This window comes from Porphyromonas somerae DSM 23386 (genome assembly GCF_000372405.1).
GTDB classification, from domain to species: Bacteria; Bacteroidota; Bacteroidia; order Bacteroidales; family Porphyromonadaceae; genus Porphyromonas_A; species Porphyromonas_A somerae.
Window position 1 is genome coordinate 1 of sequence record NZ_AQVC01000009.1, and the last position, 57,671, is coordinate 57,671.

The 57,671-nt window shown below is 49.6% G+C and carries 50 protein-coding genes and 3 pseudogenes (1 of these 53 running past the window's edge); 21 read left to right on the top strand and 32 right to left on the bottom strand.

The genetic code is table 11. The annotated features are described in order from the left end of the window. Positions 1-368 precede the first annotated feature (368 nt). From purH to A3GK_RS0102605, 17 genes are all read left to right on the top strand, one after another. Positions 369-1,913, top strand: coding sequence for a bifunctional phosphoribosylaminoimidazolecarboxamide formyltransferase/IMP cyclohydrolase (purH, locus tag A3GK_RS0102530; protein WP_018027962.1), 1,545 nt, complete (start codon positions 369-371; stop codon positions 1,911-1,913). A gap of 65 nt (positions 1,914-1,978) precedes the next feature. Further along, the gene (mreB, locus tag A3GK_RS0102535; RefSeq protein WP_021903779.1) at positions 1,979-2,998 is read left to right on the top strand and encodes a rod shape-determining protein; all 1,020 of its coding nucleotides are present in this window, start codon (positions 1,979-1,981) and stop codon (positions 2,996-2,998) included. A gap of 39 nt (positions 2,999-3,037) precedes the next feature. Next, the gene (gene mreC / locus A3GK_RS0102540; protein ID WP_018027964.1) at positions 3,038-3,898 is read left to right on the top strand and encodes a rod shape-determining protein MreC; all 861 of its coding nucleotides are present in this window, start codon (positions 3,038-3,040) and stop codon (positions 3,896-3,898) included. Then, positions 3,895-4,419, top strand: coding sequence for a rod shape-determining protein MreD (gene mreD, locus A3GK_RS0102545; protein ID WP_018027965.1), 525 nt, complete (start codon positions 3,895-3,897; stop codon positions 4,417-4,419). Before mreC ends, mreD begins: the two co-directional genes overlap by 4 nt. Then, on the top strand, positions 4,416-6,263 hold the full coding sequence (locus tag A3GK_RS0102550; protein WP_018027966.1) for a penicillin-binding transpeptidase domain-containing protein: 1,848 nt from the start codon (positions 4,416-4,418) through the stop codon (positions 6,261-6,263). The genes mreD and A3GK_RS0102550 overlap by 4 nt, the downstream gene beginning before the upstream one ends. Positions 6,264-6,267: 4 nt before the next feature. Continuing rightward, complete coding sequence (gene rodA, locus A3GK_RS0102555) at positions 6,268-7,734, top strand: rod shape-determining protein RodA (RefSeq protein ID WP_018027967.1); 1,467 nt, start codon at positions 6,268-6,270, stop codon at positions 7,732-7,734. 66 nt (positions 7,735-7,800) lie between these two features. Continuing rightward, entirely contained in the window at positions 7,801-8,712 is a 912-nt protein-coding gene (locus A3GK_RS0102560; RefSeq protein WP_018027968.1) for a DUF2156 domain-containing protein, read from the top strand. Continuing rightward, complete coding sequence (locus A3GK_RS0102565) at positions 8,699-9,355, top strand: GNAT family N-acetyltransferase (RefSeq protein ID WP_018027969.1); 657 nt, start codon at positions 8,699-8,701, stop codon at positions 9,353-9,355. Before A3GK_RS0102560 ends, A3GK_RS0102565 begins: the two co-directional genes overlap by 14 nt. Positions 9,356-10,171: 816 nt before the next feature. Continuing rightward, complete coding sequence (locus A3GK_RS11585; RefSeq protein ID WP_009126113.1) at positions 10,172-10,558, top strand: hypothetical protein; 387 nt, start codon at positions 10,172-10,174, stop codon at positions 10,556-10,558. 161 nt (positions 10,559-10,719) lie between these two features. Beyond that, positions 10,720-10,935 (top strand): hypothetical protein, encoded by a 216-nt coding sequence (locus A3GK_RS0102575; protein ID WP_004291535.1) that lies wholly within the window; start codon positions 10,720-10,722, stop codon positions 10,933-10,935. Positions 10,936-10,946: 11 nt separating this feature from the next. Beyond that, positions 10,947-11,168 (top strand): hypothetical protein, encoded by a 222-nt coding sequence (locus A3GK_RS0102580; protein WP_004291534.1) that lies wholly within the window; start codon positions 10,947-10,949, stop codon positions 11,166-11,168. 13 nt (positions 11,169-11,181) lie between these two features. Beyond that, positions 11,182-11,598 (top strand): PcfK-like family protein, encoded by a 417-nt coding sequence (locus A3GK_RS0102585; protein ID WP_004291533.1) that lies wholly within the window; start codon positions 11,182-11,184, stop codon positions 11,596-11,598. Continuing rightward, complete coding sequence (locus A3GK_RS0102590; RefSeq protein WP_004291532.1) at positions 11,595-12,926, top strand: PcfJ domain-containing protein; 1,332 nt, start codon at positions 11,595-11,597, stop codon at positions 12,924-12,926. The genes A3GK_RS0102585 and A3GK_RS0102590 overlap by 4 nt, the downstream gene beginning before the upstream one ends. 24 nt (positions 12,927-12,950) lie before the next feature. Next, on the top strand, positions 12,951-13,208 hold the full coding sequence (locus A3GK_RS0102595) for a hypothetical protein (protein WP_004291531.1): 258 nt from the start codon (positions 12,951-12,953) through the stop codon (positions 13,206-13,208). Between the two features lie 19 nt (positions 13,209-13,227). Then, entirely contained in the window at positions 13,228-13,461 is a 234-nt protein-coding gene (locus tag A3GK_RS10305; protein ID WP_004304291.1) for a DUF3873 domain-containing protein, read from the top strand. Then, on the top strand, positions 13,458-13,703 hold the full coding sequence (locus A3GK_RS0102600; RefSeq protein WP_004291529.1) for a DUF6956 domain-containing protein: 246 nt from the start codon (positions 13,458-13,460) through the stop codon (positions 13,701-13,703). Before A3GK_RS10305 ends, A3GK_RS0102600 begins: the two co-directional genes overlap by 4 nt. A gap of 53 nt (positions 13,704-13,756) precedes the next feature. After that, positions 13,757-14,065 (top strand): hypothetical protein, encoded by a 309-nt coding sequence (locus A3GK_RS0102605; protein ID WP_004304290.1) that lies wholly within the window; start codon positions 13,757-13,759, stop codon positions 14,063-14,065. Between the two features lie 33 nt (positions 14,066-14,098). Here A3GK_RS0102605 and A3GK_RS11755 read toward each other — a convergent pair whose 3' ends face one another. From A3GK_RS11755 to A3GK_RS0102700, 19 genes are all read right to left on the bottom strand, one after another. Further along, a complete protein-coding gene (locus A3GK_RS11755; RefSeq protein WP_004291527.1) occupies positions 14,099-14,488 on the bottom strand; it encodes a hypothetical protein in 390 nt (129 codons plus the stop codon). 64 nt (positions 14,489-14,552) lie between these two features. Further along, positions 14,553-15,080 (bottom strand): glycoside hydrolase family protein, encoded by a 528-nt coding sequence (locus A3GK_RS0102615; RefSeq protein ID WP_004291526.1) that lies wholly within the window; start codon positions 15,078-15,080, stop codon positions 14,553-14,555. Next, on the bottom strand, positions 15,077-15,580 hold the full coding sequence (locus tag A3GK_RS0102620; protein ID WP_004291525.1) for a DUF3872 domain-containing protein: 504 nt from the start codon (positions 15,578-15,580) through the stop codon (positions 15,077-15,079). The genes A3GK_RS0102615 and A3GK_RS0102620 overlap by 4 nt, the downstream gene beginning before the upstream one ends. Beyond that, a complete protein-coding gene (locus A3GK_RS0102625; protein WP_004291524.1) occupies positions 15,577-16,479 on the bottom strand; it encodes a toprim domain-containing protein in 903 nt (300 codons plus the stop codon). Before A3GK_RS0102625 ends, A3GK_RS0102620 begins: the two co-directional genes overlap by 4 nt. Before the next feature lie 7 nt (positions 16,480-16,486). Beyond that, complete coding sequence (locus A3GK_RS0102630; protein ID WP_004291523.1) at positions 16,487-17,062, bottom strand: conjugal transfer protein TraO; 576 nt, start codon at positions 17,060-17,062, stop codon at positions 16,487-16,489. A 2-nt stretch (positions 17,063-17,064) separates the two neighbouring features. Next, on the bottom strand, positions 17,065-18,051 hold the full coding sequence (gene traN / locus A3GK_RS0102635) for a conjugative transposon protein TraN (protein ID WP_004291522.1): 987 nt from the start codon (positions 18,049-18,051) through the stop codon (positions 17,065-17,067). A 34-nt stretch (positions 18,052-18,085) separates the two neighbouring features. Then, a complete protein-coding gene (gene traM / locus A3GK_RS0102640) occupies positions 18,086-19,438 on the bottom strand; it encodes a conjugative transposon protein TraM (RefSeq protein ID WP_004291521.1) in 1,353 nt (450 codons plus the stop codon). Further along, positions 19,419-19,706 (bottom strand): TraL conjugative transposon family protein, encoded by a 288-nt coding sequence (locus A3GK_RS11595; protein ID WP_018697145.1) that lies wholly within the window; start codon positions 19,704-19,706, stop codon positions 19,419-19,421. The genes traM and A3GK_RS11595 overlap by 20 nt, the downstream gene beginning before the upstream one ends. A 27-nt stretch (positions 19,707-19,733) precedes the next feature. After that, positions 19,734-20,357 carry a conjugative transposon protein TraK gene (traK, locus tag A3GK_RS0102650; RefSeq protein ID WP_004291519.1) on the bottom strand — a complete coding sequence of 208 codons (624 nt, stop codon included), beginning with the start codon at positions 20,355-20,357 and terminating at the stop codon, positions 19,734-19,736. 31 nt (positions 20,358-20,388) lie between these two features. Continuing rightward, positions 20,389-21,393, bottom strand: coding sequence for a conjugative transposon protein TraJ (traJ, locus tag A3GK_RS0102655; protein WP_004291518.1), 1,005 nt, complete (start codon positions 21,391-21,393; stop codon positions 20,389-20,391). Positions 21,394-21,396: 3 nt separating this feature from the next. Further along, entirely contained in the window at positions 21,397-22,026 is a 630-nt protein-coding gene (locus A3GK_RS0102660) for a DUF4141 domain-containing protein (protein WP_004304283.1), read from the bottom strand. Positions 22,027-22,049: 23 nt separating this feature from the next. Further along, on the bottom strand, positions 22,050-22,430 hold the full coding sequence (locus tag A3GK_RS0102665; RefSeq protein WP_004291516.1) for a DUF3876 domain-containing protein: 381 nt from the start codon (positions 22,428-22,430) through the stop codon (positions 22,050-22,052). Positions 22,431-22,470: 40 nt separating this feature from the next. Next, the gene (locus A3GK_RS0102670) at positions 22,471-24,975 is read right to left on the bottom strand and encodes a TraG family conjugative transposon ATPase (RefSeq protein ID WP_004291515.1); all 2,505 of its coding nucleotides are present in this window, start codon (positions 24,973-24,975) and stop codon (positions 22,471-22,473) included. Further along, complete coding sequence (locus A3GK_RS0102675) at positions 24,972-25,304, bottom strand: DUF4133 domain-containing protein (protein WP_004291514.1); 333 nt, start codon at positions 25,302-25,304, stop codon at positions 24,972-24,974. The genes A3GK_RS0102670 and A3GK_RS0102675 overlap by 4 nt, the downstream gene beginning before the upstream one ends. 10 nt (positions 25,305-25,314) lie before the next feature. Next, the gene (locus A3GK_RS0102680) at positions 25,315-25,632 is read right to left on the bottom strand and encodes a DUF4134 domain-containing protein (RefSeq protein WP_002560983.1); all 318 of its coding nucleotides are present in this window, start codon (positions 25,630-25,632) and stop codon (positions 25,315-25,317) included. A 201-nt stretch (positions 25,633-25,833) separates the two neighbouring features. After that, complete coding sequence (locus tag A3GK_RS0102685) at positions 25,834-26,562, bottom strand: hypothetical protein (protein ID WP_004304280.1); 729 nt, start codon at positions 26,560-26,562, stop codon at positions 25,834-25,836. Positions 26,563-26,578: 16 nt separating this feature from the next. Further along, positions 26,579-26,932: a DUF3408 domain-containing protein gene (locus A3GK_RS0102690; protein WP_004291505.1), complete on the bottom strand. Its 354-nt coding sequence runs from the start codon at positions 26,930-26,932 to the stop codon at positions 26,579-26,581. Between the two features lie 2 nt (positions 26,933-26,934). Then, entirely contained in the window at positions 26,935-27,375 is a 441-nt protein-coding gene (locus tag A3GK_RS0102695) for a DUF3408 domain-containing protein (RefSeq protein ID WP_004291503.1), read from the bottom strand. Positions 27,376-27,377: 2 nt separating this feature from the next. Beyond that, complete coding sequence (locus A3GK_RS0102700; protein WP_081605305.1) at positions 27,378-28,427, bottom strand: ParA family protein; 1,050 nt, start codon at positions 28,425-28,427, stop codon at positions 27,378-27,380. Positions 28,428-28,848: 421 nt separating this feature from the next. Between A3GK_RS0102700 and mobA the strand changes: the two genes are divergently transcribed. From mobA to mobC, 3 genes are read left to right on the top strand one after another with little or no spacing between them, the layout of a single operon-like run. Continuing rightward, complete coding sequence (gene mobA, locus A3GK_RS0102705) at positions 28,849-29,277, top strand: conjugal transfer protein MobA (protein WP_004291488.1); 429 nt, start codon at positions 28,849-28,851, stop codon at positions 29,275-29,277. Further along, complete coding sequence (mobB, locus tag A3GK_RS0102710; protein ID WP_004291483.1) at positions 29,256-30,503, top strand: conjugal transfer protein MobB; 1,248 nt, start codon at positions 29,256-29,258, stop codon at positions 30,501-30,503. The genes mobA and mobB overlap by 22 nt, the downstream gene beginning before the upstream one ends. A 30-nt stretch (positions 30,504-30,533) precedes the next feature. Next, complete coding sequence (gene mobC / locus A3GK_RS0102715) at positions 30,534-32,552, top strand: conjugal transfer protein MobC (RefSeq protein ID WP_004291482.1); 2,019 nt, start codon at positions 30,534-30,536, stop codon at positions 32,550-32,552. 131 nt (positions 32,553-32,683) lie between these two features. Here mobC and A3GK_RS0102720 read toward each other — a convergent pair whose 3' ends face one another. Then, positions 32,684-35,938: a P-loop NTPase fold protein gene (locus A3GK_RS0102720; protein WP_004291481.1), complete on the bottom strand. Its 3,255-nt coding sequence runs from the start codon at positions 35,936-35,938 to the stop codon at positions 32,684-32,686. 16 nt (positions 35,939-35,954) lie between these two features. After that, a pseudogene (locus tag A3GK_RS10310) lies at positions 35,955-36,584 on the bottom strand (ATP-binding protein); the annotation flags it as partial. A gap of 159 nt (positions 36,585-36,743) precedes the next feature. Here A3GK_RS10310 and tnpC point away from each other — a divergent pair. After that, a complete protein-coding gene (gene tnpC / locus A3GK_RS10315) occupies positions 36,744-38,312 on the top strand; it encodes an IS66 family transposase (RefSeq protein ID WP_018027973.1) in 1,569 nt (522 codons plus the stop codon). Between the two features lie 98 nt (positions 38,313-38,410). Here tnpC and A3GK_RS11190 read toward each other — a convergent pair. The 11 genes and pseudogenes from A3GK_RS11190 to A3GK_RS0102785 form a co-directional block, all read right to left on the bottom strand. Next, positions 38,411-38,926 (bottom strand): annotated as a pseudogene (locus tag A3GK_RS11190) (AAA family ATPase); the annotation flags it as partial. 301 nt (positions 38,927-39,227) lie between these two features. Next, on the bottom strand, positions 39,228-39,833 hold the full coding sequence (locus A3GK_RS0102735; RefSeq protein WP_004304269.1) for an RteC domain-containing protein: 606 nt from the start codon (positions 39,831-39,833) through the stop codon (positions 39,228-39,230). A gap of 238 nt (positions 39,834-40,071) precedes the next feature. After that, positions 40,072-40,494: a dihydrofolate reductase family protein gene (locus A3GK_RS0102740; RefSeq protein ID WP_004291474.1), complete on the bottom strand. Its 423-nt coding sequence runs from the start codon at positions 40,492-40,494 to the stop codon at positions 40,072-40,074. A 279-nt stretch (positions 40,495-40,773) separates the two neighbouring features. Then, complete coding sequence (locus tag A3GK_RS0102745; protein ID WP_004291471.1) at positions 40,774-42,096, bottom strand: sigma-54-dependent transcriptional regulator; 1,323 nt, start codon at positions 42,094-42,096, stop codon at positions 40,774-40,776. Beyond that, on the bottom strand, positions 42,089-44,407 hold the full coding sequence (locus tag A3GK_RS0102750) for a hybrid sensor histidine kinase/response regulator (protein WP_004291467.1): 2,319 nt from the start codon (positions 44,405-44,407) through the stop codon (positions 42,089-42,091). Before A3GK_RS0102750 ends, A3GK_RS0102745 begins: the two co-directional genes overlap by 8 nt. Continuing rightward, positions 44,407-46,333: pseudogene (gene tet(Q) / locus A3GK_RS10320) on the bottom strand (tetracycline resistance ribosomal protection protein Tet(Q)). The gene A3GK_RS0102750 and the pseudogene tet(Q) overlap by 1 nt, the downstream one beginning before the upstream one ends. A 385-nt stretch (positions 46,334-46,718) precedes the next feature. Then, entirely contained in the window at positions 46,719-48,056 is a 1,338-nt protein-coding gene (locus A3GK_RS11675) for a transposase (RefSeq protein WP_244860715.1), read from the bottom strand. A gap of 756 nt (positions 48,057-48,812) precedes the next feature. Beyond that, positions 48,813-54,629: an N-6 DNA methylase gene (locus tag A3GK_RS0102770; RefSeq protein WP_004291462.1), complete on the bottom strand. Its 5,817-nt coding sequence runs from the start codon at positions 54,627-54,629 to the stop codon at positions 48,813-48,815. Then, positions 54,619-55,071: a DUF1896 domain-containing protein gene (locus A3GK_RS0102775; RefSeq protein WP_004304266.1), complete on the bottom strand. Its 453-nt coding sequence runs from the start codon at positions 55,069-55,071 to the stop codon at positions 54,619-54,621. The genes A3GK_RS0102770 and A3GK_RS0102775 overlap by 11 nt, the downstream gene beginning before the upstream one ends. Before the next feature lie 162 nt (positions 55,072-55,233). Then, complete coding sequence (gene topB, locus A3GK_RS0102780; protein ID WP_004291456.1) at positions 55,234-57,321, bottom strand: type IA DNA topoisomerase; 2,088 nt, start codon at positions 57,319-57,321, stop codon at positions 55,234-55,236. 60 nt (positions 57,322-57,381) lie between these two features. Continuing rightward, on the bottom strand, positions 57,382-57,671 hold the final stretch of the coding sequence (locus A3GK_RS0102785; protein WP_004291455.1) for a DUF3945 domain-containing protein. 1,282 nt of this gene lie beyond the right edge of the window; the window shows 290 of its 1,572 coding nt (coding positions 1,283-1,572); the start codon falls outside the window, past its right edge; it ends in the stop codon at positions 57,382-57,384.

Genomic DNA, 57,671 nt, shown 5'->3' on the forward strand with positions numbered 1-57,671 from the left:
AGACCTGTGTATAAAGAGGTACCACACACCCTTGCGACCCCGGCCGAGGGGTCGGACAACCCTATCTCTAGGTCTGACCCCTCAGCCGGGGTCAAGCAGGTGGTGAATATGCTCTTGCACACAGGTCGTTCGGGACTAACGCCCCTCCGACCTGTGCCTATTTAAGAGGGACCTCTGCCGAGGTCCTTACGCCATTATCCTCAACAGATTGTATATCATCATTCGCACAATAGTCTTTTCTAATGCGTAACCCCTGATCTGTGGGGACAAAAGGGTCGGAGTGTCGCTATTTTTATTTAACTTTGCGGAAAACTGTACAGGCACTATTGCAGGGTGCAAAGTAAATCGATTTTATAGAGGGTAAAACTATGTCGGAAAGGCAAATTAAGAGAGCGCTCATCTCGGTATTTAATAAGGAAGGACTGGAGCCCATAGTGAGGGAGCTGGCTGCACTTGGTGTGGAGCTGATCTCTACGGGAGGTACACAAACGTATATTACTGGATTGGGTCTAGAGTGTACGGCAGTGGAGGAATTGACCTCTTACCCCTCTATCCTAGGCGGGAGGGTGAAGACGCTACACCCTAGTATTTTTGGTGGCATCCTCTCCAGAAGAGATAATGCAGACGACGCCAAGCAGTGCGATATGTACGACATCCTGGAGATAGACCTCGTGGTGGTGGACCTTTACCCTTTCGATGAGACTATCGCATCGGGTGGTACGCACGAGGAGATCATCGAGAAGATTGATATCGGTGGAGTGAGCTTGATCCGTGCAGCAGCGAAGAATTACAAGGATGTCCTCATCATTGCCTCTCGCAAGTATTATGGCGCCCTTCTGGAGATGCTACAGAGTGGCAAGGGGGTGACCACTGAGGAGCAGAGGAAGGAAATGGCCAAAGCGGCCTTTGGGCTCACGTCGGAGTACGACAACCACATTCACCACTATTTTGCGGGCTCCAAAGTGACTGAGGAGCTACCTGAGGAGGGCATTGAGCTATCCATTCCTGTGGCTTATCCTCTTCGCTATGGGGAGAACCCTCATCAGGAGGCAAAGTTTTATGGCACAGCCCTTACCGAACGTTTTGAAATCCTCCACGGCAAGCAACTGAGCTACAATAATATCCTCGACCTAGAGGCGGCGTGTGCGTTGATAGAGGACTTCGATGAACCTACCGCTGCGATCATCAAGCACAACACCCCTTGTGGCGTGGCTAGCGACAAAGATATCCACACGGCCTACACCAAGGCACTCGCCTCTGACCCTGTCTCGGCTTTTGGCGGCATCGTGGTACTCAATAGAGGTGTTGACACAGCGTTGGCAGAGGAGCTGGATAAGCTCTTCATTGAGATACTGATTGCACCCGACTACTCTAGCGAGGCACTTGAAATCCTTGAAAAGAAAAAGAATCGTCGCCTACTCATTGACCGTATCGGCTTTGACTCGAGCAAGTACACTTACCGCTCGGCGGTGGGCGGCTTGCTAGCACAAGCTAAGGATAAGAAGATAGAGAGTGCAGAGGAGCTCACCCCTACAAGTGAATACCTGGCAAGTGACGAGGTGGTAGCGGATCTACTCTTTGCGATGAAGATCGTAAAGCACTGCAAGAGCAATGCGATTGTACTGGTGAAGGATGGTCAGCTGATCGGTGCTGGATATGGGCAGACCTCGAGAGTGGACGCCCTAAACCAAGCGGTGGCGAAGGCAAGGGCTATGGGATTTAGCACTGAGGGAGCAGTGCTCAGCAGTGACGCCTTCTTCCCATTCTCCGACTGTGTGCAGCTTGCCAATGAAGCTGGCATCAAGGCGATCATTCAGCCAGGTGGCTCGGTGAGAGACGAGGAGAGCATTGTCTTTGCACGTGACCACAAGATACCAATGTACATGACGGGGGTACGCCACTTTAAGCATTAAAAAGGCAGGGAGAGGGCTTTTATAGAGAAAGAGAAACAAGTATTTAAGACGAGATAGATAATAGTATGGGATTATTCTCATTTACACAGCGGATGGCGATTGACTTAGGTACCGCCAATACCGTGATCATTAAGGAGGGAAAGATTGTCATAGACCAACCTAGCTATATCACGATGAATCGCAAGAGCGAGAAAATCGAATGGGTAGGTAGCGAAGCATATAGGAGGGTAGGAAAGGAAAATAACGACCTTCTGACCGTACGTCCACTACGCGACGGTGTGGTGGCCGACCTCAATGCCACGGAGCATATGATCCGAGGATTTATCCAGATGGCGAGGACCAAAAAGAGTCTATTTCCATCGGCTCTAAAGGTGGTGGTGAGTGTGCCATCGGGCAGTACCGACGTGGAGCTAAGGGCGGTGCGCGATGCTGCTGAAAAGGCGGGCGCCAGCGAGGTATACCTCATTATGGAGCCAATGGCGGCTGCCATCGGCATTGGACTAGATGTACTGGAGCCTAAGGGCAATATGATTGTGGACATTGGTGGAGGTACCACGGAGATTGCAGTGATTTCACTGGGAGGTATTGTCTCCAATAAGTCGATCAAGGTGGCGGGTGATGAATTTACCAACGACATTGTGGACTACATGAAGGCAAAGCACCAAATACGGATAGGCGAACCAACGGCAGAGGAGATCAAGAAGAATGTGGGCTCTGCCCTGCCCGAGCTAGAGGCGGGACCCGATGACTATACAGTAATAGGGCAAGACCTTGCGAGTGTGCTTCCTAAAACCATCACGGTGAGCTATCGTGAGATCGCTGGTTGCTTGGAAAAGTCGGTGCAGAAGATCGAGACGGCTATCTCCAATGCACTTGATGCCACAGCACCTGAGCTCTATGCCGATATCTTTAAGGATGGCGTATACCTCTCTGGTGGTGGTGCGATGCTCAAGGGATTGGACAAGAGGCTACAAGATAAGTTCCAAATCCCTTTCCACGTAGCAGAAGACCCCCTTTATGCGGTAGCAAAGGGAACCCATATTGTACTCGAAAATAGCAATACTTACAGCCAGCTATTTAAGTAGTCAAGGTTGGGCATACCGGTAGCCGACTTGTAGGTAAGTATGGATAAGCTCTTAGAGTTTTTACGCTCCAATGCCCACACCCTGCTATTTGTGGTACTGGAGGTGATAGCACTCCTATTGTTATTCAATGGGAGTGTTTATCGCAATAGTGTACTCCTTAGTAGCACCAATGCCGTTACTGGCACCGTGACGGAGTATGCCAATAAGAGCAATGAGTACCTAGGCCTTAGGGATGCCAATGTAGCCTTGATGAGTAGGAATGCGGTACTAGAGGAGGAAAACCAACGCCTCAAGTATCAGCTCCGTCGCTTGGAGGTGGATTCGCTCACATGGCAAAGGCTCTCCACAGATAGCGTGATACGCCCTTTCCCCTACCAGTACAAGGTGGCTCAGGTGGTAGGCACTACACTCTTTGGTGGTAAAAACTATCTCACAATAGATATGGGTAGCTCCGAAGCGATCCAAAATGACATGGGGGTACTCTCCAATGAGGGCATCGTGGGAGTGGTGGAGACGACAGGGCGTAACTATGCCAAGGTGATTCCTCTGGTGAATAGCGACTTTAAGCTCAATTGCAAGCCCTCGCCGAGAAGTGAATATGTGGGCACTCTCTCGTGGGATGGAAAGGACTTAGAGCATACTTTGCTGACCAATCTCCCAAAGCACGCTCCCTACAATGTGGGGGATAGTGTGGTGACGAGTGGCTACTCTGCCATTTTCCCTGAAGGGCTATTTATTGGCACCGTGGAGGGAGAGGGAGAATCGCCTAACGACAACTTCCGCGCACTGAGGGTGAAGCTAGGGGTTGCTTTCGGCACTCTGAAGTATGTCTATGTGGTTCAGAACTATGAGCGTGAGGAGCGATTGGAGATCGAAGCAGTGGAGAAAGGTGAGCGATGAATAAGCACTACTTTAGTTATACGTTACAGAGCCTACTACTACTACTTTTGCAGGTAGTGGTGATGAATAATATCCGTCTCTTTGGGTACCTGATCCCTATTATTTATCTCTATCCATTGATATTTCTTCCCTACCAAACGCCCCGATGGCTCACCACCCTACTCGGTACTCTTGTAGGGCTTTTGATGGATATGGCGATGAATACCCCTGGGCTGAATATGGCGTCGGCCACCTTGGTAGGTTACCTCCGCAATCCCTTTCTATTTGCCTTCACTGAGGAGCAAGCGATAGAGGATCTTTCGGCTCCTATTCGCCCCTCTATCTACACGATGAAGCGGGGCAAGTATTTGCTATTTATCCTACTGATGGTCCTAACGCACGTTGGCACACTCCTCTTATTGGAGGCCTTCTCCAGCACTCTATTCCTACAGATGGTGCCACATATCCTTGGCTCCACACTGATCACCTGCGTGGTTTTTGCCATCTTTGAGGCATTCTCTAAGCGTAATCACCCTGCATGAAGGATCGCCAAAAGAATAAATTTGCACACCGAAAGTATGCTGTCGGTGCTGCCATATTAGTGGTAGTGCTACTCTACCTAGGTCGTCTTTTTGACCTACAAGTGCTTTCCCCGGAGTATCGAATTGCGGCGGAAGATATTGCCTTTCTCAAGAAGACATTATACCCTTCGCGAGGAATGATCTACGACTGTCGGGGCAACCTAGTGGTCTTCAACAACTCGGCTGCCGACATCCATATCATCTCCAGAGAGGTGGAGCCATTTGATACCCTCGAATTTTGTAGCATCCTCAACCTTGAGCCAGCCGAACTGAGGCAACGCTTTGCGGACCTCCGCAATCGCAAGAAGAATAGAGGCTATTCCCCTTATACACCGCAGCTACTGCTGCCACAGATTAGTGAGGAGGAGGCGGGGCTATTAGAAGAGAAGCTCTATAAGTTTCCTGGATTTTACGTAGTGCACCGCACAGTAAGAGACTACAAGTACGCTGCCGCAGGCTTGATGCTGGGCTATATGGGCGAGGTGAGTCCCAAGGATATTGAGCGTGACCCCTACTACCGCCCTGGAGAATATATTGGCAAGAGTGGTATTGAGCTAAGCTATGAGCGATTTCTGAGGGGCGAGAAGGGCAAAGAAATCTATATCCGCGACGCCCACGGAAGGGTGAAAGGAAAGCGAGATGATAGCGAACTCAATGAAGCACTTACTTCGGGGCATGACCTCACCCTATCTATAGATATGGAGCTACAAGCATATGGGGAGCGGTTACTGGCAGGCAAGCGGGGAGCCATCGTGATGATAGAGCCTAAGAGTGGAGAGGTACGTGCTTTGGTCTCCTCACCCTCTTACGACCCCAAGCTACTGGTGGGGAGGGATCGGGGTAATAACTATAAAGCTCTGGAGGCGAACCCTCAGATGCCGCTCTTTAATAGAGCAATTATGGGAACCTACCCTCCCGGTTCCACCTTTAAGCCAGCACAGGCAGCGGTCTTTTTGCAGGCTGGAGCCCTCTCTGTAAGTGATAGCTACCCTTGCTACCACGGCTACCCACCTCTTAGAAATCGACCTGCCTGCCACGGACACCCCTCCCCCATCTCGCTGATTCCGGCAATTGCCACCTCGTGTAATGCCTACTTCTGCTATGGGCTCCGCAATATGCTGGACGATCGGAAGCTATTCCCCACTACTGCTACCGCCTTTAAGAAGTGGACGGAATCTATCGTCAAACTTGGTTTTGGTTACCCCTTGGGGCTCGACTTACCTGGGGAGAAACGTGGGTTTATCCCAAATAGCCTGATGTATGACAAGATCTATGGAGAGGGCAACTGGCACTCCTCTACCATCATCTCTATCTCAATAGGTCAGGGCGAGATTCTAGCAACCCCTCTGCAATTGGCCAACTTCTGTGCTACGGTGGCCAACAAAGGGTACTTCTATACGCCCCATGTAGTGAAGGGGATATCGGGTCTCCCATCCGATAGCCTCTATGTGGAGCGACACGAGACAGGAATAGATCCCATCTACTTTGATTACATAGACCAAGGCATGCGGGGGGCGGTGACGGGAGGTACCTGCCGAAAGGCCAATCTCCCTGATTTCAAGGTGTGTGGCAAGACAGGAACGGCGGAGAATGTGCACGGCAAGGACCACTCGCTCTTTATTGGCTATGCACCGCAAGAAGACCCACAAGTGGCAGTGGCTGTGATTGTGGAGAATGGTGGATTTGGTGCCACATTTGGTGTGCCAATAGGGCGGCTGATGATGGATTATTATCTCCATGACCACGAGATAGGGGCCGAGTCGAAGGTGTACGAAACGATGATGATGAATAGCATTATTTACTAATTGTATGGGAATCAATAATCATCGACATACCAGTCCGAAACCACTCAAGGGGGTTGACCTCATCACCATTGCTCTCTACCTAGTGATGGTGGCAGCGGGGTGGTTTACGATCTATGCAGCTGGCTTTGATCCCGAACAGACGATTAGGGAAATCACCATCTCGGGCCGCACGCAGTCACAACTCATCTGGATGGGCGTGAGCTTTGCCGCGGGCTTGGCTATCCTCTTAATGGACCGTCGCCTTCTGAGGATGTCGGCCCCACTTCTTTACGCAATTACCCTGCTGATATTGGTGGCGACCATTTTCTTAGCCCCCAATATCAAAGGCTCTCACTCCTGGCTAGTGATCACAGATTCAATACGGATACAGCCGGCCGAATTTGCCAAGGTGACAACGGCGATGATGCTGGCGTGGTGGACCTCGCGGTATGAATTTAATATCTCCAAACCCCGAGAATTGGTGGTGGCTCTATTTATATTCATACTGCCGATACTCATCATTATCCTACAGAGTGAAACTGGATCAGCACTCGTCTTCCTTGCCTTTGTGATTGTGCTCTATAGGGAGGGGCTCACTAGTGCGGTGCCGTTTTTTGGCATTCTACTAGTCACCCTCTTTGTGCTGACCCTGAGGTACAACGGAGTGGTGTGGGGGGCGACCAATGCAAGTCTCCTACTCCTTTCGATAGTCATCTATATTGCAGTGCTTATCACCACAATAGGCTATTGCAAGCTCCCCTATCGGCTGTGGCTTTCCACCTTGATTCCACTTCCAGCGGCTATGCTATTGGCCTTTATTATCAGTTTTTTCAGACCTGTAGACTATGCCCTTTTTGCACTGGTTGCTCTAGGAGTGTTGCTAGTCTTCACACTAGTGCAGAGCTTTCAGCACAAGGGGAAGCACCTTTGGCTCGCCGCCCTTGTGGCAGTTCTGAGCTTAGGACTCACCTCGGGCGTTGATTATTTCTTTGACAAAATACTTCAGCCACACCAACAGACGCGTATCTTGGTCTCCCTAGGCATGAAGGACGATCCTTCGGGTGCGGGGTACAACGTCCGACAAAGCCTTATAGCGATTGGTTCGGGTGGTGCCACTGGCAAAGGGTATCTACAGGGGACTCAGACGAAGCTCTCCTTTGTGCCGGAGCAGGATACCGACTTTATCTTTTGCACGATAGGGGAGGAGTTTGGTTTTATTGGGAGCTTAGTGCTATTGGGGCTTTTCACCGCACTTCTACTGCGCCTCATCTACATTTCGGAGCGTCAGGTAGACCCCTACGTTCGCACCTATGGGTATAGTGTGGCAAGTATTATATTCTTTCACATCACCATCAACATTGGTATGGTGATCGGCCTGATACCAGTAATTGGTATTCCTTTACCCTTCTTTAGCTACGGAGGCTCCTCCCTACTGAGCTTCACAATTCTCCTCTTTATACTCCTTCGGCTCGACCAACGACGTACCGACTAACTTTATATTTGGTATCTTTGCAAACTAAGAGTAAGAACATTATATATAAAAGGATACAAAGCAACCATGGCAGACTTAATAGAGTTTCATAGAGTAGGATTGGAGGATAGGGATCAGATACTGGCTTACCTAGAAGATAATCCCTACTGTAACTGCGACTACTCTTTTGGAAACCTATACAATTGGGGCTTTCTCTACCTCACCTCTGTGGCTTTTCACAAAGAGATGATGCTGATACGCTTTAGAAGCTTCGATACTGGCAACCAAGCTTATCTGATGCCTATTGGCAAGGGGAACCTGGTGGAGGTGCTGAAGGATATGGAGCATACAAGCAAGATGGAGGGGCACCCGCTCATTCTAATGTCGGTGCAGGACTCCGCTATTGAGCTACTAGAGCAGACCAAGCCAACCTCTCTCAAAATCTTTAGCAACAGAGACAATGCCGATTATCTCTACGACCGTGAGAAGCTAGAGACCCTCTCTGGGAAAAAGCTACAGAGTAAGCGCAATCATATCAATCGGTTCAAGCGTCAGTATCCCGACTATACCTACGAGCCAATCTCCGATGAGAATGCCAATGAGTGCATCGCTCTGGAGAACCGTTGGTATGCTGATACCGAGACCACGCCAGGGATGGCGGACGAGCGGAAAATGGTAATGAAGGCGCTCAAGGAGTGGAAGGAGATAGGGCTCCGTGGCGGCTGTATCAGAGTGGAGGGCAAGGTAGTGGCGTTTACCCTAGGGATGCCAATTAGCCACGCCTGCTTTGGAGTGCATATCGAAAAGGCAGATACCGACTATGATGGCTCCTTTACCATTATCAATCAAGAGTTTGTGAGCCACCTCCCAGAGCAGTATGTTCGCATCAATAGAGAGGAGGATCTAGGGTTGGAGGGACTGCGGAAAGCAAAGCTATCCTATCAGCCCATGAAGATATTGGAGAAGCACAAGGTGGCTATTTCGTATGAAGAGGATTGAGTATAGCAGCTCAGACAATCGGCTCAATCAGCAAATACTACAGTTACTTGCCGAGTGCTTTGGCCCTCAATATCACCACTATTACCTTCTGCAGCTAGAGCATCTCCCTTCGCCAAAAACGACTAAAATACTTGGCAATGACCGAGGGGATATCATCGCTTTCACGCAGGTGGTAGAGTATCTCTACCGCACTGGAGATGGAAAGGCACCTCTTCGCGTAGCCTACCTCTATAGTGTCTGCACCGCCAAAGCGGAGCAAGGCAAGGGGGTGATGAAGCATTTTATCAAAGAGATACTCGAGGAGCTAGCAGCGGAGGGGTATGCCATGGCTTTTCTAGTTCCTGCCGAGATTTGGCTCATTGACTACTACAAGCGGTTGGGCTTTAAGTGGGAAGCGACCGACGTTTATGCCAAGATACCACGCGATACCACCCCACTCATCTATCCTGGAGAGGCAGCCAAGGAGTACCTTGAAGCGGTGAGGAAAATGGAGCGACAGACCATAAGCCAAGCAAAGTTTGAAGCACAAAAGCAGAGAGAATGGCAACCTCTAGTACCACCGGTATTGGGCTGGATGAGCTATCCCCTCACCGAAAAACTACCCCAATTACCACCCACATTCCTCTTACTCCCCCTTACCTGAGAAGGAGAGTAGAGCATATTCCGAAATGTCTATGAACGCTTGCAGTAGCCGCCTACTGCTAAATGAACTTGCGGGTCGGACAATAGGGTCTAGGACATCAAAATTAATCCTAGAATAGGCTGTCCGACCCACAAGGGGTCGTGGGTTGTGGGTGCCTTATTTACCCCCATTCATCGGCTCTGCGAGCCTCGAATGGGGGCTACAACAAATCGGACCTCCGCAGGAGGTCCTTACCATAGACATTCCGATGAACGCCACTCAGACAGACCTTCCCAACGCATGCCAGCCGAACACCGCAAAATACTTACTTTTAGGTATTGCGAGACTTGGCCATACCTCGTACCTTTGCATCAAGAAGTTACGAAAAGAGTGTAATTTATTGGAAATGAGCGTAGGTTAATTGCTCTTGATAGTAATAGGTTACGATTTAGTTAGTTATCTACTGCATTATCCTTCTGCGCGTTGCGTAACCTTCAAAGAACTCTTCGTATGCAAAAGTAGCTATTTAATTCGAGATTTTGATATAAACTCCCGTTTTTTATCCCCTCATTCATAAGAATTTTCCGTAAAAGCGGTATTGTCCGTCGGCACACCATTGCCCAAAACGAGTTTGGAACAAACGTGTGCCGACTACCGCATAGCTGGAGAAAAGGGCATTGCCTCACGCCTAAACGATGTTTAGACAGATGAAGCAATGCCCCTTTCTTTTGCGCCTATGCCAAGAGGTGCTTTTACGGGTTTTCAAATGATTTTTCTTTTTTCGCTGTCTCTTTTGCCGGAAGCGGAAAGTGAATGCAGAGTGTGTCAGCCTGCCCCATGAATGAAACAGGCGCCCACACACAGCCGGACAAACCGGGAAGAATGATTGTTGCCACCCGGCTGAACAAGTTCCGTCGGATCGGAAACAATCATACTTCCTTTGTTGTGGTTTGCCCTTTTCACGCTTCCGGTGATGTCTTTTTCCTTTTGGTGATTCTTTTTTTTACGGATTTTCCCCTGAAGTTTTTTTCTACACAATCTGCCTCTGTTTTCGTTTACCTCCATTTTGCGCCTTTCAGTAAGCCGCATCAGTCAGTCATTTTCGTTCTGGGCGCAAAGGTAATTCCGGGATTGGACGGGAAAGCAAGGTCAAGCCTCCTGTTTTCGGTAAAAATCTCCAGCCCTGCGGGTAGTATTTTGACCGAAAAACCTTGCATTCCCTAATCCCTACCTTTTCAAGCACCCGAAACGAAAACGACCGATGCGACAGAAAGACGCATAAAAAAAATGTCGGATAAACGAGAGGCAGATAAGATAGTTTGAAACTCAACTCCCTCAGCTCTTGAATCCGCATTAAAAACAAAAAAATCAAAAACAGCGAAGATATGACGGCAACGGCAAATTTCAGACAAATGGCGCAACACATCGGGTTGGCGATATGCGGCTTGATGATGCGCACCGCCTTCGGGGTGTTCGGCATCCTTTGGGGCATCATCAGAGAGATTGTAAACGGAGTGTTCCGAGTGGCGATAGGTGTAATCGTGGCTATCCTTTCCACCATTGCCTTCTTTGGCTTCATCCTTTGGTTATTCACCCTTTAACCCTTACCGACATGGCAAAAAGAAACAGCAAGACGGCAGCGCAGCAGTGCAGATATTACGAGGTGGACAACATCTTCGTGTATATGGTGGAAACGTACATCAACGGCAATTTTGAAACTTTCCGAAGATTGTACCACGAACTGAACAAGGACGCACGGAGGGATTTCATGGACTTCCTTCTCAGCGAGGTAGAGCCGACCTATTGGAGAGAGATACTGAAACAGATAATCTAAAAATGACAGCGATATGAAAGGAACAGACCATTTCAAGAGAACGATATATATGTACTTGGAACAGCGTGCGGAGGAAGATGCGCTATTTGCAAAGAAGTACCGCAACCCTGCCAAGAACATGGACGAGTGCGTGACCCACATTCTGAACTATGTGCAGAAAAGCGGTTGCAACGGTTTCACGGACGGAGAGATATTCGGGCAAGCCATCCACTACTATGAGGAAAACGAGATAGAGGTGGGCAAACCGATGGACTGCCAAGTGGTTGTGAACCACGTTGTGAAACTCACGGCAGAGGAAAAGGCGGAGGCACGTCAGAACGCTGTCCGCAAATACCAAGAGGAGGAACTCCGCAAGTTGCAGAACCGCCACAGACCGTCAGCGAGAAAAGAAAACCAACCCCAACCCTCATTATTTGATTTAGGCTTATGAAACCGAAGACCAAGATACAGAAAGAGGTGGCAAGACTTTCCGCCAACCTTCGCCCCATATCAGCGACACAAATAGATTGGGCATACCGCCACTGCGTTGAGCATATCGGCTACCGCACCAAGAAAGGGAACATCACCTGTTCCGACTGCGGTCACGAGTGGCACAGCGACAGCGGACTATGCGACACCCTTGAAGGCTGCACCTGCCCCAAATGCCATGCCGAACTCAAAGTGCAGGACACACGCAGACGCATCTACAAGGAAACGCAGAATTTCAGCGTGATAACCACCTGCAAAGGGTATCAGGTAATCCGCGTGGCGCAGGTCAGATGCGAGAGCAGGAAAGGCGAACCGATGCGTTTCTACTGCCACGAGGTCGTGCAGCGTTGGATTTCACCCGACGGCAAGGTTACGGACATGGCGTTGCTCCGTGGCTTCCTTTTCTGCTATTGCGATGTGTGGGCATTAGGCAGCGATATGGAGGTAAGACCGCACAACAGCCTATACGATGATGTGGTGGCAAGAAGCTGTGCATATCCAAAGATGAGGATATTGCCCCAACTCAGACGTAACGGCTTCAAGGGCGATTTCCACGGCATCTCCCCCGTGCGTCTTTTCAAAGCCTTGCTTTCAGACCCAAGAATTGAAACCCTTATGAAAGGCGGTGAGATTGAGGTCATGAAACACTTTCTTTTCAATACCCGTACTGCCGATGAATGTTGGGCATCATATCTGATTGCCAAGCGTCACAAGTATCAGATAGACAACCTCTCAATGTGGTGCGACTATCTGCGTATGCTCAAAAAACTCGGTCAAGACCTCCGTAACCCGAAGAACATCTGTCCCGAAGATTTCATGGCGGCACACGACAACGCAACCCGAAAAATTGAAGCCATACACGAGAAGGAAAGAGCCGCAGAGCAACGCCGTTGGGAGATTGAAAGGCGTGAGCGTGAGCAACAGCGACAACTCCAACGAAAGAAAGATGCGGAGGATTTCATCGCCAACAAATCCAAATTCTTCGGCTTGGTAATCACGGACGAGGAAATAATCGTCAAGGTGCTTGAAAGCATAGACGAGTATTACAACGAGGGCAAGACGCAGGGCATCTGCGTGTTTGGCAGTGGATACTACAAGAAAGCCGACACCCTCATACTATCGGCAAGGATTGGCGATGAGATTATTGAAACCGTAGAGGTGGACTTGCGAACCCTCGAAGTGGTGCAGTGCCACGGCAAGCACAACCAGGACACCGAATATCACGAGCGCATCATAGACCTTGTGAACAAGAACGCCAACCTTATCCGTGAGCGGATGAAAGCGGCATAGCATAACCCCTAAAACAACATTGATATGGAAGTAAGAATTGAAAGTATGATTTGTGTGTGGGATGATGCAATCCCCACGATGTTCCTTGAATTTGTGAACCTCCTCACTCTCACAACGAGTGAGGGGGAATTGAGAAAGAGCGTAAAGGAGTTTGCCGAGAAGCACGAACTTGACAAGTTTTTCCTTTACGGCTTCGGCTCACACCATTTCTACCTGCACCAACGCTACACAAGCAACCCCGAAATGGTGATGAAGAACAGAGTTCTGTCAGTACATTTTTAACCATCTAAAAAGCAACATTATGACAACACGAATGACCATCAACGGAGTAAGCACCTGCGCGGAAGCAGGTACGGAGAAATACGAGCGTTTCCAATCGGGTATCGGAAGACGCAGGCGGACACTTGTGCAGTACGACTACCGCCACCCCATAGACAGAGAATTGTTCTCTTGTGTCAAACCCACGTTGGACGAGTGCCGAGCCGCACGGGACAAGTGGCTGAACGCAAAGAAGGGAAAGGAGGACAGACTATGAACACGACCTATCAAACGCTGATAGTCAAGTTCAGCGAACCTATCACGGCATTGGACGGTATCTTTGACGATACCGGAGCGTGGGGAACGGACACCCTCAAGGGGTGGATAGATGATTACGAAAGCACACGTTTCACCGCCACCGACAGCCATACGGCAGTCATCACGAGCGAGTACAATATGGAATGTGTGAAAGAGTGGCTACAACGGCAGACCCCCATTTCCGAAATGCGAGAATTTTGAACGGGATGGCGGTGTCCGCACCGCCAATACTTAAAACCCTAAAAACAAAAGATATGATAGCCAAGACGATATTACAGCAGATAGGCGGAAAACGCTTCACCGCCATGACAGGTAGCCGTGATTTCATAGATATGGGCAACGGCTTACGGATGAGCCTTGCAAGGAACAAAACAAGTGCCAACCGCCTTGACATCATCTATGACGAAGGGGCAGACCTCTACAATATGCGCTTCTACCGCAGGACGTTCAGCAAAAAGACCTTTGAGTGCAAGACAAAGGACATTGCCGTACACGAGGGTATCTATTTTGATATGCTGGAGGAAATGTTCACGATGGTGACGGGACTTTACACACGCTTTTGAGTGGCGGGGCGGCGAGAGCCGCCCTACTTTCTTTCAGTGAGCATGATGGCGGACAAAGAAAGTAGCAAAGAAACCTTTGTCCAATCTGCGATAACTAAAAAATCCGCAAGTAAAACTTGCGGAGGCTATATATTGGGTCGTTATTTTTTGGTGGAGGGGAATGATAATCTCGAACCGTTGAACTACACATTTCTGCTTCGTCTCCATTTCCCCCAACGATTTGATACGTTCAATCATTTTTGTTGTTCCTTTCTGAATTTTCCTAAATACTTTCTTCATAATTTCGCTATACTTTTTATGGTTAATAACTATGTTTTGTATTGCTCTCACAACACTTACAACTTGAAGTGTTATTTGGAAACCGATAGGCAAAAATGGCTCAACGATGTCAATTAACGAGAAAATCCTACGATAATCTATCAAGTGATAGAGCAAAAGACGTGCCAAGTTAAATATGGCACGTCTTTTGCCAGTTTTGTCAGTCCTTTTATGGGATATACAACAGCGCAAACTCCGCCTTTCTCCGTTTGAGCAGCATGGCGTGGCGTTTTCCTTTGTAGTTGCAGAAGGCTATATACTCACGGTAGATGTTCCTGTCACCAGCTTCCAGCTTCTTGATTAAGGTGCTTTTGGGGATTGTTTTGCTGCCTAACAGCTTCGCCGGTCCCACATTGTAAGCTAACGTGCCAAGCAAAATCGAATCAACCCCGAATTTACGGAACATGGCGACAAATTTGCGCAGGTCTTTCCGCAAAAGTTCATCCGCATCCCGTTTTGTCATGGTTCGTGCCGAATACTTCTCGTTTGGCAAAAGTTTGTGACCCCAACCGACGTATGGGTAGTGTTTTTCTGAGTGCCAGCCTTCAAAGTAGCGGCAGCATAAAAAAGCACGTTCCATAAGCGGCAGTCGGTAGATTGCCGCCTGCCCGTCCGTTCCCTCTTGGCGGCTGATCTGCGCGGACACAGAACAGACCGTCAGAAGTGAACAGAGCATTGTCATGAATACACGCATCATTTCAACAAGGGGCTGAAGTTGCCGATGGGAACGATGGTAAGATCGTCGTCCTTTACATTCCTGTTGTTGAAGTCAAATTCCAGTTCGTAGGAGTTGCTAAAGTTATCCTCCACCACCACGATGAAATTATGCGCCTCATCACCCGCCGCCGTGTAGTACAGGCGGAATTTTTCGTTCTCCAGCAGGTAGCGGTCGTTAGGCAGGAAGGTGATGCCGTTATCCATTTTGAGCGAGCCTTCCCCCTCGAACTGGAAATAGCGGATGGTATAGAGCGTACCCGAAAAGTCGCCCTCCTTTTTCAGTTCACAGCGGATTTCCACTGTCTGCCCCTTTACTACCTTGTTCGGCACGGGCATGACCTCCACCGTGAAGGGATAGGACTGCTGGATGTCCATGTCATCGTCACATGACACGAGGGTGAATGACATGGCGGCTATCAGGCATAACGCCACTGCCTTGAATATTGATGTTCTCTTGTTTCTGTTGTTCAGTATGTTCATTGTTCTTCGATTTTTAGATGGTTGTTTTTCTGTTTTTTCGTTGTCAGTTGCAGGTACTCGTTCAAGTCCTTGCAACCGTCATAGAGGGAGGAACGGTCGGTGACACGTTCCCCGTATCGCATGGTAAGTGCGGCAAGCGTCCGCCGTCCGGCTTCGTCACGGTCGAGGAAGCAGCCGATGCGCCCGTATCCGTCCAGCAATCCCGCCGCCTTCTCCACGTTGGCGACTGAGTTCAGCACAAGACAGTCAGCGTTACCGGTTACACCAAGCGTCACGGCAGAGAGAAAGTCCATGAAGCCCTCGAACACGAGGCACTCGTCAGCCGGGATGTCATTCGCCTTTACCAGTGATACAGACTTCGGAGGTATGCAACCCTTGAAATATCGGCTTCTGACTTCATAGCCACCTGCCATGTTCGGAAAGCCAACGGCAAAATACCGTTTCCCACGCACACCGTAGTTCAAGCGGCAGCAGTGACGGGATGCGATGGCGTAAGGGATGCCCCGTTCCTCTAAATACTCCGTCAGCAGTGAGCGGAGCAGCGGAGCGACCTCCACATCCTCAAAAACGGATTCGGTCGGCTTCGAGAGATAGACGGGCTTTTCCCATCCGGCAACCGTCATATTGGCGGCTTCCGCTATGAACTTCGCTTGCTTCATGAAGTCATCGCTTTGCAGAAACTCCCCGGCAAGCGTGAAGATGTCGCCGCCCTTGCCCAAACCGAAGTCGTACCAGAGCTGTTTCGCCACGTTCACACGGAAAGAGGATGTGCGCTCGCCCCTGTACGGGGCAAGATACCACAGCTCGTTACCGCTCCTTCTGACAGGCTCATGCCCCAGCCGTGCGAGAAAATCCGCAAGCGGCATCCTTCTGACAGCATCTATTTCCGTCCTTTCCATGCCCGTGTCAGTTGATGATGAACTTGATACCGACCCCGAACTGCGTGTGGAACTTCCGTGTGTCGCCACCCCAAAGGCAACGCTCCCGCAGGTTGGCAAGCAGGGCGATACGGTCTGCCACGTAACACTCCACATCGAGCGTCAGCGCACCGCCGTAGATGAAGGCGTCCCGGTCGTGCAGCGTGGAGCCGTCATGCAGCACCTTCTTCCCCCAATTTACCGCCTCATATCCGGCGAGAGCCGAAGCCCCGGCATAGACGAAAACAATCTTTCGGGCGTCCGACAGTATCTTGAAGTAATAGCCGCCCTCCGCCGTGAACTGCGCCACGGGTATCTTGGTGTCCTTGTAGGGATTGTTCTTCAACAGGTATTCGCCACCGAACACCCACTTGTTCCCCTTCTTCGTGTAGGTGGAGAGAGCCGCCCCGAAGCTGTACCCGCCGTCCTTGCCGCCGAGATTGAAGCCGTCCGCCATGTCCGCCCTCACCTCGATGCCCTGCATCTTCGGCAGACACCGCTGGGCGTGCGCCTGCCCTGTAAAAAGGGCAAGCGACGCGATGATTATTGCGATGTACTTTCTCATGGTCAGCGTACTTGAAGTTCGTTGATGGTACCCGCGCGTACCAAATCCTCGTTCTCAATCACGAAGGACTGGTGACGGCCGCCGTTCTTCTCGTTCAATTCCACCACGAGGCACTTGTCATCGGGGATGGTGAACTTCGCCATCGTGAAGACCGTGCGCTCGCTCTTTTTGCCCGGCACGAGGGTGGCGTAGTTCTGCGCGCGGAGCGGCAGAATAATCTGCTCCTGCACGGCAGTACGCTTCGCAACCTTCTTGTCCACGATTTTCCAAGTGATGTAGTCCACATCGAAAGGCACGTTGCTCTGGTTCTTTATCTCCGTGTGGAAATAAAGCAAGCCGTTGTGCGTGTAGATGCCTTTCAACAGGTATTGGATGCCGAAACGCTTGCAGCCGATATGCTTCACCTCGCGCTTGTTCTGTTTGTGGATGGACTTCATGATAAGGCGCACCAGCATCGGGCTTTCGCTGCCCAGCTCTTTCAGATAGATTTCCTGCGCGTTGTTCGGGCGGTTCACCGTGCTGCCGTCATGGATGAAGTCGCACATCTCCACGTTGAGCAACAGCGGTTCGGCGGCGTACTTCACGTTGAAGGTGTAGAAACTGCCGTCCTCCGTGATGACGGACATATTCGTTTCGTTGGGAAAATTCCTTACGGTAGCCTTCACACGGATGATGTTCTCCGCTCCGTCGGCTTTCCCGGCAATCAGGTCGGGCGAGCCTAAATCGACATAGCGCACCTCCGCCGGAAAAATGACGTGGACGGTCTTGTCGTAGGTCACTTCCAGACCGTGCGGCGGTATCATGCGGTCGAAGGTCAGCTTGCGTGACAGCCCGTGATATAGGTCGCCGTCCGCCTCCTTCTGCGGATAGACCTCCTTCGTCAAGGTCGGTTGTTCACTTCCGTTGGTCGTTTCAACGGTTACATTCTCCTGCGCGTTGGCAGTTATGATGCCCATAGCGAGGGCAAACATGATGATTACTTTTCTCATTACTTTTGGATTTTAGTGGTAATTTTTATTGTTTTCAATATTTTTCTTGGTAAAGCATGACCCTGTACCCGGCTTTCAGATGCACCTTGACGGTTCGCATCTTTTTGGCGATGTACTGGCTCGTGCCTTGTATCAGCCCCTTGCCCAAGTCGGAGGCGAGCTGCGCCCCGGCATTGGTGGAGATGTTGATGCTGCTTCCCAGCGAGCCGCCCATGTTGGCGGCGACCTCCCGGACGGCGTTCATCTCCATCGAGTTCGGGATGAAGATGCCGGGCTGTCCGTCCGTGTCATAGACCGCAAGCTCCACGGGGATAATCGTGCCGTCGTATTCCAGCGAGGTAATCTCGATGTCGAGCCGCTCACCCTGTATCTTGCCCGTGCCGACCACCACCGCACCCCGGGGTATTGTCCTGCCTGCCACCGCCATAGGCTCCAGCAGGCGCAGCCTTACCGTCTGCCCGTCCGTCACGCTCTGCGCCCCATGCACGCACGCCGGTATGGTGTTCCTGTCCAATACCTCCGCCGTGCCGACAGCCGTGTTGAAACCCCGGTTGCGTTCCTGCGATAAGGCGGCGACAAACTCCGCGTTACTCATAGGCTGTGAGAGTGAAGAAACTACTTGATGCTCCACCTGTCTGATAGGCATTGCCTTGTTCTTCTTCCCTTTCTGCACGGTAGTTGGCTCTGCCCTCTGTTCCGCCGATGGCTGTCCTCCGTTCTGACCGCCCATGTACTTTGCCGCCAGCTCGTAGGACTTCTCCATAAGAGCCACCTGCTCGTCCATAGAGGAAGCCTTGCCCCTCTCGCTTTCCAGTTCCGACTCCAGCGATGCGATGCGCTCCAACAATTCGTCCATCTCCGCATTGTCGTTTTTCGGCTGGTCGTAGAAGTTTCCGAGCGTGGCGTTCAGGTCACGGTAGGCGGCTGCGGAGGACTGGATGGTCTGCGGCGTGGCTGGCTTTGCCCTTTCTTCCTTGCCGCCCGGATTGGCGAGGTCGAAGTCCACTCCGTTCTCCGTTCCCGCTATCTCGCGGTCGAACATGTCGCCCAGCTGCCCGATGGCACGGTTGCGGCTCTCCTGACGCTCTTCCATCTCCCCATGCTCGTAGGCTTTCAGCTTGTCGCCGATAATCTGCCGGTTCGCCTTGTCAGCGTCGGGCATCTCGGTGTTGTATCCGTCCGTTCCCGGCGGTTGCTCCTTGCCGGAGGACGGGGCGAATATCAGCCACATCGCCCCGATGAACACCAACACCATAGCGGGCAGCACGATCATCTTCTGCCGTTTCAGCCGTTGCGCCTCTGTCAGCGGTTCGCGCTCCTTTTTCGGTTTCCCCGTTTCGGGAGCAGCTTTGTTCTCTTTCGTCGGTTCATTCTTTGTCTGTTCCATATAAATAAGGTGTTAAGTGATTGCCTGTTTCCGCCGGGGTCGGCAGTTCCACCCGTCCGGCGTGTCCCGTTTCCATATGTGAGCCGTCGTTCCTGCCGATGTCATAGACGGCTCTGCCGAAGGTGTAAAGGGCAAGCACCGCGAAGGCGGCGAACATCCCCAGCACGATGCGGCGGCGTGTTTCCGGCGGCAAGCCGTCCAGATACCCTTTGAGACTTGCCGCCAAGCGTTTCCGTTTGTCGTGGAGTTTCCAATACATGCCCCACATTGATTTTCTGATACTTTTCATGTCCTGTTACCGTTTGATAGTCTGTAAATCCTTGTTCTCAATGATGGTGAAACCCTCGATGGTAAAACCGTTCGGGTTGTCATCCGACCGCGATGCGTTCAGCAGGCGGCAGGTGGTCACGAGGCTGCGCTCGGTGACGTTGCTCTGCCGGATGATTTTCTGTGTGGCGTAGGTCACGGCACGGTAGGGATAGGCGTTGAAGTCGCACACCACGCTGTCCACCTTCAGCACTTGGTTGATGTTCCCGGCGATGATGCGGTTGTAGTACCCCTTCTCCGCGAAGTCCGAATAATAGTGGTACACGCTCTTGTCCGCCAGCAGCAAGGCACGTTTCACGTTGTGTTCAATCGCGCTTTTTTCAGGTGATAGCGTGAAGAACATCTCGTGGAAACGGCGCACATGTTCCCGTGCCTCCGCCGGGCGGTTCTGCGACAAATCCTGAGACAAGGCGAGCATCAGGCTCTTGCCGTTGTCCAGCACATAGATTTTCTCCCGTTGCTTCTCTGCGAAACGGTAGGAGTTCCACACGCTCCACACCGTCACCACGGCGCACAGCGAGAGGAAGACGATACCGAACAGGCGTATCTGCCTGAACGACGATTCGATGTTTCTAAGTGATTTGAATTCCATTTATATTTTCCAATTTATGATTGCACATTGATTATTTCAGCAATTTGCCGACACGTCCGACTGCGTTTCCTGCGGCTGCACCCGCCACGCTGCCCGCCATGCTTCCGGCTCGTCCCGCCATCTGGTTCACGTTGCGACCGTAACCGCCCATGCCTCCGGCTTGGATAATCCAGCCCGCAACGGTGGGAATGGTAAAGTAGCCGATGATGCCGATGCAGAGGAATACGATATACACCCCGTCGCTCGAATCCAGCGAGAAGTTCGGGTCTGCCTGCATCCGCTCGATGTCGTTTTGCAGCATCAGAACCTGTATCTTCGCCAGTATGGTGCTGAACATGTCCGATACCGGTAGCCACAGATAGACCTGTATATAGCGGCATATCCACTGCGTGAGCGTGTTTTGGAAACCGTCCCATACCGACAGGGCGAAGGCTATCGGACCGAGAATCGCCAGCACCACGAGAAAGAAGGTGCGGACGGTGTCTATCACGAGGGCGGCGGCTTGGAACAGCAGTTCGAGTATCTCGCGGAAGAAGTCGCGGATGCTCTTCTTCATGTTGTACATTCCCCGGTCGATATACATTCCCGCCATCGTCACCATGTCGGAGGGCGACCAGCCGAGTTCCTCCAGTTGCTTGTCAAATTCCTCGTTGGACACGAGGTAGGCGGTTTCGGGGTTGCGTACCATCGCCTCGTATTCCAGTTTGTCCTTCTGCTCCCGGTATCGGTTCATGTCCAGCGTTTCCGCCTCCAGCATCTTTGCCGTGCCCTGTACGACGGGTGAGAGGATGCTGTTTATCGTGCCCAGCACCACAGTCGGGAAGAACATGATGCACAGACCGATGGCAAAAGGACGGAGCATCGGGAATACGTCTATCGGTTCAGCTCTCGCCAGCGACTGCCATACCCGGTAGGCGACGTAGAACAGCGCACCCAGCCCGGCGATGCCTTTCGCCACACCAGCCATGTCCCCACACAGCGGCATCATCTGCTCATAAAGTGAACGTAAAATCTGATGAAGGTTGTCGAACTTCATAGGCTACCAGTATCTTTCGTTCATGTTCCCGTACAGCCCCATGATGCGGTCGAGGTCGTTCTTCTTTTTCGCACGCAGGTAACTCACGGAGATGTTCTTGTTCGTGTAGTAGCTCACGAGGTTGCGGTAACGCTTCATCTTCGAGTGGCAGCGTTCCACCACGTCCATGCGCTCCTTGTCGGTCATGGAGAGCGTGGTGATGTTCACCACGTTCCTGAGTTCCGTCAACACTTCGTTGCTTTCCTCCAGCAGTTTCGTGTAGCCGAAAGCGATTGCGGAAAGCTCTTCGGGTCTGAAATTCCCGTCACGGAGCATCCGTTGGAAACTGTTCACATAGATGTCTGTGATGTCGCCCACCATCAGGATGGTCTGCTGCACCTTGCGGGCGTCCTTGACCAGATTGTTCACCGATTTGAGGGCATCGTAATACTTCTTGCCCTGCTGATAGATTTTCACCGTCTCCTGAAAGTTGCTCACCATGTTCGTGGCGGTCTTGGAGGTATGGATGATGTTTTTGGAGGCATTGATGATGCCCTGCGCTAGATTGCCCGGATCGCTTACGACCCACTGTGCGCTTGCCCTGCCCGCGAAAAGCAGGCACAGGCAGATAATCATTGTTATTCTTGTTCTCATGTTACTTTGGATTTTAGTGGTTGTTATTCTTCGGTCGGATGTCCCGGCTGCGGCTTCACCCGCACATAGTCCCCGTTTGGCGAGAAAGTCAGCACATCCGTGGCCTCGTTGTAGGACACGTCGATGCGGAAGCCGGTGTTCATGAACAGGTTGCCGTTCTCCTCCTGCAAGAGATAGGTTTCCGGCTTGAGCTTGCGGCGCAGACCGCTACGACGGAACACCGTCACTTTGTAGGCTTCGCCCTCCTTGTAGATAAGCACGTCAGGTTTTCCCTCCACGCTCTCCCAGTTCCCGCACAGCATGTCGCGGCGGTTGTCGGCCACGTCGCAGGATTGCAGCATCATGACCGCCAATCCGATAAGGCACTTGCTGACTTGCAGCATTTTCACTTTTGGTAAATTCATACGCGTTTTTCTTTTTTGGTTGATACATTCTGTTTTTTAGTTATTCCTTGTTTCTCCGCCTTTCGGCAAGCTGCCGGATGGCGGCTTCGATGTCGTCGCCCAGCTTCTCCGCCAGACGGTAAACCTCCACTTTTTCCGTTTCCTCGGTGGTGTACGCCAGATACTCTTCCGCGCTGACCTCCGTGGCATAGACCGCCGACTGCGTGCCGCCCAAGCCTATCCACACCTCCTTGTAGAGCCGTGAAGGGTTGTTCGCCATGTTGATGGAGAGTATCTGCGACTTCTCCTTTTCCGTCAGTCCGAGCAACGCCTGTATCTGGTCGAACTTGTTCATATATTTCCTTTGGTCAAGCAGGATTTTACAATCCGAGTTGTTGATAATGCTCTCTTTGACCACCGGAGAACTGATAATGTCGTCCACCTCCTGCGTCACCACGATTGCCTCGCCGTAATATTTTCTGACCGTCTTATACATATAGCGCAGATATTCAGCCATGTTCGCCGATGAGAGGGCCTTCCAAGCCTCTTCCACGATAAGCTGTTTCCGCACGCCTTTCAGCCGCCGCATCTTGTTGATGAAGGCTTCCATGATGATGATGGTCACGACGGGGAACAGTTCGCGGTTTTCTTTAATCGAATCTATCTCGAAGACGATGAACCGCTTGCCGAGCAGGTCGATGTTCTCCGTGGAGTTGAGCAGGAAATCGTAACGCCCGCCCCGGTAATACTGCCGCATGGTGGTGAGCATGTTGTCGATGTTGAAGTCGGACTTCTCCACCTTGATGTCACGCTGTGCCAGTTCCTTGCGGTAGTCGTCACGCATATACTCGTAGAAGGTGTTGAACGACGGCACGATGCTACGGTCGGATTGGATGCGCTCAATATAGGCACTCACGGCACTGCCCAGCTCGCCGCTCTCCGTCTTTGTCACCTTGTCGTCCTCCGACTTCCAGAGCGTCAGCAACAGGGTCTTGATGCTGTCCTTCTTCTCCACGTCGAAGATGTAATCGTCGGTGTAGAACGGGTTGAAGCTGATGGGCTTATCTTCCGTGTAGGTGAAATACACACCGTCCGCTCCGCCTGTCTTGCGTCGGATCATGCCGCACAAGCCCTGATAGGAGTTTCCCGTGTCCACCAATACCACATGTGCGCCTTGCTCATAATATTGGCGCACGAGGTGGTTCATGAAGAAAGACTTGCCGCTGCCCGAAGGACCCAGCACGAACTTGTTGCGGTTGGTCGTGATACCTCGCTTCATGGGCAGGTCGGAGATGTCAAGGTGCAGCGGTTTTCCCGTGAGCCTGTCCACCATCTTGATGCCGAAGGGCGAGAGCGAGCTGCGGTAGTTGGTTTCCTCTGTGAACAGGCACACCGCCTGTTCGATGAAGGTGTGGAAACTCTCTTCCGCCGGGAAGTCCGCCGCATTGCCGGGTATCGCCGCCCAGTAGAGTGTCGGGCAGTCGATGGTGTTGTGGCGCGGCACGCATTCCATGCTTGCCAACTGGCTGCCCACGTCGTTCTTGATATGCTTCAGTTCCTCCGCATCGTCGCTCCACGCCATGACGTTGAAGTGTGCCCGTACCGAGGTCAGTCCGTAGGAATGGGCTTCGTTCAGGTATTGGTCTATCCACTCGCGGTTGATGCTGTTGCTCCTTGAATAGCGAGATAGCGACTGCATGTTACGGGCGGACTTCTCGAACTTCTGCAAGGTTTCCTCACTGTTGTCTATCAGCACATACTGGTTGTAGATATGGTTGCAGGAGAGCAGAAGCCCCACCGGGGAGGCGAATGACAGTCGGCAGTCACTCCGGTCGGTGGAGAGCTTCTCGTAACGGGTGTCGGTAGCCACCTTGCCCGGCAGGTCTTCCGCGTCGGAGAGGGTGTGCAGACACAGGCGGTTGTCGCCGATGCGCATCTCCCTTGCCGAAAGCTCGATGTCCTGCAAGGTGGTGTCACCTTCCGGCATGAGCGAGAAGTAGCGTTCAATAAGTCCCGTCTTTCCCTCAGTACCCACAATCTCATCGGTGGAGAGGCGGCGCAGCCTGACAAGCCCGCTGTCGTTCATGATGCGCTCGAACTGTTCGCAGGCTTCCAAGAACTTGGTCGTGGTTTCCCTGTCCAGCTCCTTCGGGATGATATGTCCCCGGCACAGCGTGCTGAAATTGCTCTGCATCCGGTTACGCTCCTTTGTTGTCTTGGTCAGGTAGAGGTAGCAGGTGTGTTTCAGGTACGGACGCTCGTTGAAGTGACGCTCGAAAGAGCGGCTTAAAAAGCTCATGTCGTCCTTCTGAAGCTCCGGTTTGTAGCGTTCCTTGATGAACCAGTCCTGTTTGTGGACGACGGAGTAGTCCGGCAGCACCTTGATAGCCTTGCACCAGCAACTGTGTATCGCCTCGTACTCCGCACCCGTCACGGTGTAAAGTTCCGGTAGTTCCACCTCGAAAGCCACCGTGATGTCGGCGTCCTTTGAGATGATGCAGCCATGCTCCACCGCTAAAAGTGGGAACCTGTTTTCCAGTGTTGTCATTTTCGATGTATTCCTCATTGTCTTTCTTCCTTTCGTTGTCGTTTGAACAGACGGGTTATCCGCCGCCGGTTGATAAGGTATCGGGGATGGCTCCGTGCCGCTCCTAATTTCATCAGCCCGTGTTCACCGTACCGGGCGTTCAGCGCGAAGGTCTGCCATACAAGGAGGGAGGACGATGCCGCGCCGAAGCCGATACATATCCACTGGTCGATACCGACCATGTAGAGGATGACGAACAGGACGAAGAGAGCCAGCAGACCTCCGCAGAAGATGAAGAGGTACTGTGCCTTCAAGCCCTTGAACTCTACCGGACGGCCGATACCCTTGTTGATTGGGTATTCAGCCATACATTATTTATTAAAGGAAGAATGAGCGCAGGATGGTGGCGGCAACAATCAGGAAGATGCACGCGCCGAACCACGAGGCGGCTGTCTTGCTGGTGTCGGGGTCGCCCGATGAAAACTTGCCGTACACTTTTACGCCCCCGATAAGCCCGACGACTGCACCGATGGCGTATATCAGTTTAGTTCCGGGGTCGAAATAAGAACTCACCATAGAGGTGGCTTCGTTGATGCCCGCGATGCCGTTTCCCTGCGCGAAAGCGGAGGCGGTTGCGGCGATGACAAGTGCCGCGGAGAGGATTGCTTTTCTGTTTTTCAAGATGTTCTTGTTCATAAACTGTTCTTGTTTTTTGCCGTCAAAAGGGTGGATGGTCCTTTGTCGGGCGGTTGATACTTTGTTTCTTTACTTTGGTTTTAGTGGATGCCCGTTTGTTTCCACGGACGTGGGCGTGTCCGTTGCGGATGGGGATGCGCCTTGCGTTTCCTCGCCGCGTGGGTTGATGTCATTCTTTCATGTTCATTTCTTTTATTGTTGTCATACATAGTTGCGAATGTCGAACTCCTCGATGTTGTCCGGCACGACGAACTCCTTTTCAGATTTCTTCAGCCGAATCTCGATAAGCCCCTTGATGCGGATGCCTATCTCCGAAGAGCCTTCCATCATTTTCTCGTACAACTCCGTGCCCTCCATGTCGGTGAACACCTTAGCCGCCTTTTCACGTTCCGCCTGTGTCGCGTCCGGGTTTTTGGCGGTCTTGCAGGCGTCGTCAATCTCGTCAAAGCTGCTGCCCGAAGCCCGTGGCGTGTCCGAGGCGTCCTCTTCCGGTTCGTCGTCCCCGTATCCCAGTTCCTCCGGCGGTATGCTCGTGAAGGTCTCATCGAGTTTTTCCTCCGGGACTTGTGCCGGGCGGGATGCGTTTCCCGTTTTTCCGTCGTCAAAAGTAGCCTCTTCCTCCGACAGCTCAATGCCTTTTTCAATAGTGGCGGCTTCTTGCGTCGGTATGGCAGCGGTTGTCCGGGTGGATGCCATCCTGAAACGGCTCTTGCCGATGATGTCCGCCTTTTCCGCAGGGACTTCCTCGTGTGCCGCTATGCGTTTAGCCTCATTCCCGTCCAGTGACCGCCATAATCCGACAATGCCCTTGAAGAAGCGGACAATCCGCGTGTCCATGATGCGCTCGTAAAGGAGCAGGAACAGGAACCAGAGGTTGCAGCCGACCGATACCGCCAGCAGAATGTCTGTCATGCTGATTGTGTAATTCATATCCTTCCGTTTTTGGTTAGAATACTGAATTGTAATTTCGGGCATAAAGGCTCTTTATCGCATCTTCGCACTGGTTGAAGTGGTGCGTCAGCACATGGTCGATGTAAGCGGACAGCGTAAGCCGGTCATGCCCGATTACACGGGTGATACGCATGATACGCTCGTGGTACTCCGGGCGCACATACGCCATCTTCCCCTCACGTGCCTTTACTTCCGGGTCGCGGATGAACAGGCGTTCATAGTCCTTCTCACTGCATTTGCCGCTTACCGGGACAGGCGACAGTATTTCCACACTCGCCTGCACTTGGGTAAACATACCTCCGCAGTCTTGCTGTGGTCTTTTTTCATTCGGTGTCATTTCTTTTTCCATTTTCAAATCAGATCTTCACGTTGTTTCTTGTACAGTTCGTTGATTCTCTCCTTGTGCTGTTCCAGATGCTGGCGCAGCACGGTATCCACATATCCGCCTACTGAGATTTCCCCTCCGGCGATGTCGTTCACGATTCTGAGGATCTTGCCGTGGACGTCACGGCTGATATAGACACATTGGCGGGTCTTTATCTCGTTGCGGCGCAGGAATAGCTCGTTGTAGTCCTCGTCCTGCCTTTTCCGGCGTCCACTTTCCCTCTGCGCTTTTTCCCGTGTTACGGGTTGCACAGGAGATGGTTCCGGTGCGGCGGTGTCCTCTTCGGTCGGTGCAGCTGCGGGTACTTCCTGTGCGGGGCGCAGTGTCCCGTCCTGTGTGCGCCGCCCGATGGAGGCTAACAGCAGTTCCTCGTCGATGCCTTCCGTGTTCACTTTCCTGCTGCCCATGCTCACTGCGGTCTGATGATGTCGCTTATCTCTTCGTAAAACTCCCGGATGCCACTCCCTTTCAGCAGTGCCGTGTCCATCGGGAAGATGGTGGAGCGGAAAACGCTCTTGCGCTCTTCCGAAAGGTCACGGCGGAACTTCTTGCTGTCGGGCAAGCGGGTGGAAAGTACCGGAAAGCCCATTTCGGCTATCACTTCCTCGTAGATGCCGTACAAGTCGTTCCTCTCCCTGCCGTCCACCATCGTCCAGAACAGATGCAGCCCCTTTGTTTTCGCCTGTCCGGTAGTCATCAGCCTGTCGCGGAACATCGTGACGAATTTCAGGGTACTCTCCACGACAAAGCGGTCGGCACTCAGCGGAGTGAAAATGTAGTCCATCTGCGAGAGCGTCTTTATCACGCCGTTGCTTCGGAGTGTGCCGGGCATGTCGAAGAACACCACGTCGGGTTTCACGTCCTCAGTGGCAATCATCCTCTCGGCATCGTCGAGGGCGTTCACCGCATTGCTTTTGACGATGGTGTAGGCGTTCTTTTTGATCCGGCGGAAATGGTCGCAAGCGAGAGCCTTGAAGTAGGTGCTGCTGTCGATAAGCCCCATTTCGTGTTCGCGCAGCCCGTGGATGCTGTGCTGCGGGTCGTCGCAGTCCACGACGGCGACATTGTAGCCTTTCACGTTGTGCAGGTAGCTGGCGGCAAGTGCCGTGACAGTGGATTTGCCGATGCCACCTTTCTGTGTTGCGAATGCAACGAAGATTTCCTTACTCATAGTTCCATTTATTTTAATTGTTGATGATTTGTTTTTCTGTTTCCATACGGATTTGGCTGTCGCACCATCCGCTTCCGTGACTACACACGCAGGCGGGTCGTCGCGTATCCGGTTCTGTGGTGAAGCGGTGCGTCGGACAAATGGTGATTGACGACATTGCGTCATGAAGTCATTGAATCCATACGTCACCGAATTGTCGGAGAACCGGGTTTCCGACGGTTCGGGTATCCGTTTCGGCAAGTATCCGAAGAAGCGGATTTCCGGGTATTTGAATGTTCCGTTTATCATATCTTCAAATCGTTCGTTTCTTGAATCATGCTGCAAATAAACAAGTATATTTTGGAACCTGTATCACTTCTCCGGCAAGTGGCGGCACGTTGCGCCGGTTGGCAGTCATTGACCGGGTCAAGCATCTGTCCGATACCGCTTTAAGGGCGTAACTTTGCACCCGGACAGCAGGGTTCGCCGATGACGCGCGGCCCGGAGTCCTGAAAGGTATTTTCCCAATCCGTCCCCTGACGGATTTTTATGTTCACCTGAACATAGCAAGATGTCTTTTCAGCCGCTCAAAATATTTTGAGCAGCCACGAAAAGCACTTGCCCTTGCAGGGGGCGGGCTTTCCCTCCGAAGTCGGGAAGCCTTTCAGAACTGCGGTGCTGTAATCCGAAGCGGCGGCTTATGCCGTCAATCCGCTAAATCCAAAGTAATATGAAAGAGAAAAGGAAAAGCAAATCAGGGAGAAATCCCAAACTTGATCCGGCGGTGTACCGGTACACCGTCCGTTTCAACGAGGAGGAACACAACCGTTTCCTCGCCATGTTCGGAAAATCGGGTGTCTATGCACGGTCTGTTTTCCTCAAAGCGCACTTCTTCGGGCAACCGTTCAAGGTGCTGAAGGTGGACAAGACGTTGGTGGACTATTACACCAAACTGTCGGATTTTCATGCACAATTCCGTGCCGTGGGTACGAATTACAACCAAGTCGTGAAGGAACTGAGGCTGCATTTTTCAGAGAAAAAGGCGATGGCGTTGCTCTACAAATTAGAGCAACACACCGTCGAACTCGTGAAACTGAGCCGCCGGATTGTGGAACTTTCAAGGGAAATGGAGGCAAAATGGTCGCAAAAATCAGTGTAGGAAGTTCGTTGTACGGCGCGATTGCCTACAACGGGGAGAAGATTAACGAGGCGCAGGGGCGGCTTCTCACCACCAACCGCATCTACAATGACGGTTCGGGAACGGTGGACATAGGCAAGGCGATGGAGGGTTTTCTCACCTTCCTGCCACCGCAGATGAAGATCGAGAAGCCGGTGGTGCATATCTCTCTCAACCCGCACCCGGAGGATGTGCTGACCGATATTGAGTTGCAGAATATCGCCCGCGAGTATCTGGAAAAACTCGGTTTCGGAAACCAGCCTTATCTTGTATTCAAGCACGAGGACATCGACCGCCACCACCTGCACATCGTGACGGTCAACGTGGACGAGAACGGGAAAAGGCTCAACCGGGATTTTCTCTACCGCCGCAGCGACCGTATCCGCAGGGAACTGGAACAGAAGTACGGATTGCATCCGGCAGAACGTAAAAATCAGAGATTGGATAATCCGTTGCGCAAGGTGGCCGCATCGGCAGGTGATGTGAAGAAGCAGGTAGGCAACACCGTGAAGGCTCTGAATGGGCAGTACCGTTTCCAGACGATGGGCGAATACCGTGCGCTCCTTTCCTTATATAATATGACGGTGGAGGAAGCGAGGGGCAACGTGCGCGGACGGGAGTATCACGGGCTGGTCTATTCCGTCACGGACGACAAGGGTAACAAGGTGGGCAACCCGTTCAAATCCTCGCTTTTCGGGAAGTCCGCAGGCTATGAAGCCGTACAGAAGAAGTTTGTCCGTTCCAAATCGGAAATCAAGGATAGGAAACTGGCAGACATGACGAAACGCACCGTCCTTTCCGTGCTGCAAGGCACTTATGACAAGGACAAATTTGTATCCCAACTCAAAGAGAAGGGCATCGACACCGTACTGCGCTACACAGAGGAAGGGCGCATCTATGGGGCTACCTTCATCGACCACCGCACGGGATGCGTGCTGAACGGTTCGCGCATGGGTAAGGAGCTTTCGGCGAATGCCTTGCAGGAACACTTCACCCTGCCATACGCCGGACAACCGCCGATACCGCTATCCATCCCTGTGGATGCTGCGGACAAGGCACACGGGCAGACCGCCTACGACAGTGAAGATATATCGGGCGGTATGGGCTTGCTCACTCCCGAAGGTCCGGCGGTAGATGCCGAGGAAGAGGCTTTCATCCGGGCGATGAAGCGCAAAAAGAAGAAAAAACGCAAGGGCTTGGGTATGTAATCAGAGTATCAACAATTAAAAAATCAATGTATGTCACAACAAGAAGACGATTTGAGGGCATTGGCGAAAATCATGGATTTTCTGCGTGCCGTGAGTATCATTTTAGTGGTCATGAACGTGTACTGGTTCTGCTACGAAGCCATCCGGCTGTGGGGCGTGAACATCGGCGTGGTGGACAAAATCCTTCTGAACTTCGACCGCACGGCGGGGCTGTTCCATTCCATTCTCTACACGAAGCTGTTTTCCGTCCTTTTGCTTGCCTTGTCCTGTCTGGGTACGAAGGGTGTCAAGGGTGAGAAAATCACTTGGGGGAGAATCTGGACAGCATTTGCCGTCGGGTTCGTGCTGTTTTTCCTGAACTGGTGGTTGCTGCCCCTGCCGCTGCCGCTTGAAGCGGTGACGGGACTGTATGTCCTTACCATTGGAACGGGCTATGTCTGCCTGTTGATGGGTGGTCTGTGGATGAGCCGCCTGTTGAAACACAATTTGATGGAGGATGTTTTCAACAACGAGAACGAGAGTTTCATGCAGGAAACGAGGCTTATCGAAAGCGAGTATTCGGTCAATCTGCCGACACGTTTCTATTACAGGAAACGCTGGAACAACGGTTGGATCAATGTAGTTAATCCCTTCCGTGCGTCCATCGTGTTGGGTACGCCGGGCAGCGGCAAGTCCTATGCCGTGGTAAACAATTTTATCAAGCAACAGATTGAAAAGGGCTTTAGTCAATACATCTACGATTTCAAGTATCCCGACCTATCTACTATTGCCTACAACCATTTGCTGAACCACCCGGACGGCTACAAGGTAAAGCCGAAGTTCTATGTGATCAACTTCGACGACCCGCGACGCTCTCATCGGTGCAATCCCATTCACCCGGATTTTATGGAAGATATTACGGATGCCTATGAGAGTGCCTACACAATAATGCTCAACCTCAATAAAACGTGGGTGCAAAAGCAGGGCGACTTCTTCGTGGAGTCACCTATCATTCTGTTTGCCAGTATTATCTGGTATCTCAAAATCTATCAGAACGGGAAGTTTTGCACGTTTCCCCATGCTATCGAGTTTCTGAACCGCCGTTACGAGGATATATTTCCGATACTGACCTCTTATCCGGAGCTGGAGAACTACCTTTCGCCGTTCATGGATGCGTGGCTTGGAGGGGCTGCGGAGCAGCTCATGGGTCAGATAGCGTCGGCAAAAATCCCGCTTTCGAGGATGATTTCACCGCAGCTCTACTGGGTGATGTCAGACAGCGAGTTTACGCTGGACATCAACAATCCCGAAGAGCCGAAAATCCTCTGCGTGGGTAACAATCCCGACCGTCAGAATATCTACGGTGCGGCACTCGGTCTGTATAATTCCCGTATCGTGAAGCTCATCAACAAGAAGGGGATGCTGAAGTCATCGGTCATCATCGACGAGTTGCCCACAATATACTTCAAAGGGTTGGACAATCTTATAGCTACCGCCCGAAGCAACAAGGTTGCCGTGTGTCTGGGCTTTCAGGATTTCAGCCAGTTAGTGCGTGACTACGGGGACAAAGAGGCGAAAGTGGTGATGAACACTGTCGGCAATATTTTCTCCGGTCAGGTGGTGGGGGAAACAGCCAAGACGCTCTCCGAGCGGTTCGGTAAGGTGTTGCAGAAACGGCAGTCCATCTCCATCAACCGGCAGGATGTTTCCACCTCCATCAACACGCAGATGGACGCGCTCATTCCACCGAGTAAGATTTCCGGGCTTACGCAGGGAATGTTTGTCGGTTCTGTATCCGACAACTTCAACGAGCGTATCGAGCAGAAGATTTTTCATTGCGAGATTGTGGTGGATGCCGAAAAGGTGAAACGGGAAGAAAGTGCCTACAAGAAAATTCCCGTCATTACAAACTTCACGGACGAGGACGGCAACGACCGCATGAAGGAAACGGTGCAGGCGAACTACCGGCGCATCAAGGAAGAGGTGAAGCAGATTGTGCAGGAGGAACTGGAGCGTATCAAAAACGATCCGGTGCTGTGTAAACTGCTACCAGATAATGAGACTGTCTAACAAGTCCCCAAAATTGAAAATTATCCCTATCGAAGTTTGAAGTGACCCCCAAAAGTTGGATACAATTTTTTTGGGGGGCACTTCAGTTCTGACGGGTAAAATCGTAAAATTCGGACTTGTTAGACAAATACTTACGCGGTTTCAACCTCAGGTACTGAATCTATCGAATTGACAAATTTAACCAATTGCGGATCTGAATCTTTTTGTATGAGGTTTCGGAGACTCTTTTTCAATTCATAAGCATCATCCCCTGCTGTATTTATTAAATCCATATAAAAATCTTTGTTTTGCAGAATCAATGAACGGCATGCCCCATCGGAAATTACAGGTTTCACTATTTTATCAATAACGTCTCCAGCTTGACTTTTCAAATTACCATGCGATCTAAGCCATGTTTCGAAAAATTGAAACTTTATTGCATTGATAGTCTTTTTACCGATGCAGAAATCATTTCTTATATCGGTAACTGTCGATTTAATTTTTCGTTTATCCAATCTTTCAACTATATTCTTGAAACAATTAGGGAAAGGATTCAAACTTTGAGTTCCAGAAGCAATATCCATCAGAATCTTTTTGCCAAATTCAGTCAAGTTATCTGGCAAGGATTTGATTTTAGCCAGTAAATGTTTTATTGCGACAAACCAATAATATGATGTATGTGCTGTTCTTTGGGCGTATAATGTATCAACACTTATTTCAGACAACGCTTCGAACGCTATTTTATTGATATGATCGGTCAGGACATTGCTTATTTTAGTGGTCAAATCGTAAAAAGATGCGTCAGGAATTACATCTTTAATATTGTTCTTAGTGATATACTTATCCAAATCGGTATTCCACTCTGCTAAATGCTCGATAAATACCTCATCCGTTACACCTATTCTGTTCTTAATATCTTCAAATTGGGGCAATATGTCTGAGAGCAATAATTTATAGCCAAGTTTATGATTTACCATGTATTGTAGTGTTTCATTTAATAGCGGTATATTCCATCCCACACTATTTACTAATAAGTCTCCATGATCCACATAATAGTCCATGAGTTCTGCAACATATTTTATATCTCCACCCTCTATTAAGGAAACGGAATGACCATGTGCCAATTGCATGGCGACTAAATCGTAATATCCAGACTCTTTAATGTTTCGGCCATCAGTTTCTAATTCAGAATGCAACTGATTTATGTAGGTTGAATCTAACGTTACAGGTAAAGGTCTTTCTTCGTCAGATGCCAATAAACGATAGGTTGTAAATATAGCCCCTATATTATCTTTATTTACATTCTGTTCATCAATGCAATTCGTGATCGCTTGCAAAAGCGTTGGAAACGTATAGGTAGAATTATCTTTTAACGTTTTTACAATATCTGCATGGTCGAAATTATCGGGTAGTAAGTTTGCCAAATAATTATCGAGCGCCTCCGAATTTGTTGCTACTTGATAATATTTATATGCTTTAGTTGTCGCGTTATCCCGATAGGCAGCATCTGTTGCATTTGCAGCTTGAATATAATCGATAAATGTATTTGGCTTGACTGTTTTTGCTTCAATCAATGACGTAAAATCGCACGCCAACTTATTTTGCGCAATAAACCTGTCTATTGCATCTAACGTTTTGAAATAGTCGCCGCCATTGAAGTCATTGAACCGAACTATCTTCTTATATAATTGAGCAATCACATGGTTTTGGCTTTCCGTGTCTAAATGCAACAGCAGTTCTTGGTATTCGACAGGGAACACCTGCTTCTCTATGGATTCTTTTAATTTCAATTGTGCTATTCTTTGCCATACACGCAGAATAACATCGCTCTTTCGAGTTAATTTATGCAAACAATGTATAATCTTATCGATAAGCGCATTGTCCATACATTGTATAACTTCTTCTAATACAGTGTCAAATTGTTTATTAGTCTCTGCATATTGATTTATGTCGTGGTCTTCTTCTCCGTTGATGCAGCCTTCAATATATTTTTTCAATGGAATTTGTCGAGCATCTTCAACATCGACACCATATACCAAAGCTGCAATTTCGCGTTGTGTTTGCAGATCATTGTTAATTATTGTTTGAATGCCATTCAGATAGTCGCCGGACAATATTTGTTCTACTGGATTTGCCAGAATATCCGTCTTCTTCAAACAGAACAATGCTATGTTTATCATCAAAATTTCGTTACACCACTCTTGTTTAAGAGCGACCATCTCATTGATATATGATATAATTTCCCTAACATTGGCATTAGGATTTACCAATCTGAATATCCGATTTATAGTTTCTTTCGCTTCATTTTCTGTTTCTCCAAATGCTTCAACAAACAGTTTGTTGAATATACTTCGATAGTCGGTAATAACAGGAGGAGCAACACGATAAACAATAGGGAAAGTTTTATTGATAAAATACTTGGTCAGTTGTTTCGTTTGTTCGTCGGTCTCATCTCCGAATGCACAAGCTAAATGTGTTTCATCGAAAGGAATAACAGCCCAAACATTTTCAAAACCGCTATCGGCGAAGAACGTATGGATAGAAGACCATAATTCTTTTACTTTTTCAGCGGGGAGACGATCCATGTTGTCAAAAACAAGGACTAATTTACGTTGTCCTTTTTCCTTGATAAAATCAGAAATGTCTTGCATCCATGTTTTGAACTCGTAAACCGTTGGTTCGTCTTCGCTCAAAGTCTCATAGCAAACGTCCTTTTCGACTTTATCTTGATAAATAGCTAACATATAACTCCATCCATATTTATGATCTTTGCTATATGCCCATTTCCAAACGCACAATGCAATAAGAACTGGCAGTGCAGCTATGATAATAGACAATAAAGAAAACCACCATGTTGTGGGTGTAGGTTTTACTGCATACGCAATAAATGTAAATATCGGAGTTAAAACTGCAACCAAAAATGCCGCAACCATACCATTACTGATAAGGGGATATTTTTCGGTTACGGTCTCCGTTTTACGGGCTAATAAATATTTCAGCTTTTCAGACCATGATACGGTTTTCGTACCTCCACCTTTGACTTTTATTGTTGCATTTCCAGATAGGATACCATCATCAATAAGTTTGCTTGTAAGCAATTCCAATATAGAGCGGCGTTGCAAGTCCTCTTGATGTCCCCATGCGTCATACTCAAAAAAGTAATAGTCGTCTGATAATTCACGTTCCAACATTTTAACCACGTTGGATTTTCCAGATCCCCAAATACCTTCGATGCCGATAATTCGAGGTAAAGTACATTCCTCATCCAATGAATCATTCTGACAAAAATGGCGAGCAATAGTTTTTGCCAACCTTTCTTGCGAACCTCCATCGAATTTGTCAATACCACACGGTTTATTTTGGATAAACCGCGGATATTGCTGTTTGGATTGTAGTTTTGTTTCCATATACGTAATTTATTGATTATACGAACTCCAAATAATTCTCCCGATTTACCACATGAAACTCGGCATAGGGATAGGCTTCTTGGAAGGCTTTCGGTGCGGCCGGCATTTTATTTCCCCACTTGAACTCCAAGGCGGTAAGACTGTCGGCACTCTCCTCAATCAGGTCGATTTCCTGTTTGTCGTAGGTGCGCCAGAAATAGAACTCCCTGTGCAGTCCCTCATTGAAGTTCGCTTTGCGCCGCTCTCCGATGATGTAGTTCTCCCACAGCGCACCGACATCCTGCCGAATGGCCAGCGGTGAGAAAGCCCCGATAATGGCATTGCGAATGCCGTTGTCGTAGAAGTACCACTTGCCAGCTTTTGTAACCTCCTTGCGTAGGTTACGCGAATAAGCCCCCAGACGATAGATAACGAAGACCTTTTCCAATAGGTCGAGGTATTTTTCAACGGTCGTCTTGCTCATGCCGAGTTGTTTACCTAACTCTTCGTAAGAAACTTCGCTGCCCAACTGAAAAGCTATCAATCGCAGTAGATCGCGCATCTTGCTCGAATTTTTTAAGCCGTCAATTGCTAAGATATCTTTAAGCAGGTATGCACCGACAATATCACGTAGGTAGTCTGTTTTACGTTCATAGTTCGTAACTACTCAGGTAGGTATGCCGTACTCATATTATGACGAAACAATAGCAGCTTAACGTTCAATTATCACTTCGCATTTGACGCTCATAAAAGCTATTGAATATCAAGAAAATAAACATTATTTTACTTGCATATTTGTTGTTTTTTTTTTACCTTTGTAGGTGAAATGAAGGCAAAGAAATCAGCAAATAGCAAAGTTCCCAGCAGGGCGTTACATGCCAAGAGTCGCAAGGATTCTTGTACAAACAACGTACACCCTGACGTAATTCTTGACGCTGATGAAGCATTGCGATATATTCTTGGAAGACTAACAAAACTCGAAGATGAAGTAGCTCCGATAAAGATTGAGAATAAGGAGTTGAAAAAGCGTAATGGATACCTTGAGTCGCAACACAGACAAGATCTTGCAAAAATCAAGAAACAGAATGCGGAAATCTGCACACTAAAGGCTCGTCTCGACAAATTGGAGAAACCAAAGAAAGATAGCCACAACAGCAACACACCTCCGTCTAAGGAAGATATTGCAGCCTCCGAGGAGAGGAAGCGTACAAAGTCATTGCGTGAGCCATCTGGCAAGAAGTCAGGAGGTCAGCCAGGACATAAGGGAAGTACTTTGCAAAGGGAAGAGAGATCTGATTTTTATGTAGAGGTACCATTGGACAACTGCCCGGACTGCGGTGAAGATTTGTCAAATGTTTCGGGTATTCAGAAGATGACTCGCCAGATGATAGATATAAACTTCCCGGCTCCAGTCATAACCCAGTACTCCATATTGGAGAAGGTTTGCCCTAATTGTGGGCATACTGTATGCAGCGAGTTTCCGGAAGGTGTAAACGGAGACGTATTCTACGGCCCGAATGTACAGGCCCTGGTTGTATATCTTTGTGAAGAGCACGCTGTATCATACCAGCGTATCAAAAGGCTCATGAATGATATGTTCCATATAGACATGAGTGAGGGTACGATCAACAATATAGTGCAAAGGATGACCAAGCGGGCAAGAGCACTTTACGAGAGAATCAAGTCAAAGATAGGCAAGTCTCCAGTAGCTGGCGCAGATGAGACGGGTATAGACATTGCGGGAGTCTTGCATTGGCTGTGGGTATGGCAGACAGAGACTGCGTCTTTTTTCAAAGCACATGCAAAACGTGGTCACAAAGCAATAGATGATACATTTGACAAGGGACTCCCAGATACAGTACTTGTAACGGACAGGCACGGAGCTTACTTCAGCATGAATGTCAAGACCCACCAGATTTGCCTCGTACATCTCCAGCGTAATCTCGTTTATCTGACAGAGTTGCAACCTGAAAACCAATGGCCCAAGGACATGCTCAATCTCATAACAGACGCAATGAAGCAACGCAGAGAAAAAGCATGGGACGAAATAGACCGTGAAGGGTTGAAAAAACGACTGGACGAACTACTTGACGGACCTCTTGGAACTGAAGACAAGGAGTTTACTGGTATGCAGAAGGGATTGTCTGGTAAAAAGGACTATATCTTCACTTTCCTTGACAACCCTGATGTCCCATATGACAATAATGCAAGTGAACGGGCAGTTAGACCGGCAAAGACGAAGCAGAAAGTCGCAGGACTTTTCCGTACGTTCCTTGGAGCCGAAGCGTATGCAGTAATACACTCCGTCATTGATACTGCCAAAAAGCAAGATCTTTCTCCGTTCCGTGAGTTGCAATTAATAGCACAGCTCAAACCGAGCATGCTGACATTATAAACAGCTTCATATTTTGTAAAAAAACGATTTACTCTCGTTGGTTGCAACGAGGGAAGTTGTGCATGGGGGAGTACGACAAACCTACCTGAGTAGTTACCATAGTTCTCCATCATTACTACTTCGGGATAGGAACCGTAAATCAAGCGCGCTTCGAGGTTCTGGCGGGTTTCAAGTGCCGTTTCCGTCTGTGCGATTTCCCGTTGCGAGAATGGTGTAAGGAGAAATTGCGTACTGCGGCCGACCAACGGTTCACCAGTCTTATTCAGCAAATCGAATGACGAAGAACCACTTGCCAAGACACTTATTCCCGGTATTTCATCAACTATCAACTTCAGAATACTACCGATTTGTGGTATGTTCTGTGCCTCATCAATAGCCAGCAAATCAATACCATCCAATAAATGCCGATAATTGGCTATTGAGCGATTCTCCAATAGTGCTAATGTGTCGTAGTCTTCGCCGTTGAGCATCATCGTCCTACCTGAATAGTTGTCCACAATTTTACGCATCATTACCGTTTTACCAACACGGCGAGCACCAAAAATCAGTACTGCTTTATTGGGCGCGATTCGTGCTGTAATCTTCTCTTGAAGTATTCTATTTACTGTTTCCATACCTTATAAAATATAATGCAAAGATAATCATATTTTTTTAATTGGCGAATTTTACAAAAAAAACGGGCTATTAAATGGCGATTTTTACAACCACAATCTTATGGAAGTTGTTTCATTGTTTTTAGTAATGATATATGTTCATACTATGATGACTCAATAATTTACCAGACATACGTTTCTGAAATTTGTCCTTATAGGAATGAAAAACTCACATATATTGTGCTAATTAATATATAATTAAATGAAAATAAAAAGACAGGATACGAGTATTCCTGTCTTCTCATATGTAATGGATATTTTTTTATTTTCTCATCCGCTCCAACTCCTCATCACGCAACATTCTCTCGTTCAGTTTTTCCTGCATCCTGTCAATGAAATAGGTGCGGCTTTCGTTCTTCCGGCGTTTGATATCAGTGTAGAAGCGGTAGCAGTCTTTAGAATCAACCCCGAATATCTTATAGAGAAGTGGGGCGAGCTGTTTGAGCGGCATATTGCCGTTGTTGATGCAGCCCATCACGTCTATGCCGTAGATAAGTTCCACGAGGTCGATGGCATTGCCCGTCCATTGAAGAAGGCTGGCGGTGGTTTCTGTTGCGTTGTTGGCGGATATTAGTGGTGGCACTTGGGGCGTGGCAAGGAATTTCTGCATCTTTCTTACGAAAGACAGAGCCTTGCTGACGTAGGCGGCAATCTCTCTTTTTTCTTCTGACAGATTACGTACGGGATGGTGCTGCAACTCGATTTCGATGTAGGCAAGCGCGATGACGGTAAGGTTCATGTCCATGCCGCCGTTGCACAGTTCGATCACTTGGGTGGCGAAAGCCGTGTATGCCGTTTCCATATTGCAGTCGCCGGCTTCGTTTATCAGGCGGAAAAAGTCGGTTTCCGCCAGCAAGAAATAATTCATGGTTCTGTCAATTTTGAAAATTACACTTTGTTTTCTGCGTGCGCACATGAATATAATTGGCAAAAAACGCGGCAGAAAATAAAAAATCCAACACTCAATTTTACAAAGTGCTGGATTTCAGAGGTATAAAATTCAGTATTTTTTCACAAGGACAAATTATCTCCGACTTAAATTGTTTGTAATCGGAACATTTATTCTATTCCTGAAAATAGAAATGTATGCTTGCCGCACATTTTGGCTATCTTGCTTTTTTATCAAGGATATAGATAATGCGACATACACCGTTGGGATAGCTTTTCAAAGAGGAAAGCGTCCAGTGTTGCTCTGGCAGAGCCGACTTAAAAAAATGTCGTCCGCTTCCGGATATGAAAGGAACGGTGTATAGTATGATTTCATCCACAGCGTGCATCCGCAGCAGTCCGTTTATATAGTCTGCCGTGTCCGGTGTGGCTTCCGCGAGGTAACGGATGTTTGTGCAGTCTTTTCTCCATTCGTGCAGCATTGAAATGGAATAGTCCGGTGTCACACGGTAAAAGGCTTTCTTCCTGATTTCATCAAGACCGCAACGGTCAAGGCACAAATCCTGATGTGCTTTATCATATAACTCTGAAGAAAGACATCCGTCCATCGTCAGTACGGCGAGAATCTGAACTTTACCCATAATCGTTTCCTTTCGTTAGGCAAGGGTAAAAAAGTAGCGTGCAATTCACACTACCTTCAAGCGATGGCTCTGGTAAAGCCTTTACGGAGAGTACGTGAATGCACGCTATGCGTAAGCATAGCATAAGCATCACGCAATCGTCTCCGTAGTTCCAATTTACCAGATTTTCGCTTGAAACGCCTTGCGGTCTTATCCTATATGTTGGCGGCGAAAAGCTCCTGCCAATCGCCGTTTTTCTCAAATGTTATGCAAAGATAGCCAAATTCAGTGAATTACGGGCTATGATTGCTTGAATTTATATTTAAGTCCATACTCTTCAAGTTTGCTGTATAGTGTTGTCCTGCCTATGCCGAGCAGTTCTGCGGCGACACTCCGGTTGCCGTTTGCCTGTTTCAACGCACGCAATATCCGCTCCTTATCCTCCGCGTCATTGCGCAAGGCGAAGCTGACAGTAGAGGTCGGTTTCGTCACGGCAAGTTCCAGATGCTCTTTCATGACAACACCTTCCTGCGCCTGCAATACAGCACCCATAACTTTCTGCCGAAGTTCCCGCACGTTGCCCGGCCATGCGTGTGTCAGCAACGCTTTACGTGCTTCGGAACTGAACCCGCTCACGCTACACTCCAGCTCTCTGTTTGCCATATCACGGAAGAACTCTGCCAGCGGCATAATGTCTTCTTGACAGTCACGCAACGGAGGAACGGTTATCCCGAAGTCGTGCAGGCGGTACAGAAGATCCTGCCGAAAACGCTTTTCATTCACCGATACCTCCAAATCTTCATTGGTAGCAGCGATGATGCGGACATTGAAATTCCGGTCTGCCTTGTCTCCGACCGGGCGATACCGCCTCTCCTGTATGGCACGGAGCAACATCTGTTGGGTTTCCAACGCGAGGTTTCCTACCTCGTCCAGAAACAACGTGCCGCCTTCCGCCTCATGGAAATATCCTTTCTTGGCATTGTCCGCACCTGTAAATGCACCTTTGACGTGTCCGAAGAAAGCCGACGGTGCAAGCTCTTTGGAGAGTGAACCGCAGTCCACCGCCACAAATGGCTTGCCTGCACGTTTGCTCTTGTCATGCAACAGGTGGGCAATATGCTCCTTGCCCGTGCCGTTCTCACCAAATATCATCACGCTCATATCGGTGGCGGCTACCAGCCTTATGCGGTGCATGATTTTCTGAAAGGCGGAACCTTCACGGGCGAATATAGGCATACGGCGTTGTCCTGCCTGACGTTCTTTCAGTATGGAACGGATCAGGGGGACAAGTTTATCCTCCACAAGCTGTTTGGGAATATAGTCTATCGAGCCGAGTTTCATGCTTTCCACGGCGGTATTAACTTCGGCGTAGTCGGTCATAATGATGAAGGGCTGCATCTTTCCCTCCTTTCGCATCCAGCACAAAAGGTCTATGCCACTGCCGTCAGGCAGACGCAGGTCGGCAACCACGATATCATTATCTGTTGCCTGTTGCAGATGTTTCTTCGCGGTTGAGAGGTGGTAAGCCTTCATATTGCGGTAGCCCTCCCGTGACAGCATATTGCAGACATATTCGCAATACACGATGTTGTCTTCCACCACAATTATTTTTGTCTTATTCATCTTCGTATTTTCTCCTTTCCTCTTCTGCCAACCGTATTATTTCCACTCCCTTATCCAGCACGGCAGTCACGGCATGGCTTAACGCTTCACCATCCGGGAGAGCATCGCCACGAAGCAATCCGTAAAGTACATTCAGCGGTTGGTCGGCACGGAGCACCTCCCACGAACTGCGCAGGTGGTGGATCAGGGAATCCAGCTTTTGCAGGTCTTTTTCTTTTGCTGCATCCCGTACCGCCTGCATTTCCTTTTCTGTTTCAGTTATCAACTTTTCCAGCATGACGGCTTCATTGCCATAGGACAATAAGGCGGAAAAGTCCGGTTTCCCGTCCGGTGTCGCTTTTATGGCACACCTGTCGGAAACCTCCATCAGTTCCGATATGGAGAACGGTTTGAACAGGCATCCGGCAAAGCCTTTTGCCAATAGTTCCCCTTTGTTACAACTGCCCGAAGCGGTTGCCACAACCACCGGGATTGTTGGTGAATTGCCCACGTTGGACGAACGCAACAGTTCCAGCAATTCGAAACCGTTTATATCGGGCATATTCAAGTCTGTCAGCAACAGGCTGTATTCTTTCTGGCGTATCATTTCCATCAGTGCCGCAGCATCGGTGCAAGTGTCGCAGTGTATTCCTTCTTGGGAATACATCTCTTTCAGCATCAGAAGTAATACCTCATCATTGTCAATGGCGACAACATCATGGAATTTATTGTTATGATAAACAGGTGTATTGCTTGTATATCCAAGCTGTTCTTCAGCTTCCTGCATAGAAATTTCAACTGTGAAACGACTGCCTTTCCCTTTCTTGCTGTCTAAACGGATTGTTCCGCCAAGCATCGACACAATATTACGCATTATGGCAAGCCCAAGCCCGAAACCCTCCTTTGCGGCGGCATTTGATAGACGTTCAAACGCACCGAACGCTTGTTTCTGTTCCTCTTCTGTCATGCCTGTACCTGTATCTTCAACGACCAGTGTCAGAACTCCATTATCATATTCAGTAATCAAAGAAACACCGCCTTCTTCTGTGAACTTGACAGCGTTTGACAGCAGGTTATTCCCGATTTGTATTATTCGCTCTTTGTCGGTCAATACAATGGCATCGTGTCCAGTCTTCACGGACAAGGACAGCCCTTTGTTCACGGCAACAGGCATGAACTCCGTTTCAAGTGTGTGCGTGATTGCTGAAATCCGGCAGGGTGACAGACGGGGCTGTTCCTTGCCGTTGTCCAGGCGGAAGAAGTCAAGCAAAGTGTTAAGCATATCCCGCATACGGTCGGAGGATTGCAGTATGTTTTGGATATACTGCCCGGACTTATCCTCACACTGTTCTTTCCGTATCAGTCCGGCATAGCCTGTTATTGCTGTCAGCGGTGTGCGCAGTTCATGGGTGATAGTATGTACCGCCTTCTTCCTTGACGTTATCAGTGCCTCGTTCCGTTGTACGGATTGTTCCAGTTGCCTTATCAAATCAGTTGTCTTGTGCTTGTATTGTTTAATGCTTTTTGCATCACGATGTATGATGATGTAGGAAATTAACAACAATAGAAGAACGAATCCCATTAAACCGCCTACTTGCATAAATGACTTTTCACGCATGGCAACTATTTCGTTTTCCCGGCTTTGCAGTTCGGTTTGTACCTTTTCTTCTATTTGGCAAATCAATTCTTGCAGTTGTCTGTTAAGTTCTGCATTACGAGCTGCAAGGCTGTCGGCTTGTTCCGACAATTGGCGATCCTGCACTTTCTGTTCGCTGATTACGTTTCTATTGACCGAATGAAGGATAGTGGTTGATACTGCTGGAGTTACTTCCTTTTTTTTGCCGAATATGCCTAAGAAACCTTTTCGTTTTGGCTTTTTGGACTGTTCCTGCACACTTTTCTGTACAATAACCGGAATTTGATTGGCTATCTTCTTGTTAATAGATTGTTGTTCATCCATTAACCGGACTATCTGGAACATCTGTCGTTCCTTATCCTCTAAAAGACTGCGCACACTATCGATGCGCTCTGCTGGATAGGTGGCCTTGAAACGGCAGAGCATACTGTCCATTGCCATACGCCGTGCATGGTAATGCTCGATATCTTTATCGTTCCATTCCAGTATTGTTTCACCCAATAGAGAAAATTTTATCATTTGAATATTGATATTGTTTATTTCTTTTCGGAGCTCGTCTATTTTTTTATTGCCAAGTTCTAATGCTTCTATCTCCTGCCATTCATAGAGGCTATTATATGCCATACATCCGATAAGAATGGAGATAAGTATATATCCCAACCGTATTGCCTTATAGAAATTTCCTGACCGCTCCATTATTTTAATGACATTGATTTTTGGAACATGAATAAAAGTTTATCTTTTTCGTTCATGCGGATATTATCAGAATAACCGTCTTTTGTTATTTGATACCCACATGGCTTAACCATAAAAATGCCTAAGCCCTTAGTGTACGAACTTACTTCTGAGGCATAGTCTTTACTTGTATTTAATGGAACTTTCCCTTTAATATGACACCACTCATTATTACAACTGATGTCTTCAATCTCAGACATCAGTTTTTGCAAATCTGTAATAGCTTTGGAACTCGCTACTTGGGGTATCTGCAACTCAAAACAGAGCATCGGTTCGAGAATGTCCACACCTGACTGTTGCAAAGCCAGCCTGAAGACATAAGGGGTCAGCTGTCTGAAATCAGCAGGTGTACTTACCGGGCTATAATACTCGGCTTGAGTAAAAGTTACTTTCAGATCTGTCACTTCCCATCCATGTAAACCAGATTGGCAAGACATACGAATCCCTTCAAAAACGGCATTTTGAAAAGAATGGTTCAGATAACCATAGGAGATGTCACTTTCGATTTGCAACCCTGCCCCTAACGGTAAGGGTTCAAGAGTCAGCCCTATTGTGGCCCAGTAAGGGTTGGGTGGTACTTCGATCTGAATAATCTTATTGACCTTTTTTATAGGTCGTTCTTTGTAGATAGTCTTGATCTCATCAAAATGGACCTTTACGGAAAATCGTTCTTCCAGCAATGTCTGTATGATTTCCTTTTGGGTCAAACCATATAACGAGATTTCCAATTCATCACTATATGAGTTTATGGAAAAGGACAAAGACGGGTCTTCAATCCACAATGTATTCAGAGCGGATATCACCTTGCTTCTCTCTTCGGGCTTATTTGGCCGGACGGAGGATTTGAGAGCGGGATGCTGATGAGATAATCCTTGAATCAAACAAGGTTTAGCACCTAAATAATCTCCGATTCGAAAAATCTTCTATATCTTCTACAATCGCGATATCATTGGCACCCACTTCATCAACATTTATCTCTCTGCCCTGATAAATAGTCTTTAGATTTTTAATCTTGATGAATTTTTCCGAATCGTTGATTCTTACAACGTCTCGAAGTCTCAGACTTCCGTCAATTATTTTAAGAAAACTTCTTTTATGCCCTTTGGGGTCATGCTCTATCTTATAGAGATAAGCTGAAAGTCTGTTTGAGACTGATGCCGGAGGAAGTATAAAAGAAGAAATGGCGTCCAACAACTCATTGATACCGATATTGAACATTGCTGATCCATGTAGCACCGGATAGACTTTGGCTTTTGCCACAAGAGCGATTATCGTATTCCAATAATCAGCCGGTGAAATTTCGCTATCCGCCAAATATCGTTCTAATATATCGTCGTCATGGTTGCATACAAATTCTTTGTATTCTTCCTTTATATATGTTTGGGAGCAAACCGGATAAACCGATCCATCGACAACAGTTTGCATAAACAGGACATCTTGCGACAGATTTGTTTTTATATCCATATACAAACGCTCCAAATTCACACCGGCACGGTCAATCTTATTGATAAATATAATTGTCGGGATTTGCAGCTTTTGTAAAGTACTGAACAGCAACTTTGTCTGCGCTTGTATGCCTTCCTTTGCGGATAAGATGAGGACTGCTCCATCAAGCATTTTGAATGTCCGCTCCACTTCCGCAATAAAATCCATGTGTCCCGGAGTGTCAATGATATTGCATTTCACTCCATTCCAGATAATAGATGTCGTAGAAGCCCGGACAGTAATTCCTCTACGTTTCTCTATATCCATAGAGTCCGTTATGGTGTCACCATTATCCACACGGCCGCACTTTTCCGTTGCTCCACTGGCAAACAGCAGATTCTCGGTTACGGAAGTTTTTCCTGCATCAATGTGAGCAAGAATTCCTAAATTTATAATATTCATTTGGATTAAGCAATAATATACTACAGTAGATGAGCCCACTTTAAAAAGGGGCATATTTTGAATCCAGTCTGACCAGTGTGGTCATTCTGAGTGAAACATAGCAATCGGCTTCGCAGGTGAATACCTTTCGAGAAATTGCCATGAAAGAGCCGAAAGCTTCTCTGATAGGCCCGAAAAGGGCAAATATCGATCTTTGAAATGTTGAAATCTGGAATATTACCATCCTTCGGAGGTTCATCCACATACATCTGCAATATGCATGCATACGATGTTTGAGCAAGCCCCTGTATCGGGTCTTGCCATTACGTGTATGAAAACTGTATTGGAACATGGCGGCTTCTACGTTATTCCGTTTATGCTGTTCCTCCAAAGGAAGGCTTTCTATCTACTTCCTTAGCTGATAGGCTTTAATGTCTTTGTCTTCAAAGTAACGCCAACCGGTTTTGTTGTTCCATGGGATTCTCCATCGCTTTCTGGAGCCCTGCTTTGTGACGGCTTTGACTGCCTCGTAGGTGTTGCCAGTAGCAATTTCCCTGACGGTAAGACCATCCTCGTCATGTGGTATCAGTTCCCATCTGCATCCACCTTGCATCTTGCCAGTCTTGAGCTGCATGGCATTGTGGTTCTTTGCAAACTCTCGATTGTCTGGACTTTGATAGGCACCATCTGCATACAGGTCTTCAATCGTAGAATCCGTGACACGTTCACTGTTTTCCACAGCCTCCTGAAGGAAATGGCAGTCTGCAAATACTGCAGTTTCAACCTGAACGGAAGTGATGATGTTAGGCTTGCCTTCCTCTACAGTCTCTGTGATGTTGGTCACATAGCCTTGCACCTTCTGGTCGTTCTTGGCACGATAGGTTGCATCAGGATCGTTAGGATTCTGAAGGCTGTCTGCCTTTACCTCCTTCTTGTCTCGAAGTACAGCCTTTCCGTCCATTACGACATACTGTTCATCAAACAGACGCTGAAGAAGATCATGTGCAGGAGAAGTAGCAGGAAAAGCTGCCAGCATCTCCATGATGAAATTACCAATTCTGGCAAGATTGCTCTGAAGCGTATCAGAGTCAGAGCGATAAACTGTCTTGGAGGAATCCTCTTTCAAGTATTCCTTTGCCCGTTCTTCCTGCTCTGGGGAGAGATGGGTAAGCGTGCATGTCTTGAGGAACTTGACCAGAGTTGTATGTATCAGTTCATAGCGAGACTGGCGAGCGATATTGCTGCCGATAAGCTTACTGTCCATACGGACGCATTTGCCTGATATCTTGAGAAGGTGTACATGCTTGCCAGCAAGCTGCTCGAAGCAGAGCTGCATCAGGTCAAAGCCAGTTCTTTCCTGATATTCGCAGATGCGGCGGCGAAACAGATAATATGTATCTATTGATGGGGTTACATCAGTCAGAAGTTCCATGCCGAGAGCCTTTCTGGTCAGAAGGTCAAACTCGCACTTCTCAAACAGATCCTCGTCGCTGCAACCGAATCCCTCCTTTAAGACAGACATAGCCACGAGTATGCGGATGGAGGCATTTGGGCGACCGCTCTTCTTGCCTTCAGGGAACAAAGGCTTGAATATCTCCTCATCAATCTTGGTTGTCACGAGACTATAAAACTGGTTATGCCATGAGTTGGGGTCAGAATACTTCTTTGAAGCACGACTTCCTAACTGCATTGAGGGAGCCGTGAATATATCTAACTGAGGATTCGGATCTGTCTTTTTAAACATAGTCATTCTGTTTGATTGATGGTGCAAAGATACGAAAAATACTCCAGATAACGGCATAAATCGAAGATTATTATCGTGAAATATAAACATTTTAAACAGGCCTTACTTTTTAAAGTGGGCTCAGTAGATGCATTGTCGAAACGCACCTTTTAATACCTCCTCGTAGCATATGAGAACTACAGGATTACTAACTCGTATTAATATGTATATTATTACTGCCGCATAACGATTACAAAATTACACAAAAAAAATATATCTAACAAAAGTGGGAGGATTTTTTAACTTTTTACCATAGACATTTTATTAGGGAAGCGTAGGTTCAACTGGCAAGTACAAATAAGTAGAAATGTTTGAACAACACCGTTTTAGGAAGTTGAAAAATCAAGTTTCTCTCTCGGTATAGCGTTTATTTTGGCCAATATCTTCTTTAGTTTAGCATTTGTGTATTTCCCATTCGTGTTCTATTTAGCTCCTTATTATGAGTATGTAGCAAGTTACTTATCAAATTCAGCCTCTTTGAGGGTCAAATATGGTTTTGCAAATGGTGACTGACAAGACATAAACAAGGTCAGCAGGAATTTTTTACATAAATGGACATGAATGTATATAACCTAAAATAAGAATAAATTTTAATAAGGGCTGCCCAAAAAGAAAAAAATGCAGTTGCCATCCTATAGATACTTGCAGAAAGGATAAAATTTACTTTTAGACCTTTTGGGATAGCCCTTATTAATACTTCAGATAAAATTCCTTAGGTTATATTTTCAATCCTTTGGACCGGGTTTCCTCCTTGGCATACAGTCCCGGACGCCCGATTATGACATGGTTGGCAACGATACTATCCGCCGGACTGCGTATCTGCGGCGGTGCATTTTCGGGATATTGCGCCTGCCTGTTCCTCACATCTTCCGCTTCCGGCTTGAGCTGTTGCCCTTCATTCTCCTTTTCTGCGACTTCGGGCGTGGGTGGCGCAAGCTCCAGCTGAATTTTTCGGTCAAGGGCGGCAAGTTCGGACTTCAACTGCTTCAGCTCGTCCTCCTTCTTCCACACCTTACCCGCTATCTCCTGTAACTGCGGTATCTCCATCTCCAGCACCTCGTTCTTCGCCTTGTACTGGTCGATGATGGAGGGTATCCTCTCCATCGCGTTGAGGAAGTTGCGGGCGGCGGCCAACGGGTCAGCCATCGCCAGATGCCCGTTGTTGTAGGTGTACTTGTAGTTCCCCTCGACCACGAAGCGGTTGTCGGTGAACTCCAATCCCTCTTTGAGTATCCTTTCGCTCACCACCTTTATCGGAAAACCGTAAAGTTCACCGACCTGCGTGTACAACCCTCCGGTCGTGGCATTCTTGGCTATCTCCTGCAAACGCTTTCCGATGACCTTCTCATCGGCGGAATCCACTCCGTCCACCTTTATTATATTAAGGCGGTTGCCCTCCTTGTCGGTCTGCACCACCGACAGGAAGCGGTTCCAGTCCTCCGTCATGGCATCTATGAAAGCCGTGTTGTTGCGCAACTCGCCGGTCTTTGACTCCAGCTTGAACTCCGAATCACGCTTGCCCTTGTTGAACGACTTGCGTTCCCCTTCGAGCGATGCGATCCGCTTTTCCAGTTTCGCCTTGTCCAACAGGTCGGTATTGCCGGAGAGCAACGCCATGTATTCCGAGAAATTCATGCCCGATTTTTCGTCCATTGCCCCCTCGTCGATGGTACGCGCACCCATCGCACCGCTTTTGAGCTGGCTTATGAAAGTCTGCTTGCAGTGCAGGAGGTTGAACTTGTAGCTGTCCAGTGACTTCTCCACCGCGTAGATGATTACATCCACGTTGTTCCCGGCGAAATGTTTGGCAATCTCATTACCTGCCCTAACTCCGCGTCCGTCACGCTGTTGCAAGTCGGACGGTCGCCACGGCGTATCGAGATGATGGATAGCCACACACCGTTTCTGGGCGTTCACACCCGTTCCGAGCATAGAGGTAGAGCCGAACAGCACACGCACCGTCCCGGCGTTCATGGCGTCTATCACCGCCTTCCGCGCCTTGTCGGTCTTGCACTCCTGAATGAAGCGCACCTCGCTTGGCGGTATACCGTAGTCCTCCGTCAGTTTGCGCTTGATTTCCGAATAGACGTTCCACCCGTCGCCCGGCTGGTATGTCCCCAAATCAGAGAAAACGAACTGCGTGCCTTTCTGGGCGTCGTATTTTTGATAATACTCCGCGATCATCTTGGCACAGTGACTCGCTTTGTTGTCGGGATGATCTTCGTAATTCGGGTCTATCATGCGCATGTCGAGTGCCATTTTCCGGGCATAGTCCGTGGCGATGAGCATCTTCGCCTTTTCTTCCGTTTCCGAAAGCGGCAGCCTGCCCAACAAGGTGGCATCGCCCGTCTTGGCGAACTGCATCAGTTTCTGTATGAAGTCCTCCTGTTCCGGCGTGGGCGGTATATGGTGCAGTATCTCGTTCTTGGCAGGACGGTCAACGCCCACATCCTCCGCCGTGCGGTAGTCCGTGATTTCATTATAGAAGGCGGCAAGCTCCGGCACTTTGATGAAGTAGCGGAAACGCTCCTTCTGGACCACATTGTTCGTCACGTTAAATTCAAAATCCGTCGTCTTCTTGGCAAATATCGCCGCCCAAGCGTCGAAACACCTTATGTCCTGCCGTTCCAGCTCCTTCGGGCGCAGGTACTTGAACAGCAGGTACAATTCAGTCAGTGAGTTGCTGATAGTCGTGCCGGAGAGGAAGGTCGCACCCAAGTCTTTTCCTGTGCGCTCCTGTATGGTGCGTATGGCAAAGAGCATGTTAAGTGCCTTCTGGCTTCCCTCGCTGTTTCCCAATCCCGCCACACGGTCGTGGCGCGTGTTGAAAGTCAGATTCTTGAACTGGTGGCTCTCATCTATGAAGATGTGGTCGATGCCCATCTGCTTGAAATCCACCACGTCGTCCGTGCGTGACTTTATGGCGTGTTCCACCTTCTCCAGCTTCGCTTCAAGGTTGTGCTTGCGCTTCTCCAATCCTTTCAGCATCGCCCGCGACACGTTCTTTCCCTGCTGCCGTAGCACTTCGAGGTTTTCCTCCACCGTGTCAAGCTCTGCTTGCAGGATGCGCTGCTGCAATTCCGGCGACTGCGGTATCTTGCCGAACTGGTCGTGCGACATGATGACGCAATCGTAGTCGTTGTTCTTTATATTATTGAAGAAGCGCACACGGTTGGCGGTCGAAAAGTCCTTCTCCGAAGCGTACAGAATACGTGCGTTGGGATATGCCGCCTGATAGGTGGCTGCAATCTCCGCAACGTTGGCTTTCAGCCCGATAATCATCGGCTTGTGTGCCAAATTCAGACGCTTCATCTCATGCGCGGCGATGCACATTATCAGCGTCTTACCGGTTCCCACCTCGTGGTCGCAAATTCCGCCGCCGTTCTGTTTCAACATCCAGACGCAATCCATCTGTGAGGGATAGACGCTCTTGATACCCCGGCTTGCCAGCCCTTTCAGGTTGAGGTCGGGAAAGGTCTGATGGGAGCCGTCGTAGCGCGGGCGCACGAAACAGTTGAACTTGCGGTTATACATCGTCACAAGCCGCTCCTTGAACTGCGGCGACTGCTCTTCGAGCCATTCGGAGAAGCCGTTTCGTATCTCGTCAATCTTGGCGTTGGCGAGTTGTATTCCCTCGCTGTCGCGCATCTTGATGTCGTTGCCATGCTCGTCCTTGCCGATGGACTTCATCATGTCAGGGCAGGTGTTGTGCAGGGCGTGTTTTAGGAGGTGCATACCGTCATAGTTCCGGTAATACCCCTTCACCAGAAACTCGTCCGTGATTTTCATGGTGCGGTAGCCGCACACCACCGAAAACTCGTCCATGCTTGCGGAATAGGCGATTTTCACCTCCGTGTCGAACAGCCGGCTCATGTAGGCGGCATAGACACCCGTCGGAATCCAGCGTTCCCCGAAATTGAAGTCCAGATCCTCGAAGGCGATGCGCTGCGGCTCGGCATCTTTCAGAGCCTCCAACGCCTGCTTCACCTCCGGCATACGCTCATTTTCGGGATTGTCACCCATCCATGCCTCTATGCGTTCCGCTTTCTCTATGACATTTCCGGCGATGAAACGGTCTTTGATTTCGTAACCGGTCACGAGCGGATTGTAGTAGATGCGCCCTTGCAGGGCAGTGAGCAAATCCTCCGCCGTGCTGTCGGTTATCTCCCGCATATAGTCGAGATTGACCGTACCATATTTGTTGAGCGACGCAGACAGGGCTTCTTCGGGAGAGCCTACGTTGGCATGGCTCTCCACCGCGAAGGAAACAGGATGCTCGAAGATGTCCGCCTTGACGAACTTTCCGTTTTCCATCCGTTCCAGCGAAAGGATGTCGCGCCCGCCCGCATCCATCATCACTAACTTCACGTTCTGCTTGGCGTTGAGGTTGCCGTAGCGCATGACAAACTCATCGTAACAGGTATTCAGATGCTCTCGCCACGGAACATTTGCCTCGCGCCGGAGCGATTCATAACGGTACAGACGCTCGTAGGCGTCACGCAGCGACACATACAACAACGCCTTTTCCTTCTGGTATCCTTTCAGGTCGAGCGGCTGGAATGTCGCCCCGTATGGCGTGATGTCTTTCAGGTAGCCGATGTTATGACGCCCCCGGTCAGCCACCAGCGACCCTTCGCGCAGGTGCATCTCCGGCGTGCGGTGGTAGGCACGCGGAGAAAGGTCCACGACTTCCTCCTTCGGCTTTTCCGCTTCGATGTCGGGGAAAAGGAAAGTCCCCACCGCTTCCGATGGGGTATCTGTAACGGCAGGTGCGGCGACTGCCTCCGGCTGTGTTTCCTCCTGTCGTGGCTGCTCACGGGAAGTTTCCGGCACGGCTTTCACTTCCGTCTTTTCCGCCACTTGTTTCTCGTTATGCTGCCTTGCCAGTTCCCGAAGTTCTTTCCTACGCTCCGGCGTCAAACCCATCATCATTTCATAGAAACCGTTGATGGGAGGATTGGTATCCCAGTCCAGTGTGGCATAGATGTCGTCCGGGTCGGCAGGCTTGGCGGTGTTCTCCGCTTTCACCTCCTTATTCTCCATTGCGGGTTTTGCAGTTGGAGCTGTCGGTGTAACCGTGACTTTCGGTTTGGGCGGAGTGGACTTTGCCGTAACTGCCTTTTTCACCGTCTTTTTCTTTTTGGAGGTTTTCGGTTGGCTGACCTCTTCCGTCATCCCCCAGAGGTCAAGCAGGGTGAGCTGCACGCCTGCGGAATATTGCGGGCGCGGTTCTATCTCCGGCTTTTCATCTGCGGGTTGCGGCTTTTCTGTCGGAGTTTCCACCGTCTGCGCCGAGGATACTGTTTCCAATTTTATGGCAGGACGCTCTACTTTATTTTGAACGGCAACTTTTTCTTCCGTTCCTGCCTGCCGGATTGAACCCGAATACAAGCGCATGGCAAGCCTGTAATGGAAATCCTCGTCGAGCATACGGCGCAAATCCCCGGCGATGCCTGCTGCCTTGCCCTCGTGCAGATAAACCATAGCGGGCTTCCCGTAGGGGTCTGTGTCAAGTTTCGCCATCGTATGCACGATGCGTTCCGGGTGGTGGATGAAATAGGCGTTGTCGGTCAGGGCGGTTTTCGTGTCCGTCTGTATCACGGTCATCAGCCGCTCGTCCTGCGACATTTCCTTCTTGCTGAGGTTCTTTTGCAGGACAATCAGGTCACTGCCCACCTCCGTGCCCGCGTTGTCCGTGAACAGGTTGTTGGGCAGGCGTATCGCGGATACCAGATTGGCCTGACTGAACAGCTCGTTACGCACGGAGGTCTTGGTGCTATTCAATACCCCTTGCGAGGTGATGAACGCCACGATACCGCCGTCACGCACGGCATCCAGTCCTTTGAGAAAGAAATAGTTGTGGATGGTTTTCTGGGCGGAGCGTCTGCCGAAAGAGTCGCTCCGCTGAAACTCCGCGTCGAACACGGCAATGTCACCGAACGGAATGTTGGACACCGCCAAGTCGAAATAATTGTTGAACGGTCTTTCGATTTTCTCAAAACCGCAGGTGCGCATTTTCTGGTCGGGATAGAGATGCCTCAAGATTGTACCCGTGAGCAGATCCTTCTCGAAAGCCATCACATCCGCATTGGGGCTGTGCCGCAGCATGGAATCCACGAACACGCCGACACCTGCCGACGGTTCGAGCATACGGGCGGGGCGGACGCTGTAATCTGCCAGCACGTCCGCGATGGTGTCGGTTATCTCTTTGGGGGTGTAGAAAGCGGTCAGCACGGACGCTTTCAGCGAATCCACAAACCGCTTGTACTCTGTTTCGTCCTTGCTGTTCTCACGGATAAGCCTGTGCAGCTCCACCGTCGGGGCGAACAGTTCGAGGTCGGATTTCGCCCACCGGACGGCATCCGTCAGTTCCTTTGCAGGGTTGAGGATACATTTCAGACCGCCGAAACCGCAGTACCTTTGAAGTATGGCACGCTCTTCGGTTGTCGCTGTCCTATTTTCCCTGTCAAGGATGAATGCCGTCCGTATCGCCTCGATGTTGTCCCGCAGTTTCTGTTTGCGGTTAAACGCCATATTCGTCTAAGTAAAGGACGGTTGCTCCCGTCAGCTCCGTGTAGAGCAGGTCGTAATCGGAAGACAGGGCGAAATTGTCATCCGAGAGGTCATAGACGGAGAACACGTTGCCGACAAGCGGCAGCAGTTTCAGGACAAAGGCTTCACGCTTCTCTTCCGGCACTTCATCGGCAAACTCGTTTTCCACGACTTCGCGGAGGATGGCGTAACGGGAATAATGCAGCCCGCGCAGCAGCGTGTCCATCGCCAGTTCCTGCGCACCATCGGCGGGATAGCCTTCAAGCCGTGCCCTCTCATACGTTTCGGCGGCACGGTCGGCCCGTTCCCGTATGAAAGCGGTGTCGTCAGCCTGTTCAAACTTGTTCGTGCGGAGATAGTCCAGCAGGTACAGACCGTAATAGGAAAAGTCGGTCTGACCCTCGTTTTTCTTCTTGTTGTTCATTACTTTGGATTTAGCGGATTGATAATTAACGGGATAATCGGTTGGAAAAAGGAAGAAAAAGGCACTCGGTATCCCTCCGAGTGCCACCACTAAATCCAAAGTATGAGTGTAATCCGGTATCGAAGAACAATTCATTACTCTGAACAAGTGGCAAAGTTAATACTATTTCTTCCGTCCTGAAAATTTCTTGTCCTTTTTAGCCTCCGGGAACACAAAAGTCGTGTTATATTCCCCGTCAAAGGCGACAACAGCATCGAAACTCTTGCCCTGTTTGCTCTTGAACCCTTTGAGCAGCTTGGTATGCCCTTCGGTGAGCAGGTCTTTGATTTCATCGTCGGACAGGGTGCGTCCCGCTTTCAGCCGGAACACGGGCAGTCCGCACTCCGTGTTGTCGCAGCGTACCACCTTGCCGTAGAACCGCATCCTGCCCGTGCCACACTTGGGACACGCGCAGCCGGAGTCACGGCTGCCGAAGAGCTTGTCGCACGAGATCAGTTCGGAGGTTATCTCACGTGTGTACGCCTCTATCTCCTTGCGGAAGGTGTCGTCGGACAGTTCCCCGCGCTCGATACGCGCCAGCTCCTTTTCCCATTCGCCCGTCATGGCAACATCGGCGATGCGCATCGTCTTGACGACGGAATTGAGGGCAAGTCCTTTTTCGGTGGGAACAAGCGACTTCTTGCAGCGTTCCATGTAACCGCGCTTGAAAAGCGTTTCGATGATGGAGGCGCGTGTGGCGGGAGTACCGATGCCACAGTCCTTCATCGCCTGCCGCAGTGCGTCGTCCTCAATTTCCTTGCCCGCCGTTTCCATTGCCGAGAGCAGGGTGGCTTCGGTATGCAGCGGCTTGGGTTTGGTCTTTCCTTCGGTAATGGACGAGCCTTTCGGTGTCAGCGTGTCGCCTTCCTGCCAGCCGGGGATGGTAATTTCCTCTTTTTCCTCGCCATAGACGGCACGCCATCCGGTTTGCTTCACGACGCTGCCTTTTACGGTAAACTCCACTCCGGCACATTCCGCCGTGACAGTGGTCACATCCTTGACGCATTTCTCAGAGAATGCCTCGACCATGCGCCCGGCAATCATCTGATAGATGGTATTGTCCTCTTTGGAGAGGAAGAGCGGTTTCTCACCCGTGACGAGCAGGGCATGGTGGTCTGTCACCTTGCCGTCGTCCACGCTGCGGCGTGTCGGGGCGGCTTTTGCCCGCACCTTGTCTTTCCATTCGGGCTGTGTGCCGATGAAAGCGAGCAGTTTGGGAATTTCGGCAAACACGTCTTCGGGGATGTAGCGGCTTCCCGTTCTCGGATAGGTTATCAACTTCTTTTCGTAGAGTTTCTGCGCGATTTCAAGCGTCTGTTCCGCCGTGAAGCCGTGCTTGGCGTTGGCTTCTTTCTGGAGCGTGGTCAGGTCGTAGAGCAAGGGAGTTTCCTCCGTCTTCTCCTTGCGCTCGGCTTTCGTGACAGTGGCGCAACCTGCCGCCTTTACCTTATTATATAGTTCCATCGCCGGTTCTTTCTCTTTCCATTTCTCGGAGGATGAGAATTTCACGACTTCGCCGTCGCAACCGTCCGTTGCGATATGGAGCTGCCAGAATGCTTCGGACGTAAAGCGGCGGTTCTCCCAGTAGCGTTCACATACCATAGCCAACGTTGGTGTCTGCACCCGCCCCACGGAATACGTGCCGTGTCCGGCGGCGATGGATAACGCCTGTGTGCCGTTGATGCCCACGAGCCAGTCGGATTCGCTCCGCGCTTTGGCGGCGAGGTAGAGGTTGTCGTATTTGCTGCCGTCTTCGAGTTTCCGCAGTCCCTCGCGGATAGCTTTGTCGGTGAGAGAGCTGATCCACAGGCGCACGAAAGGAGTGGTGCAACCCGTATAGTGGTAGAGGTAGCGGAAGATAAGCTCTCCCTCGCGTCCGGCATCGGTCGCCACGATGATATGTTCGCTTGTGTCGAACAGTCTTTTGATGACTTTTATCTGCGACACCACGCCGCTGTCGGGCTTGTAACCTTTCTCCGTCCTGACCTGACGGGGGACGAGCGTGAATGTGTCGGGAATAATCGGGAGGTTGTCACGGACAAATCCGCGCACGCCGTAGCCGTCGGGCATGGCAAGCTGAACGAGGTGTCCGAATGCCCATGTCACGGCATAACCGCCTCCCTCGAAATATCCTTCCTCTCTCTTTGTCGCGCCCACGATGCGGGCGATTTCACGTGCCACGGAGGGCTTTTCTGCAATGATTGTCTTCATGTCTTCTTCTTTTTTGTTGATACTTTGGATTTTATTTTGGATTCAGTGGCGGACACGGGATTACATTTTCATGCCCTTGCCCGTTTTCTTCTGCGGCTTCTCCTGCTGCTGTTGCTGGCGGGCGTCCTTCGGGTTGGTCTGACCTTTCTGCAACGGCTCTCTCAGATTCTTTGTAGCCTCGTTGGTCTTGCCATCGTTGTTCACCGCCACCTGCGTGCGGCTCTCGTTGGACGGAGCAACCTGCTGTGCATTGTCAGGGTTCGTGTCGTAGCGGTACGGGCGTCCCTTCTCCGGGTTGAACTTGATATACATCGTGGCATGGAAGCCCTGCTTGTCGGTCACGTTCTCCA

Coding starts and splice junctions, on each gene's coding strand:
- rodA (WP_018027967.1), top strand. CDS start 6,268: ATGGGAATCAATAATCATCGACATACCAGTCCGAAACCACTCAAGGGG.
- A3GK_RS0102660 (WP_004304283.1), bottom strand. CDS start 22,026: ATGAGAACAAGAATAACAATGATTATCTGCCTGTGCCTGCTTTTCGCG.
- A3GK_RS0102560 (WP_018027968.1), top strand. CDS start 7,801: ATGGCAGACTTAATAGAGTTTCATAGAGTAGGATTGGAGGATAGGGAT.
- traM (WP_004291521.1), bottom strand. CDS start 19,438: ATGGAACAGACAAAGAATGAACCGACGAAAGAGAACAAAGCTGCTCCC.
- traN (WP_004291522.1), bottom strand. CDS start 18,051: ATGAGAAAAGTAATCATCATGTTTGCCCTCGCTATGGGCATCATAACT.
- traJ (WP_004291518.1), bottom strand. CDS start 21,393: ATGAAGTTCGACAACCTTCATCAGATTTTACGTTCACTTTATGAGCAG.
- A3GK_RS0102680 (WP_002560983.1), bottom strand. CDS start 25,632: ATGAACAAGAACATCTTGAAAAACAGAAAAGCAATCCTCTCCGCGGCA.
- mreB (WP_021903779.1), top strand. CDS start 1,979: ATGGGATTATTCTCATTTACACAGCGGATGGCGATTGACTTAGGTACC.
- A3GK_RS0102685 (WP_004304280.1), bottom strand. CDS start 26,562: ATGAATTACACAATCAGCATGACAGACATTCTGCTGGCGGTATCGGTC.
- traK (WP_004291519.1), bottom strand. CDS start 20,357: ATGGAATTCAAATCACTTAGAAACATCGAATCGTCGTTCAGGCAGATA.
- A3GK_RS0102775 (WP_004304266.1), bottom strand. CDS start 55,071: ATGAACAACAAGAAGAAAAACGAGGGTCAGACCGACTTTTCCTATTAC.
- A3GK_RS0102575 (WP_004291535.1), top strand. CDS start 10,720: ATGACGGCAACGGCAAATTTCAGACAAATGGCGCAACACATCGGGTTG.
- purH (WP_018027962.1), top strand. CDS start 369: ATGTCGGAAAGGCAAATTAAGAGAGCGCTCATCTCGGTATTTAATAAG.
- A3GK_RS0102670 (WP_004291515.1), bottom strand. CDS start 24,975: ATGAGGAATACATCGAAAATGACAACACTGGAAAACAGGTTCCCACTT.
- A3GK_RS0102690 (WP_004291505.1), bottom strand. CDS start 26,932: ATGGAAAAAGAAATGACACCGAATGAAAAAAGACCACAGCAAGACTGC.
- mobB (WP_004291483.1), top strand. CDS start 29,256: ATGGTCGCAAAAATCAGTGTAGGAAGTTCGTTGTACGGCGCGATTGCC.
- A3GK_RS0102770 (WP_004291462.1), bottom strand. CDS start 54,629: ATGGCGTTTAACCGCAAACAGAAACTGCGGGACAACATCGAGGCGATA.
- A3GK_RS11595 (WP_018697145.1), bottom strand. CDS start 19,706: ATGTGGGGCATGTATTGGAAACTCCACGACAAACGGAAACGCTTGGCG.
- A3GK_RS0102595 (WP_004291531.1), top strand. CDS start 12,951: ATGGAAGTAAGAATTGAAAGTATGATTTGTGTGTGGGATGATGCAATC.
- A3GK_RS0102550 (WP_018027966.1), top strand. CDS start 4,416: ATGAAGGATCGCCAAAAGAATAAATTTGCACACCGAAAGTATGCTGTC.
- A3GK_RS0102740 (WP_004291474.1), bottom strand. CDS start 40,494: ATGGGTAAAGTTCAGATTCTCGCCGTACTGACGATGGACGGATGTCTT.
- A3GK_RS0102580 (WP_004291534.1), top strand. CDS start 10,947: ATGGCAAAAAGAAACAGCAAGACGGCAGCGCAGCAGTGCAGATATTAC.
- A3GK_RS0102700 (WP_081605305.1), bottom strand. CDS start 28,427: ATGATAAACGGAACATTCAAATACCCGGAAATCCGCTTCTTCGGATAC.
- A3GK_RS0102695 (WP_004291503.1), bottom strand. CDS start 27,375: ATGGGCAGCAGGAAAGTGAACACGGAAGGCATCGACGAGGAACTGCTG.
- A3GK_RS0102625 (WP_004291524.1), bottom strand. CDS start 16,479: ATGGAAAGGACGGAAATAGATGCTGTCAGAAGGATGCCGCTTGCGGAT.
- A3GK_RS0102585 (WP_004291533.1), top strand. CDS start 11,182: ATGAAAGGAACAGACCATTTCAAGAGAACGATATATATGTACTTGGAA.
- A3GK_RS0102750 (WP_004291467.1), bottom strand. CDS start 44,407: ATGGAGCGGTCAGGAAATTTCTATAAGGCAATACGGTTGGGATATATA.
- A3GK_RS0102565 (WP_018027969.1), top strand. CDS start 8,699: ATGAAGAGGATTGAGTATAGCAGCTCAGACAATCGGCTCAATCAGCAA.
- A3GK_RS0102600 (WP_004291529.1), top strand. CDS start 13,458: ATGAACACGACCTATCAAACGCTGATAGTCAAGTTCAGCGAACCTATC.
- mobA (WP_004291488.1), top strand. CDS start 28,849: ATGAAAGAGAAAAGGAAAAGCAAATCAGGGAGAAATCCCAAACTTGAT.
- A3GK_RS0102735 (WP_004304269.1), bottom strand. CDS start 39,833: ATGAATTATTTCTTGCTGGCGGAAACCGACTTTTTCCGCCTGATAAAC.
- A3GK_RS0102745 (WP_004291471.1), bottom strand. CDS start 42,096: ATGAATAAGACAAAAATAATTGTGGTGGAAGACAACATCGTGTATTGC.
- A3GK_RS0102615 (WP_004291526.1), bottom strand. CDS start 15,080: ATGATGCGTGTATTCATGACAATGCTCTGTTCACTTCTGACGGTCTGT.
- tnpC (WP_018027973.1), top strand. CDS start 36,744: ATGAAGGCAAAGAAATCAGCAAATAGCAAAGTTCCCAGCAGGGCGTTA.
- A3GK_RS11585 (WP_009126113.1), top strand. CDS start 10,172: ATGAATGAAACAGGCGCCCACACACAGCCGGACAAACCGGGAAGAATG.
- A3GK_RS0102605 (WP_004304290.1), top strand. CDS start 13,757: ATGATAGCCAAGACGATATTACAGCAGATAGGCGGAAAACGCTTCACC.
- A3GK_RS11675 (WP_244860715.1), bottom strand. CDS start 48,056: ATGTTTAAAAAGACAGATCCGAATCCTCAGTTAGATATATTCACGGCT.
- A3GK_RS0102665 (WP_004291516.1), bottom strand. CDS start 22,430: ATGAATTTACCAAAAGTGAAAATGCTGCAAGTCAGCAAGTGCCTTATC.
- A3GK_RS0102620 (WP_004291525.1), bottom strand. CDS start 15,580: ATGAACATACTGAACAACAGAAACAAGAGAACATCAATATTCAAGGCA.
- A3GK_RS0102675 (WP_004291514.1), bottom strand. CDS start 25,304: ATGGCTGAATACCCAATCAACAAGGGTATCGGCCGTCCGGTAGAGTTC.
- mreC (WP_018027964.1), top strand. CDS start 3,038: ATGGATAAGCTCTTAGAGTTTTTACGCTCCAATGCCCACACCCTGCTA.
- mobC (WP_004291482.1), top strand. CDS start 30,534: ATGTCACAACAAGAAGACGATTTGAGGGCATTGGCGAAAATCATGGAT.
- topB (WP_004291456.1), bottom strand. CDS start 57,321: ATGAAGACAATCATTGCAGAAAAGCCCTCCGTGGCACGTGAAATCGCC.
- A3GK_RS10305 (WP_004304291.1), top strand. CDS start 13,228: ATGACAACACGAATGACCATCAACGGAGTAAGCACCTGCGCGGAAGCA.
- A3GK_RS0102720 (WP_004291481.1), bottom strand. CDS start 35,938: ATGGAAACAAAACTACAATCCAAACAGCAATATCCGCGGTTTATCCAA.
- A3GK_RS0102630 (WP_004291523.1), bottom strand. CDS start 17,062: ATGAGAAAGTACATCGCAATAATCATCGCGTCGCTTGCCCTTTTTACA.
- mreD (WP_018027965.1), top strand. CDS start 3,895: ATGAATAAGCACTACTTTAGTTATACGTTACAGAGCCTACTACTACTA.
- A3GK_RS0102590 (WP_004291532.1), top strand. CDS start 11,595: ATGAAACCGAAGACCAAGATACAGAAAGAGGTGGCAAGACTTTCCGCC.